The following is a 47,939-nucleotide window of genomic DNA, read 5'->3' as shown; positions in this document are numbered from 1 at the left end:
GGGCCACACACTCGCGGTAGAACTCCAGCAGGTTGCTGGTCAGTATCGGATTGCCGCTCTTCACGGCGAGTCGCTCGGCCAACACCCGGTGGCCGAACAGGGTGCCGTTCTTGCGGAAGCGCACATCGTCGGGAAGCGAGAACACGGTCTCGAAAGCGCCGGTCAGCCAGTCACCGACCTTGCTCATCGCGTGCGCAAAGGCACCCAGCCCGATCGGCACGTTGGCCACCGCACGCGGGGGCTCGTTGCCCGTGCGATCGACGATCGTCACCGTCACCTTCGGCACCAGAAGAAGCGCCTGGAAGATGGCCAGGAAGAACAGCCACTTCCACATCCCGTCGAGTCGTTCGCGTCCGCTCAGGGTGGCGATGACGACGACGATCACGCCGACGATCGCCATGGTGCGCAGCAGGCCGAGGTAGTCACCGCTACCCATGATCGCCGCGACGGCATTGAACATCGCCTCCAACTCGGCGACGTTCCAGTAGGCATAGACCTCGTACATTTCGCTTTCCCCTACCGCTTGTACCCGTCGTGACTAGCGGTTGAAGACCATCATCGACTGGAAAATGTTGGTCGGCATCCCGGCATTCAGGCTTTGATGCAGGAGTTGCAGCGAACGGCTCAGTTCGACGACCTGCATGCCTTTCTGGTATTCGGCACGCAGCATGTCGCGCGCCTCCTGTTCGATCTCATTGAGCCGGACCAGGATCTTCTCGGCCGCCGCGACGGCATCGGGGCCGCTCTTGCCGGTTTCGTTCTGCAGCGCGTTGCGCAGCGTCTTCGAAAGGTTCGTGAAGTAGGCGTAGGCCACATCGACGGCGATGAGCTGCGCATAGTCCTCGGTGATCCGGTCACCCCCTGGGATGCTGCTCGACACCGCGAGCATCTTCCAGACCGGCAGCGAAGAGGTGCCGATCAGGGCGGTATCCAGGTTCGACTGACCGGACGCATCGCGGTTGACGATTTTGTCGCGCATGGCAGCGATCCGGGTCCTGACCTGCCGGGAGAAAGGCGTCACGGTGAAAGCGTGCTCCGAGAAGGTGGGGCTCATGCACTCGGCAGCGTCGACACCGCATTTGAGGCCCGGCAGGGTCACCGTCGCTGACCCGCCGTCACCGACAAACTGCCGGAAGGTGAGCTTGCCGCCGGGCAGATAGGTCCAGCGGGCTTTCTCGTCACCGTTCTCGCCGGGTGGTGTGACCATGATCGTGCCGGTCAGGCTCATCAACAGTTCTTTCGTTTCGTCGGTGACGCCGGAGACGCGCGACAGCGATCGCCACACGACGTTGCCCGGTTCAAAGAGCTCGCGATAGCCCGCTGACGCGTTCCTGGCTGCCGTCCGGATGTTCCTGGCCGTGACCCGGCTCTTCTTCCACTCGTCCCAGGACTCGAAGACATCGCCGAACAGGTTCAGGCTCGCCCCGGCGGTCTTGCCTTCCTTCTCCTGGGTGCGGTCGGTCAGCAGGCTCCCGGCGGCGGTGACGATTCCTTCGGCGGCCTGGCAGGAATTGATGTTGAGGTTGTTCATCTTCGACACCTGGTCCTGCAGGTATTTCAGCAGATCGCAAAGGTCCGGGGACATCGAGCAGAGCGCCATGTTGAACGCCGCGCCGATGGCGTTGTTACCGATGTTTCGCAGCAGCGCGACGAACTGGTCCTTGTTGATGAAGGAAAACGATCCGGCATAAAGGTCGATGCCGCCGCAGCCCGCCCGAAACGATGGCGGCGTGATGCTCGCCAGCGGGTAGTTGCGCACCGGCGTGCGCATGTACAGACTGCCGCCCGTATAGAAATTCATCGTCTGGCCGCGATAGGCGTTGGCTCCGGTCACGTTGCCGTAAGCCCCGATGTCGTTGAACCAGTCCTGCATCGACTGCGAGACATTGGCGCTTGCCTGACCGGTCAGGGCCGCAAGGACGAGTGTGACGACAAGCGTTCGCCGAAAGCCTGGAGTATTCACGATCCGCCTCAATAGAGTTCGCCGGGACGCGTTTGCGTCAGGATGTAGATGCGCTCGACGATCTCCTGCGCCGAGAGGACGCCCGAGCCAATCGGAAGCAACCGGCGATCCTTGACGTTGCCGAGCACCACCAAAGGCACGACGCTGACGCCCAGCGCAGCGGCCATGCCGTTGTCCCGCGAGGGCTGTGGAAATTCGGGTAGCCCGCCGCCATCGAGCGAGATCGGAAACACGGCGATGCCGTACTGCTCGGAGAGCCACTTCAGGGTCGGCGCCAAGCGATGGCAGTACGGGCAATCCGAGCGGAAGAAAAAGAAAATTCCCCACTCGCCGGCCAGCGCGGCCAGCGTCTCGCTTGCCTTGCGCGCGCGCTGGGTATCGCGCACCTGGATGGCGGCGTTGTTGGACGGGTTACGCAACTGGTAATTGAGTTCGGGATTGGCCCAGATGACGCGCCGCCAGACGTCCGAGAAGACGGACGCCCGGTCCATCAGCGCTTCCTGCGCAACGATGTAGCGCTTCAAGTTCTCCGGGGTCGGCTTGATGATGGCCAGCGCCCTCTTCCGCTCGGCGTCTTCTCGCAACGCCTTCAGGGCCGCAACGGCTTCGTCTTCCTCGCTGAGCGCCGTCGCTTCGAGGGCGCTGTCGGCTGGCTCTGCATCGGGTGGAATGTCGCAATACCAGTTGAAGCGATCCTCGTCACAGATCCACATCGACGGGTACTCCAGCCCGCTGTTCGCTGACGCGCTACTGAGCGAGAGGCAGCACACGGCAAGGACCAGGGATCGCATCGATCACTGCGCCGACGGGCTTGCGGGTGCCGTGCCAACGATTTCCGCCACCCGTGCGGACCAGTCCGGAATCGCCGCGACTGGTGAAGCCTTGAGCAAGGCCGCTGAATTGATCAGCGCGCATTGGCACTCCTGCGCGACCTGATCGAGCGCAGCGTCGAGCCGCAGCCCGAAGGCTTTGGCGTCCTCGAAGAGCCTGGCCTGTTCCGTAGCCTCCATCCCCGGCTTGACCCGCTCGACCAGCGATTGCTGCTGCTGAGCAACGAGCGCCCCGATATTGACGCGCGCAAACCGTGGGATCTCCAAAGGTCGAAAGTGCAACCAGGACGCCACGATGCCTGCGCCGAGCAGCAGCGTCAGGGCGCCGGTAAGCAACGCTGTTCTGAAAGGACTCATGACCGCTCCGCCTTACCGTGACGCACGTTCAATGACCAGCCGCTCGACCGCTTCCGAAACCGACAGCCCTTGCTCGCGCAAGCGCTTGATCGCCTGAAAATCCTCGGCGCGTGTGGAATAGACGAGCATCGAGAAGGGATCGAGCAGGAGTCGCCCGAGACCGGAGCCGACCGGCGAATGAATGTAGATTTCAGAAAAATGGCCGTGCTCGGTACTCACCGAGGCCAGTTGGCGCTTCAGCCATTCGTCGAGCACGAGTTTCCCCTCCGTTCCCAGGCGCTCGATGTTTTCTGGTTTCTGACGCAGCAGAAAGAGCCAGTCGGCGTTGTTGATCGCCGCCCGGGTCGCCTCGTTCTTGTAGTAGTCGTCCACGGACTGGGTGATGGTGCCGAAGGCGCCGCCGTACTTGCGGGCGCGGCGATAACCGGCTTCGATGAAACTGCCGCTGGCACCGCTGCCCATCAGATCCCAGCTTTCGTCGATGATCACCAGCTTGCGCCGGGAGCGGTCGCGGTACATCTCCTGGGTGATGCGGTACATGATGAGTTGCATCACCACCGACTGCAGGTCCTTCTTGGCCTTCAGCTCTTCGAGTTCGAGAACCACCAGATCCCGGTCGAAGGCAATGTTGGCGTCCCCCTCGAAGTAGCTCGCATAGACCCCGTGCCGGGTATAGGGCTCCAGCGCCGTCGCCAGGCGACTCAGGTCGCGCTCGTACTCGCCTTCACTCGACAGCCGGCCGGTCTGCAGAAGGGTGTAGATGTCGGTGATCGTCGCGGTTCGGCCCTTGGCATCCCAGACGCGCTTGATCGCCGAGCCGAGCGCGGTGTAGCTGTAGTTGTCCAGCGGTTCCCTTGGGCTCGCCATCTGGGCCAGCAGCGGCAAGACCATTTCCATGTCGGCGTTGATATCGATGATCATCGAGAAGGGATTGAGGCACAGCGTGTTGCGCCGCTCATCGGAAAACTCGATGAACTCGCCGTCAAGCAAGTCACAGAGGTTCTTGTACGATCGCCCGACGTCAATGATCCAGACCTTGGCGCCGGCGCCGAGGTAGCGATAGGTCATCTCGTTCACGAAGACCGACTTGCCGGAACCCGACAGCGCCGCGACCGCGAAATTAAAGTTGCCGCCGGTGTTGTCGAAGAGATCGAAGCCGAGCACCTGGCCACGCCGGCCAAAGAGCGTCATGACCGGCGTCGGCGTGCCTTTCCACTCGGCGATCAGCGGCGACATCATCACTGCGTTGTCGGCGGTCTTAGTGCTGATCCGCCCGAACTGACGCACGTCCGCCTGCAGGGCGGGCGTCAGCGTCATCGGCAAAGCCGCTGCCAGCGCCTGGTGCTGCAGATAGAAATCCTTGGTGAGATCGAAGCCGCGGGCACGCCAGACCGCCCGCACGGCGTGCTCGCAGCGCGCGGCCTCCGTGGCTTTGGCCAACAGGCAGATCTGGTGATACATCCCGACCACCGTGCGACCGCTGTCGAAGGTCTTGAGTACCATGTCCCAGTCGCGCTTGCGCTCCTGCAGATCGGGCTGGAAGTGGGCCATGTAGGAGCCGGCACTCTGCGTCGCGCGCGTCGCTTTGATCTGTGCCTTGCTTCGCGCCGCCTCGTAGTCAAGCGCGACCGCCCCCATGGTGATCAGGAAGGGGCACGGCATCGACAGGGCGAGCTGGTAGGGGTCGCCGATCAGGGTGTTCATGCCGGCGAGGCGAAAGTAGCGCGGGTACTGGCGAACCGAGAAGAGCTGCAGCACGGATTCGTCGCCGCCGGCCTGCCGGAAGCGGATGTCGCTATCGCCGAGCCGCGAGGCGATCTCGTGGTGCGAGAGCTGGTCCCGGAGTGGCTGTGCCTCGTTCCATTCGATCGGCCGCAGGCCCCGACCGGTGAATAGTGACGAATGATCGAAGAAGGGCGCGACAAAGTGCAGTAGCTGCTCGGGTCCCCAGTCGTAGCCCGGCAGGTGCGCCGACTTGAGCGTGGCGTGAACACTTTCCCGGACCCGCAGCGCCTCGTCGACGTCGGCCGGCACCTCGGGGTCGAGCGGCAGGGTGATCGAGATCACCGCCCGAAAATCGCGCAGCAGATAGGTCTGATGCGCAAAAATTGACTGGCCGGTGCCCTGCAGGTAGTGATCGATACGTCGACGCGCGAGCAACCGGAAGATGTTGTTGTGACGGCGATCTTCCCAGCCACCCGAATGATCGACTGTGGCATTGGCACCCGACCGCGGCAGGAGATTCACCTGCGCCTGCAGGACCGGGAGAATGTTCGGGCTCCCGTACAAGGTGACCTGAATGCCGGTCCCCGGCGGACAGGAGACGAAGAGACTGGCCAGCACCTTCTCCATTTCGTCGTTGGCGCCGGTTTGCGGCAAGGCCTCGATGCAAAAACCGATGGCCTGCGATTCGCGTTCTCCGAAGGCCCCCTGGTCCAGCGCAAAGAGTCGCGTCTCCTCCTGCCAGGCGACATACGGCAGGATGCCGGTGAGTCGCGGCATGCGGGAAATCTCGCGCAACAGCCGCCGTGGCAGACGATCGGCGTGCGCCGATCGCTCCGGCAGGAAGGCCTCGCGCAGGGCATCGGACAGGCTCATTCCTTACCCTCCGAGGCGCTTGGCGGCTGCAGTAACTCGCGCCCCCGCAGCGGAAGCGATGGCGGACTTGCCGACCCTGAAGCCTCGCGCTCCATACGGAGAACGGGACGCTCGTCGGGATTCGTGGCCGCGGGAGTGAAGGCGGTTGGCGGCATCACCGGCCGATACGCCTCACTGGCGCTGCGTCGCGTGTGTGCAAGCTGCCAGCGGCCGGGATCGACGACGAAGTAGACGTACGACTGGTCGTGCAGCACTTCCTCGTCGTCCTCCCAGGGCGCCAGCCATATCCGTCGCACTGTCTGGGCGCTGCGGATGGGCTCGCCGGAGCTGGGCACGGGACGCGTGATGGTCGACGGGGGCGTATGGCCAGGGCTCGCGACCTTGGGCGTCGTGACGGTTTCAGGCGGCCGCTCCTGGCCCGGCAGGTTGTTCTGCAACGCGTTGGCGTAGACCCCGGCGAGTGAAGCGCACGCGATCCCGTCCGGCGCTTTGCACGAGAACTTGCCTTGCCCGTCGAGCCCGGACATCGTGCCAGCGCATCCCGCGAGCAATGCCGGGAGAGCGAGCACGAGCATGAATGGACCGAAGACCCCTGCCCGGCTCATGGCTGGATCTCCGCGAGCCATTGCTCGATTCGCTCGCTGCTCGCGGCACCCGGCAGCACGCGCCCGTCGGCGGACAGCAGCGTGGGCGTGCCCTGTATCCCCAGCCGTTGAGCCAGTGAGATGTTGCGATCGACCGGGTGATCGCAGGTACGCTTGTCCGGTGCCTTGCCGCTCTTCATCAGTTCGGCCCAAGCACGCGCACGATCCGGCGCACACCAGACCGACACCGCCTTGTCCTTCGCTTCCGGGTGCAGCCCCTCCAGCGGATAGGCAAAGGTGTACAGGGTGAGGTTGTCGAGTTTCTCGAGTTCGCCTTCGAGCCGCTGGCAGTACGGGCAATCGGGATCGGAGAAGACGGCCAGCAGGCGCTCACCGTTGCCACGAACAGTCTTGATGGCATCGGCGAACGGCAGCTCGGAAAAGGCGACACGTTGCTGTTTCTCCAGGCGCTCGGCCGTCAGGTCGCGCTGTGTCTGCATGTCAAAGAGATGTCCGAAGACGAAGTAGCGCCCGGAGGCGTCGGTATAGGCCACGTTCTGCCCCATCACGACTTCATAGAGGGCGGGAATCTCCGAGTTGTCGACACGCTCGATACGGGTCGCCGGATACATCTGCTTGAGGCGCGCGGTCATGGCCTCGACGTTTTCGTCGGCGTGCGCTATGGAGAGCGTCAGGGAGAGCAGGACCAGTAGGGGTTTGAACGACATGGATCACTCCTTGAAAGGTTCGAGGGGTTTCTTCTGGACTTCGCGGCCGCGCCGCCAGATGTCGGTGTAGCTATCGGAATCGCCGCCCGCGGAGCCGCCGGCGAGAGAAAAGCCTTTGGTAAACACCACCTCGACGGTGCGACCGGCATCGATCTCGATGATCGGGAACATCTTCTCGGCCAGCGTGATGTAGTACTGCGAGAGACGGTCGAGCGCCTTGCCGACGCCGGTTCCCAGACCGGCCTGGACATGTTTCCCCGGATCGACGGACCCGATCGACCCCAGCGGACTCGTCGAGACGGTCATCGCGCTTTGCTGAAAAGCCTGGCCGATACCCGCGCCGATACCGGCGAGCAGGGCATTGGCGAGCACTTGCCCCTGCTTGCTGATCAGACGGCCACGCATGCCGGCCTTGCCGTCTTCACCGACGACGTAGCCCTTGACCGGGACATCGATCGCCTTGCCGTCATGGCGCACACAGGACAGGGATTCGAGTCGGATGTAGGCGCGCTCGGCGCTGATGTCGCCATAGCTGGCACCCAGCGCAAAGCATTCCCTGATCTTGAAGCGGTAGCGGTTCGGCAGGAAGGCGTTGTCCTGGACCCTCATCAGGACCGGGTGCGGGTTGCTTTGCGCCTGACCGCCGGTGGGCGCATCGAGACCACCGAGCAATACCGCCCGGAAGAACGAGCCCGATGGCACGTAGCTGCGGGCGTCTTTCTGGTCGGCCCCCTGCCCGCCCACCGCGGGTGCGCTGACCTTGGCGTCGCTCACTTCAAAGGTGGCGATCCCCGGTGGCCTCGGTAACGCCAGCTGTCCGTCGGGGTTCATCCCTGCACCTGGATTCGGCGGCAGCGGGGGCAGCGGAGGCATTGGTGGCAGGTTGTGGGGCTCGATCACCGGTGGTGGCGGCGAGGGAAGCGGCTGCGGCGGCAGTGCCTGCACAACCGGATTCGAAAGCGGCGGCTGCCGCTCGATCAGGTCGACCTGCTGGCGTAGGCCCTGGATCATCTCCTCCATCTGGCGCATCTGTTCGCTGGACTTGCTCATCCAGATGTCGCGGGGGTCGGCCTGGGCGCCGGGAGCGCTGATCGGCAGGGGGTGCGGGCGCACCGGCGGCGTTCCCTCGGGAAGCGAGGTCGGCTGGTCCCAAAGCGCCACTCCGCCGAAGATGAGCAGCGTGAAGACCGACCCCCCGAGCCCCAGGATCAGAAGCTGCCGCTGTTTCGGGGACAGCCTGGCGATCGTCGAGGCGATCCGGTTGCCGGGTGACTCAGCCATCGCGTCCCTCCAGGACGACCAGGACGTCCGTGCTTTCACCCGGTTCGAGTTCGAGCGAGTCGACCATCACCGCCAGCACGCCCGGTCGATAGAGCTCACGCTCGTCGATCACCATTCGCGACGAAGAGACGTTGGTCAGCTGGTACTTCTCTCCGAACAAGGCGCCGTCCAGCGTCCTTACCAGGATCAGGCGGGCTTCGTTCCAGAGAGGGACGATCTCCAGCGTGTTTCGGGCGGTCATGTCTTCGGGTTCGGCATCGCGCGCCAGCGCCAGAAGCACACGGCGGATCGCGCCGAGGCGCGAGTCGTCGGCCAGAATGGCCTTGCCCTCGCTGCGTGCCTGAGTACGATCGCGGATGACCAGCGTTTCTGCCGGGATGTCGGCGGTGTGAAGCAACAGTTTCCAGTGGCGGCCGGCATCGTCGGCGACGAAGACGCTGAACTGCGGCTCTTCGGTCGTCGGTTTGAGGTAGGCGGCGCCGGTTTCCCGGTCGGCACTGACGACGAACTCGCCTTCGACGCCGTGGATACGGCGAATCTTTCCGCCATCGACGCGGATCAGGTTCGGTTCGTTGCGCGAGACCGTGGCGATCAGCGCATCGTCCGGGCGACCCTCGAGGAGCTGCCCGGCGAAGATCGGCGAGGTGACGCTAGCGAGCAGCAGCGTCAACGCCAAACGGGTCCCGATCGCTGGTTTCCCTGAATTCGGATACATGCAGTCTCCCATTGCGGTAACGGAAGCCGACCAGGTAGGTGGTCTGCTTCTCGGAAGCTTTCTTGTCCCCGACCCAGGTCATCAGGACCCCGGCGAGGGCCACTTTCATGGCGCTCTCGTCGGGCATCACCGATTGCGCAGAAAACTGGGTTGAGGCGTTGTTCTTGCGAATGAAATCGGTACGGGCGCCGAACTCGGCCTGGAGACGGCCGTATTCGCTGGGGGCGGCGTATTTGAGGAAGAGATCCTTCTGGTACTCGGCGACGTGCGGCGTGATGTTGAGCGCCAGCCCCGCGTACCAGTACGCCATCTCCTGCAGGTAATCCCCGGAAACCTTCTCGCCACTGACCCAGAAGCTCTTGTGCACTTCCGGCGGCAGAAGCACGGTTCTTTCCGAGCCGGCGACGCCGAGCAAGGCGCCCGCGTTGGCCAGCAGCGCGAGGACGAGTCCACCGACGGCGATGCGCATGAAAGTGATTTCAGCGCGATGATTGTCCCGCTCGGAGGTGAAGGTTCGAAGGCGCATGGCTCAGCCGAGAAAGAAGCGCAGATGCGACGGCGGGGTCGCCCGCAGGCGGACGACGATCCCGCTCGGCAGCCACCAGTAGAGCGCGTGCAAGGCGAACTTGGGGTGTTTGCCGGTCTTGATCCGGCCGTACTGCCAGGCGAGGAGCGCGCCGCAGACCATCCCGGCCAGCATGGCCCCCGAGATCACGCCCGTCCCCATGATCAGCAGGAAGAGGATGGCCTGATCAAAATCCCACCACAGGAAGCGTTCCTGGGCTTCGAGTGACTTCGGGATGTAACCGATCTCGTCCACGGCGTTCTCCGGATTCAGATCGTGGCGGTCAGGATGCCGGTCGAGATCGTCGGTGCGTATTGCAGGAACACCGCGAACGCGACCCCGGAAAGAATCGGCATCGGGTTGAGCCGCGCCAGCGAGAAGAGCGCGCCCAGGCCGATCGCAGCGATCGCAGCCGCCTTGCCGAAGTAGCCCTGGACCATGCCGGTCAGCCAGGTATAGAGACTTTGAAACTCGGTGCCGGTGGTTCCCGCCAACGCACCGGTGGCGGCGGTCAGCAAGACGAGCGCCAGGGCGCCCTTGATCCAGTTACGACGGCTATCCATGACGGTTCCCTTTGAGATCGACACAAGACTTGATGAGCCATCCGAGGCCGAGGCCGAGGGCGATGCCGCCCAGATGGGCGTCGAACCCGCCTTCGATCGGCGAGCCCGGGGCGAGGATGCCGATGGCGATGAAGCCGCCGGAAATGACCACGTCGCGGATGAAACTGTGGGTATGCGGTAATCTCACGTCGCTATGCTCCTTTGCGGTTGTTGCTGCGGTTGTTGTCACTGAGCCCGTCATGCGGGCCGGCGAGACGTACCTCGACACGGCGGTTGCTTCGGCGCGCCGCTTCGGTGGGTGCCGGATCGAAGTAGCAGCACAGGCCCTCAGCACGAACCACGATCTCGGCCTCGACGCCCCTGTCGAGGAGCCATGAGCGGACGGACTCGGCACGCCGTCTGGCGAGCCGGTCGTTGTAGGCTTTGCCGCCGATATCGTCGGTTCGGCCGTACAGCTCGATGCGCTGGTAGTTCGCTGCGATGGCTGCCAGGCGCACCAACGCCCGTTGTCCATCGGCGGTGGGAGTGTCCTGGCCGTACTCGAAGAGAATGGTGGCGGTCGCCGGCTCGGCAGCGGTGGCGACTGGAGAATCAGAAGCGAGCGGTGTGGTGGTCGCCTGGACACCAGGAACGGTACGCGCTGGATCACTCTCGGCAACGGGAAGTGCGACGACCGCCAGCGTCTTGCGTGTGGGCATCGGGCAGGCGGTGCCGCGGCAGGTTTTGAACTGGCGTTCGATCCAGGCAATCCTGTCGCTCGCCATCGGTTTGGGATTCCCTTCGGGCAGCGCTCGAGGAAGCGCTGGAGACAGGCTCCCGCACCCGACCAGCAGCGAGGTCGTGAAGAGCAGAATGGCGACACGGTTCAGGAGCGCCATGGCTTGACCCGCGAGGCGACCTTGCCGGCATAGGCCGCGCGTTTGTCGGGAGAGACGGCGTTGTAGGCCCCTACTGCTTCCCAGCCATAGCCAAAGCGGCGGATGTTCTGCGCGAGAATCCAGGCGCCGATGTACGTACTGGTGCAGGCATCAAAAAGCTGATCGCGGCCGATGCCATACGACCCCAGCTTGCGCAGCCAACGGCTGTTGATCTGCATGTGCCCGAGGTCCTCGGAGCCATCGCGGTTGAGATGGCGTGCGGCGGGGTTGGAGTTGGACTCGACTGCGGAGATTGCTTTGAGCAGGGATGGCGGAATGCCATAGCGGCGACCGGCTTCTTCGAAGCAGGCGGCCTGCGCGGAAAAGGCCGCGGGCAGCAGGAGGATGGTCAGGAAGGCGCGAGTCATGGCTGCCATGGTAGGAAGCCAGACGCTTTCTGCGTCGCTGAAATGTGACCGTTAAGGGCGCATTTCGGTTAACGGAGGATTAGTGTTGGGGGCTGCGCGGCGATTAGGCATTTGGCGACGGTGCTTGGCCAGGGGAAAACTTGTTGCGTTCTCGTGCAGATGGGTCGCGAGCAACCCTCTGAAGGCAACATAAGGGCATATCCCCATCAAGCCAGGCATTGAACCGAATGGGGTAAGCTGAAAAAGCATGAAGTAGAACTTGCCCGATTGCGGAAGGATCTGGCGGAGGTGAAGCTGGAGCGTGACCTATTAGAAAACAGCATATAAAACAAGGTCGCATGCCGGACCTTGGCGGCAGAACAGCACCGTCAGCCCGGCTCGACTTCAGCTCAGGCGGCCGGAAGAAGCCAGGCTGCGGATCGACGGCGGCGCCCAGCGGCAACGGAAAGAATGCCCAGCCCCGCCGCCATCAGCGTCCAGGTTGATGGTTCCGGCACAGGGTTCTTCAGCGCAAACGAAGTGATGACGTGGGCGTTGGTCAGCCCGCCCGTCGCTGCCGTCCAGCCGACGAAGCTGCTGTCACCGAGCCAGCTCCGCAGGTCGATCGTATCCACCAGTAGCGGCAATGCCGGTCGCGTGTTCGAGTCGTTCAGGTAGACGGAGATCTCCGTCGTTGGGGCGTCATACAGTACCCAGGCGAAGAGTTCATCGCCGCTGTTGAGGTCCCATGGAGATGGCGCCGCGTGGCGCAGTTGATAGGTCGTGTTGTCGAGGGTCGCGACATGATTGTTGTCAAGATCCCCGTAATCGCTGTTGCGGAACGTGTCGAACGCGATCGCATAGGCCTCGCCTGACCGGAGCGGGCGCCCGTCGCCGCCGCGTACGGGATAGAACCCGAGATTCCCGCCGGCCAAGGCCACGTACGACGCATCGATGTTCTGGAAGGCGAGCGTGAAACCATCCGCGCCGCTCGTGCCGCCCAGAATTCTGAACGAGAACGCCACTGCGAAACTGTTGCCGGCAAGCGACAGGGGTGTGGTCATGAATGCGCTGCCCCGGTCGAAGTTCATATCCGAGCGCGTGAGCTGGATGAAGCTCTCTCCGTATGCGGCCACATCGTTGAGCTGGAAGTCCTGGCCGAATATCGGCACGGCCTGTGCCGGCAGTGCGCTGCACAGTCCAGCCAGTGCCAGGGCACTTGGGGAAATCGTACGGATAGTCATGATCATCTCCTTGCGTCAGAACGTGATCTCGCCAGCGGCGAGTTTCAGGTGAACCCAGATGTAGAGCGAAGCGCCCGCCAGCAGAACTGCTGCGGGCAGCGCCACACCTAGCCACAGGGGGCGGCTACCCTCAGGCAAGGCATCGGGAGCCACTGCATCGGGCGAGGAATGAAAGCGCGCGACCAGCACGCCGACGATCATCCCCAGCGGCCAACCGAAAAACGCGCCGGCGGTCGCTGTGCCCAGTGCCATGATGAAGAAATTGGCCTTGGGAAACACGTTGAGCGCGATGACCAGCGGTACCGCCGGCGCCCACGGCCATTTCCTCGTCAGAAACAGTGACGCAATGGTGCCCAGCCACAGCCAGCCGGCATTGGGATTGACGTAGAACAGAGTCGCCGTCGTGTCCAGGGCCTTTACCGCTATCCCCGCAAGCGCGCCACGCGACGCATAGTGGAGACCCAGCGTCCACATCGGACGGTAAAGCCGGCGGAGACTCGCGTTCCCGCGCGCGAACTCCTCGACGGTAGTCCATTTGGGTGACGTCTCATCGCCCGACGTTGTAACGACAATGCGCCGGACGGAATCCATGCGACGAATCTCGCCTGCCAGGATCGCCGCACGCAGCGCCTCCTCGTCGCCGAAACGGATCGGAGATCCACTCCCTGCACGCAAGACTTCAATCGCCCCGGGTACGGCGGCGTGCTCCGTGAATTCAGGTATCGTCGCCGATTCGGCTGCGGACTCGCGGACAGCCGTGGTCGAGGTACTCGGTTGGACGGTCATGGTCTTCTCCCAAGGGGTTATATGGCTTCCCGGCGACTGACCGGGGATGCGATCAGGTTTTCGCCGACCTTGCAGGACGTTTAGCAGGAAGCATGCCTGCTCACTGTGCGCTCCCGCTGTCAACGGCAAAAGCCCGTGGTAGCAGGGCGGGAAGGCAACTAGGCTAGATGGCAGGCGCGGATCGCGGAGCCGATGGGCATCCAGAATCCGGAGTGGCGTCGCAAAAGACTGGAAAGTTCTCGGCCCTGCAGAGGGATTCCGAAAGCCTCCGGATCAGCGCCGCTCAAGGGTGGCATCGGCGGTCGTCCGTTACGGTCCGCGTCTTGCGGGAGCCGTTGAGCAGGGTCAGCATTCTCGATGGCAAACGGCCTGTTTTTGATCACGTACGTTGATGTGGAGGGGTGATTTGCCATCATCAAACTTGACCAAAAAACTGTGCGCGAAATCAGTGAGATACGATACGTCGCCAGGCACGAGTTGTGCTTGTTGCATGGTGCGCGTGCGGCACACAACGAGCCATTCGGCATGGCGACAAAACACCCGGAACGTAGGCAGGGTCAAGGCTGCGGGCGAAGCCCGCACCCGAAGGGCTTGGCCTTGATGCTGCCGGAGTGGAGGGTAGCCTTGGCGCGATGTTGAAGGGAGAGTGGCAAGAACGCCACCGACAACCATCAAAGAACGTGATCATCGGAACATCAAATCGGGTGACCACACTCACCGTTTTGGCGACCTGGGGCCTCGTATTGGCCGGGGCCGCGGCCTCTCGCAGGGAAAACCGCAGGTGGTCCAACCGACAAGTGCGGCCGCCACAGGTACCGATCCGTAAGCGGATGCGACGTCGGACGACTAGGCTAGCGGCCTGACCTCCCGCGTCGCCCGCTCACCGAATCTCCGGTCCCGCCTCGCCGAAATGGGCGAGAAACAGGCGGTGGATCTCTTCGATGCTCGCGAGCGCGCCGCGGTCGAAACTGGTGTCGCGGCGTTGGCGGTCGAGCCACTGCTCTACTTCGACCAGGCCCCAGGCGGTCGGCGAGAGCGCGGTCTCGCGAGCGGCCAGCAAGGTTCGGTACTCCGTCCATCGCGCTTGCTGGCCCCCCGCTGCAAGCGCGGCGAGCGCACCGAGCCAGGCACAGATCACGCGATTGTGCGGTACTTTCAAACGCGTCCATAGCGTGCCTGCCAAATCGAAGGCAGCCTGTGCCTGCCCGTCGCACAGGTCGGCCTCGACCAGGTTGAGGGCCCCCTGTTAGTTCTCCAGTTTAAGTTCGTTCCACCGGCGATAATCCTCGCGCCCTAGTGCGATGAGCCGGGCGGCCTCGGTGAGATCCTGCACGCCGGCTGCCAACTGCATGTGGCATGCTGCGCGCGCTAGCCAAGCAGCGGCGTTGGCACCATCGAGCTCGATGGCCCGTGTGCATAGGGGGATCGCCTCGGCGAGCTTCCCCCGCGCCCTGAGCGCGGCAACCTTGCTCATATATCTACGGGCCAAGTCGCTGGCGAGATCGGGGCGGGTGTTCCCCAACGGTTCGTAGAGATCGATGACGCGATCATAGGCCGCGAGAGACTCGTCTGGCCTGCCAAGGTCTGCGAGCGCGTGGCCCTTGTACGTCCACGCGCAGGCCAGGTCGTCGGCCAGTTCGGGGCGGGTGTTCACCAGCGGCTCGTAGAGGCCGATAGCACGATCGAAGGCCGCGAGTGCCTCGGCGAACCGGCCCAGGCGTGCGAGCGCGACGCCCTTGCCCACCCAGGCCGCGGCCAGGTCGTTGGCCAGTTCGGGGCGGGAGCTCAGCAGCGGAGCGAGGAAGCCGATGGCACGATCGAAGGCCGCGAGGACCTCCTCGTCAAGCCGGCCCAGACCTGCGAGCGCGACGCCCTTGCCTATCCAGGCCGCGGCCAGGTCGTTGGCCAGTTCGGGGCGGGTGTTCATCAGCAGCTCGTAGAGGGCGATGGCGCGATCATGGGCCGCGAGGGCCTCGGCATGCCGGTCTTGGCTTGCGAACGCGAGGCCCTTGGCCGCCCAGGCATGGGCCAGGTCATTGGCCAGTTCGGGGCGGGTGTTCATCAGCGGCTCGTAGAGGCCGATAGCACGATCGAAGGCCGCGAGTGCCTCGGCGAACCGGCCCAGGCGTGCGAGCGCGACGCCCTTGCCCACCCAGGCCGCGGCCAGGTCGTTGGCCAGTTCGGGGCGGGTGTTCATCAGCAGCTCGTAGAGGGCGATGGCGCGATCATGGGCCGCGAGGGCCTCGGCATGCCGGTCTTGGCTTGCGAACGCGAGGCCCTTGGCCGCCCAGGCACGGGCCAGGTCATTGGCCAGTTCGGGGCGGGTGTTCATCAGCGGCTCGTAGAGGCCGATAGCGCGATCGTAGGCCGCGAGTGCCTCGGGGAGCCGGCCTAGGTCTCCGAGCGCGACGCCCTTGTTCGTCCAGGCGCCGGCCAGGTCACTGGCCAGTTCGGGGCGGGTGTTCATCAGCAGCTCGTAGAGGGCGATGGCGCGATCATGGGCCGCGAGGGCCTCGGCATGCCGGTCTTGGCTTGCGAACGCGAGGCCCTTGGCCGCCCAGGTACGGGCCAGGTCATTGGCCAGTTCGGGGCGGGTGTTCATCAGCGGCTCGTAGAGGCCGATAGCACGATCGAAGGCCGCGAGTGCCTCGGCGAACCGGCCCAGGCCTACGAGCGCGTTGCCCTTGTTCATCCAGGCAGTGGCCAGGTCGTTAGCCAGTTCGGGGCGGGTGTTCATCAGCGGAGTGAGGAAGCCGATGGCGCGATCGTAGGCCGCGAGTGCCTCGGGGAGCCGGCCTAGGTCTCCGAGCGCGACGCCCTTGTTCGTCCAGGCGCCGGCCAGGTCACTGGCCAGTTCGGGGCGGGTGTTCATCAGAGGCTCGTAGAGGCCGATGGCGCGATCGTGGGCCGCAAGGGCGTCGGCGAACTGGCCCAGGAATTGGAGCGCGTTGCCCTTGCCCATCCAGGCTGCGGCCAGGTCGTTAGCCAGTTCACGGCGGGTGTCGACCAGCGGCTCGTAGAGGCCGATGGCGCGATCGAAGGCCGTGAGAGCCTCGGCGAGCCGGCCCAGCCTGATGAGTGTGTTGCCCTTGTTCATCCAGGCCGCAGCCAGGTCGTTAGCCAGTTCACGGCGGGTGTCGACCAGCGGTTCGTAGAGGCCGATGGCGCGATCGTGGGCCGCAAGGGCCTCGGCGAACCGACCCAGGCCTACGAGCGCGTTGCCCTTATTCATCCAGGCGCCGGCCAGGTCACTGGCCAGTTCGGGGCGGGTGTTCATCAGAGGCTCGTAGAGGCCGATAGCACGATCGTGGGCCGCGAGGGCCTCGGCGAGCCGGCCCAGATCCGCGAGCGCGCTACCCTTGTTCACCCAGGCGCCGGCCAGGTAGTTGGCCAGTTCGGGGCGGGTGTTCACCAGCGGCGCGACGAAGTCGATGGCGCGATCGTAGGCCGCGAGTGCCTCGGGGAGCCGGCCTAGGTCTCCGAGCGCGACGCCCTTGTTCATCCAGGCGCCTGCCAGGTCACTGGCCAGTTCGGGGCGGGTGTTCATCAGAGGCTCGTAGAGGCCGATAGCACGATCGTGGGCCGCGAGGGCCTCGGCGAGCCGGCCCAGCATTTCGAGCGCGAGGCCCTTGTTCGTCCATGCGGCGGCCAGTTCGGGACGGGTGTCCACCAGTGGATCGAGCAGCTCGATCGCCCGGTTGTAATGAGCCAGTTGACCGGGCGTGTCATCCAACTGTTCGTGGATCAGCGCTTTGTTCAGTAGCGTCAAGGCAAGCTCGCGCTCCAGGTCTTGGCGCGGACCGGTGCCGACGTCTAATTGCTGGACCGGCGAGGTGAGGAGGCGCCGCGCTTCCTCATAGGCGGCGAGATCAGCCACCGCCTGTGCCCGCCGTCCCAGTCCATCGCGCGGCAGCAACAGCTTCTGCGTTGCTTCGGGTCCGACCAGCGAGACGAGCAACTCACGCGTATCCGCCCACTGACCACCAAACCTGCTGCGCCGGTCGTGGGATTCGAGCGTGCGCCCGGCGACGTCGAGGAAGCGAGGCTCGTCGCGCCCATGCGGTTGGCCAGTCTGTTCCAGGTACGCCCGCAGTTCTTCGGCGATCTTCCCCGCGCTTTCGGGGCGGTCGGTGGGTTTGGTCGCGAAGCAGCGGCGCAACAGCGCGGCCACGGGCTCGGGGATCGGCGGCAACCAAAGCTGCGGGTCGGACGCCACCGCCGTCGCCAGATTCTTCTTCACTTGGTCTGGATCGGGACCGTCCGGCACCGCCCCCCAGAACATTTGCAGCACGATGACAGCCCAGCTCCACAGGTCGGTCGGAAACTCGAGCGGCAATCTCTTGTGTTGCTCGGGTGATCGGTAGTAAAGGGTTCCCTCTGGGTACCCGAACGTCCCACCGGCGCTGGTCGCGCCGGTGAGGCCGAAATCACCGACCTTGACCAGCCCGCCTTTGGTCAACAGGACATTGGCCGGCTTGAGATCGGCATGGGTCACTTTCCAGGAGTGCAAGGCTTGCAGGCCCCAGGCGATCTGGATGGCGATGTCGAGAATCGAGGCCAGGGAGGTCGGCTCCTTGCGCTTCTCCCAGGCTTCCTCGCGCCCGCGCATCCAGTCGTTGAGCGAGCCGCCGTCGATGTAGTCGGCGAACAGATACAAGGCGTCGTCTTCCAGTCGCGGAAAACGAAAGGTGACGAGGTTCGGGTGCTCGGGCAGATCGATCCAGGTCTGCATCTCGCGCAGGAACAAGCGCCGGAAAAAGTTGGCGGGCACGTCGCTCTTGGGCTGCATCCCGCCTGGCTCCGGCTGCCGGTGGTCGGCGAGGAGCAAACGCTTGACGGCGTACTCGCGCAGTTCGGGAACCCTGATGCTGAGCTTGTAGACCTGTCCGAAGGTGCCTACGCCAAGGGGCTCGTCGACGGCATAGCCGTCGAGGACTTCCTCCTTTGGTTTCCATATTCCGGGACCGGCGGCCCCCCTCACACCGAGTTGCGGATCGCTGGCAAAGGGCGGAACTGGCGTGCCTGAGGGATGCGAATAGACTTGAGTCATGCGGATTCCTCCTGCGCGAGAATCATCGGCAGCCGGGGAGCCGCCTTCCGGATCGATGCACATAGGATTGATATGGGTATTATGGGCACCAGAAATTCAGGCGGCAAGCCGACCTTGTCCCTGCGAGGCGCCGCAGCAGGAGACGGTGCTCCGGCGATGGCAACGCACTCTCGCCGAGGCAGCAGCGTGCCAGGATCACCGCTGACAGCCAAGCAACGTGATTTGGCAACGAGCCATCAGTTTGCAAAAGCATAGACGGAAGGTGTGCGGCCATCCGGGACGCCGCGATTCCAGCCACTGAAGGCGGCTGGTCGGAATTTCGATCCGGGGCTATCCGTGGCTACCCGGACACGTCGTTTGCCGAGCTCAACTGCAAGCCGCTTTCGCCGCTGCAACATGCCCTGCCCGGTTCGCGATCAGTCTGTTCGAGATTGCTGCCGTCGAATAGCAAGGTCATCGGATCCGGTTTGGTGCTGCCTGACACCAGCAGCAACCGCGACAAGGGCCGCACAATGCGTCTTTCGATCGCCCGTCTCAGTCCGCGGGCACCTTCGCGCAGGTCGAAGCCCTCGCGCATCAGCACGTCGTAGCCTTGATCGGTCACGGCCAGCATGACGCGCTTCTCGCCCAGCCGTTCCGTGACCTCGGCAAGCTGAAAATCTATGATCGCCCGCGCTGTGGCTCGATCGAAGGGGTGAAAGCAAACGATATCACCGATACGGTTGAGGAACTCCGAGCGCAGGGCTTCGCGCAAGGCGCGGACGATGCGCCGGCGGTGCCGGCTGGGGTCAGGCGCTGCTTCGGCTGCGGTCGCCTGAACGAAACCCATGCCGTCGCCGCTGCCGGACTCCACCCCGAGGTTGGTGGTCATGATGATGATCGCCTCGCGAAACGAGGCTGCGCGGCCGCGAACATCGGTGAGCTGACCCTCGTCGAGTACCTGCAGAAGAAGGTCGAGGACATCCGGGTCAGCCTTCTCGATCTCGTCGAGCAATACCACACTGTAGGGGTTGGAGCGTATCGGGCCGGTGAGCTGGCCATCACTGTCGTGGCCGACGTAGCCGGGCGGCGCACCGATCAGCCGGGAGACGGCATGTTTCTCCATGTACTCGGACATGTCGAGGCGTAGCAGGCGCCGTTCGGCGCCGAAGACGAACTGCGCCAGCGCCTTCGCCAATTCAGTCTTGCCTGTTCCGCTGGGGCCGGCGAACAGCAAGGCGGCGGCCGGACGCCGCGGATCGGCAAGCCCCGCCCGGCTGGTGCGCAAGGCGTCCGCCACGGCAGCGATGGCTTCCTCCTGGCCGAGAACGCGCTGGCGCAGAACGCTTTCCATGTCGAGCAGCCGCTGGCTCTCGTCGGTGCCCAGCGTTTCGATGGGCACACGGCAGCGCGCGGCGATCACTGCGGCGACGCGGGCGCGGTCAATGCGCGGTGTTGAATCGACGCCTGGGTCGCGGCGATGGAAACGGCTGCCGGCGCAGGCCTGGTCGAGGACGTCGATGGCCTTGTCGGGAAGGCACAGGTCGGGCAGATAGCGGATGGAGAGGTCCACCGCCGTTGCGAGCGCCTCGTCGTCGATGGTCACGGCGTGGTGAGATTCGAGTTCCTCGCGAAGACGCGCGAGGATGGCCAGGGCGGCCTCGCGATTGGGCTCGTCGATCCACACCAGCGAGAAGCGCCGGGCCAGCGCGGGATCGCGCTCGACATGGCGGCGGTATTCGTCGATGCTCGTGGCGCCGATGACCTGCAGCTCGCCGCGGGCGAGCGCAGGCTTGAGCAGGTTGGCGGCATCGGTGCCGCCTTCGGCATCGCCGGCACCGAGCACGGTGTGAAATTCGTCGATGAAGAGGATTGCCCCGGCCTGCGCGGCTTCGCGCACGATGTTTCCGAGCCGCTGCTCGAACTCGCCGCGGTACTTGGTGCCGGCGACCAGATCGCCGATGCCGATCTCGACCAGGCGAACATCCTCAAAGGCAGTGCCCAGGGTGCCCTCGCGCATACGCCGGGCAAGACCCTCGACGATCGCCGTCTTGCCAACACCGGCCTCGCCCACCAGCTTGGCGTTGCGCTTTTTCTTGCGCGCGAGCACGGCTACCAGAAGGTCGATCTCGGCATCGCGGCCGAGCACCGTGTCGAGCTTTCCTTCGGCTGCCAGCCGCGTGAGATCGCGGCCGATGCGGTCGAGTTCGGGCGTGGCTAGCGAGACTCGGGGCCGCCACCCGGGCGCGGGGAAAATCTCCGTTGCCGGCACGGCGAGACTGGTGCGCGCAGCGAAGACCTGTTGCCAGGACTCGCCGAGGCCCAATTCAGCGAGCAGGGAATGCCATGGCGCCCCGGCCAGCAGGCCGCCGAGCGCGTCGAGCAGATCGACCAGCGCGGGTTCGTGGCGGTGATGGGCGCCGGCAATCAGCTCCACCTGGCGGAACAGTTCGCGCGAAGCGCTGTCGCGGTGGATGACGACGAGCGAGGGTGGGCGCGGACCGGGCTTGTCGACCAACGCATGGAGTTGCTCGCGGAACACAGCCGGCTCCAGTCCAGCGCTGCCGAGCACGCGCAAGGCCTCGTCGCGCTCGCGCAGCACGCGCCGTATGGTGGCCGCATCCTCCGGCCAGGTCTCGTCGAGCTCGTCGCGCTCGAGCGTGCAGACGCGGCACACCGCGAGAAGGAAATGCGCCGGTTCGATCTTGCGCGAACTGGCCGAAAACGCTTCCTGGGCGGCAAGCGTCCACGCCAGCAGCAGTCCCTGTGAATAAGCCACCACGGACGCTCAACTTTCCAGTCAACAGGACAGCATGGGGTTCGGTTGGGCAGGGCCCGGTTTCTTCCTTGCCTCCGGTGCCTGTTCGCGTATGTATTGCCGCACTCTTTCGGTCGTCCAGGGAAAGTGGCGCGGGATCCCGAGATCATCCAGTCGCCTGGCGAACGCCTCCACGTCCTTGACGGCGAAATCGGCAGCCGCCAGTTCGGTAATCACTTGCAAATAGAAAGGCGCGAGAGCCTTGGGCGAATCGGACCAGCGGCTACGCGGCTCGGCGAGCGCCTTCATGGCATTCTCGATGCGCGTCTTCTGTGCCCTATCGGTCGGTGCGAGATCCGGCTTGGTCTTGCCGTAGCAGCGTGGAATGCACCAGTTATCCAGTCTCTGGTTAAGCGTGGTCACGCTGATTCCGAGTTGGGACGCCGCTCTCTTGTGGTCGCCCTTGAGCTCTTTCAATTTGATCAATATGTGGTCGAGGTCCCGCTCGTCCAAAGTTTCGGCCTTCACGTCCGTGGCGCCGTCGCCGTGTACTTGCTTCGGTAGTGCGAGGTCGTACACGTCGATCACGCCGCCGACAAATCCCCTCTGGAAAATTCTGTGGCTGCTACTGTTTCCGCTGGGGGTATGTTCCGGCGGCGGCGCGTAGTTTCCAGACGTCCTCTTCTGTCCAGCTACCCTACCCGCTTTTGCGCCATCGTTGTCATCCTCGACGGGCCCAAAATGACCTCTCGACTTTGCCCTCGCATAGGCGCTGGCGATGACGGCTTTTAGCGCACCCACGTTCTCGAACCAGTTGCAGCCCATCAGAGCTTTCCTCGCCCTCGCCGTCAGGCGCAGCGGTGCCGCCCCATCCTCGTCGGCTGCTGCAATCTCATCGAGGAAACAAACCGCGAGCATGGGAATGTCCCCGATGCGCTTCGCCAGTTCCGGAACGGTGATGACATCGCCCCGGAGCCGCCGAAGCAGCGCGCTGTCGAACTTGCCCAGCGCTACCAGTTCCTCGAGAGTCCGGTCCGTTGCGGAAATGATGCGCACGTCCACCGTTACCTTGCGCGCAGTAGCCATTGGCGTAAAAGACATCCGCGTACCGCCGATCTCACTCATACAAGCCTTCAGGGCCTGCTGCGTTTCTGGTGCCAGCGCGTGGACCTCATCGAGGAAAACTGTTCCGCCGTCAGCCTGTTCGAAAGCGCCAAGGCGCGTCTCCCTGAAGTTCATCATCAAGCCGCCGAACAATTCGAGATACTGCGCCTCGGCGGACGGATTGCCGCAATTTGGCGCTGCGAATTTCTCCGGGGAACTGCGCGACAATCGATGAATTTCTTCGGCTATGAAAGTTTTTCCAACTCCGGTCGGTCCGAGCAGCAGAACGCGTGTGATCCGGCTCGAAGCGGCCTGGTGGACTTCCTCCATCATCTTTCGAAACGCCTCACTCGCACCAACGACCCGCAACGGCCACGCCCGCGAACGGCGGGATGGCGTCGGTTTTTTGTGGGCATGATCGGTACTCATGCGCAGTACCCAGGCTGCCAATTCCGTGAGGAACTTCGCGTCGTTTTTGGTGAAGGACCTGGCGTTCGGCACATCGCGAACCAACGTCCAATCTCCCACCACTCTCGGGGGTTCCGTGCTGCGGTCGAGCAGCGGAACGATCATCTGCCGATCGGCAACAGCGTACCTGCCGGCAGCCACTTCGCCCCCGGCTGCCTTTGGCGCGTTAATCGGTGGGGCATCTGTGGGCAGCGAGATGCGCCCGCCTTCGGCCTGCATGCGAATCACGCTGTTCGTTGCGTTTAGGGCGTCGCCGACGCTTCGAGCCAGCAGATCCATTGCCTCGGTCCAACTGTGGTCTCGAACGAACTGCCCGCATAGAGCATCGACGATCGTCTTTCGCTCCTGATGTCCGACCTGCAGCGAAATCAAATCCTGCGGCGGATACGCCAGCGGCCGCAAAGGACTTAGTTCCGAACGAAATCCCGGTTTCGCTGCCGCCCGTTCGGGCAGGTTCTCGAACATGACACGATCCCAGGGACCCTTCTCCGGAGTCAAATCGATGTCGAGTCTGAACGTGCTCACGAAGGCCCGCGTCCGCCCTTCGAACGGCCACTGCTGGATGTCGATGGGATTGCCTTGGTCGTCGATGGAAGTTCCGTTTGTGGACCCGAGGTCCCGCAGAATCCCAGACGTCGGTTGCTCGGGGTCGCGAATGATCGCCGCGTGCTGCGCGGAAACATGATCGTGCGGATCGCGCAACTGGATATCGTTAGTGGGCTCGGAACCGATGGTGATGATCAGTTTGTCCTCGTTGAACAGATAGCTGTCGCAAACCTCGCGGTCCCCGGTGTCGCCGTCCCGATAGACCTGAATTCTCGCCTGGACATTCGTCGAACTCATGCTTCCCCTCTCTCTTCGTTCCGGCATCTGCGAAAACCGCCAAAGCAATCGACCGATACGGAGCATTATGCCGCAGCCACGTTGCTCCGTTCGAACGCTCGGCGGAATGCCTCGCGCCGGCTGTACCGACTGGCTGCGGATCATTTTCAGCAAATTCTGTGCCATCGCTCTGGGTGCGCCCCAGGGGTCTGGAGCCGTATGCTGCGGAGTGCACGGGGCGGCATGGCTGGGGCGGGCCGGTTGCCCGATCGATACCACTTCCAGGTTCCGGAGGCGGCGTTCCAATTTCTGCCGAGGTCGGGCATCAGGTCGGGGACTGGTCATGAGCCCCCGCTCTGCGCTAGAGTGAAAGCCGAGGGGAAGAGTGCGATGGGCGGAAATCACGAGGTGTCAAGGGCAATCCTGTTTGCCGACGTGTGCGGGTCCACCCGGCTCTACCACCGGCTCGGCGACGGGCCCGCACGGAAGCTGATCGGTTCGCTGCTCAAGGATCTCGTCGAGATCACCCGCCGCTACGACGGCGAGAAGGTCAAGACGATCGGCGACGAACTCATGAGCGCGTTCGCCGACCCGGATGCCGCCGCACTGGCCGCCAGGCAGATGCAACTCAGAGCCCAGGAACGCTGCCAGGACAGACCGCTGTCGGTGCGCATCGGCTTTCACTGGGGTTCCGTGATCCGGCTGAAGGACGACTATCTCGGCGACGTGGTCAATCTTGCCGCCCGCGTGGCGGGGCTGGCCACCGTCGAGCGCATCCTCACCACCCAGACAGTGCGGGACCGCCTGTCGGGCACCCTCCAGGAAAACATGTACCCACGCGGCGACAAAGCCCTCAAAGGCTTCGACACCCCGGTTGACGTGTGGGAGGTATTGTGGCGGCCGGCCACCGACCTTGCACCCGCGCGCTTCGCTGCGGACAATTTCGTCTTCGCCGACTCGCATCTGCGGCTGCGACACGGCGGCAGGGAATACGTCATCAACAAGACCAGCGAGCCGCTCACCATCGGCCGTATGGATACGAACCGGCTCGTGATCGACGACCCATGCGCCTCCAGCCACCACGCCGCCATCGAGTATTGGGGCGGGCATTTCGTGCTGCTCGATACCAGCCTCAATGGCGTGTACCTGCGCTTCGACGGTATGCCGGACACGTTTCGGGCACCGGGGCAGATCCATCTGCGCAAGTCGGGCACCCTATGGTTCGGCCGCTATCCACAGGATCCCGAAGCGGCGGCGGCGACCTTCGTGTGTGAGACGCGGGAGGCATAGCCGCGGCGGAGCGGCTTACCCCTCGCCTCGCGCCGCACCCCCTCAACGGATCGCCGGCCCCGCCTCGCTGAAATAGGAGAGGAACAGTTGGTGGATTTCCTCTATGCGGGCGAGCCACTGCTCGACTTCGACCAGGCCCCAGGCGGTCGGCGAGAGCGCGGTCTCGCGAGCGGCCAGCAAGGTTCGGTACTCCGTCCATCGCGCTTGCGGGATCCCCGCCGCAAGCGCGGTGAGCGCACCGAGCCAGGCACAGATCACGCGATTGTGCGGCTCTTTCAGGCGCATCCAGAGCGTGCCTGCCAAGTCAAAGGCAGCCTGTGCCTGCGCGTCGCACAGGTTTGCCTCGACTAGGTTGAGGACGCCCTGTTCGTTCTCCGGTTCGAGCTCGATCGCCCGCCGCTGATCATCGCGCGTCTGCGCCATGAGGCGGGTGGCCTCGGTGCGATCGTGCAAGCTGATGGCCCGCTACAGGCGCCATTCTGCGCACGCCTGCCAGGCGACGACGTTGGCGCCATCGAGCGCGATCACCCTGGTGCACAGTTCAATCGCCTCGGCAAGCTTCCCCTGCGTCCTGAGCGCGGTAACCTTGTTCACATACAAACTGGCCAAGTTGTTGGCCAGTTCGGGGCGGGTGTTCACCGGCCGAGGCGGATGCGGATGGCTTGCTCGCAGGCCGCGTTGGCCTCGGCGAACCGGCCCAGGTGTTGAAGCGCGATGCCCTTGTTCATCCAAGCACCGGCCAGGTCATTGGCGAGTTCGGGATTGGTGTCCACCAGCGGATTCCGAATGCCGATCGCGTGATTGTAGGCCGCAAGGGCCTCGGTCATCCGGCCCAAACCTGCAAGCGCGTTGCCCTTGTTCACCCAGGCACTGGCTAGGCCGTTGGCCAGTTCAGGGCGGGTGTTCACCAGCGGCGTGCGGATGCCGATGACGCGATCCCACGCCGCAATGGCCTCGGCAAGCCGGCCCAGGTGTTGGAGCGCGTTGCCCTTGTTCACCCAGACCGCGGCCAAATCATTGGCTAGCTCCCGGTGGGTGTTCGCCAGCGGCTCGCGGATGGCGATGGCGCGATCGTAGGCCGCGAGGGCCTCGGCGAGCCGGCCCAGGTTTTTGAGCGCGAGTCCCTTGTTCATCCAGGCACTGGCTAAGCTGGCGGCCAGCTCAGGGTGTGTTGTTACCAGCGGCTCGCCGATGCCGATGGCTTGCTCCGAGGCCGTGAGGGCCTCGTCCAGCCGGCGCAGGCGTTGGAGCGCGTTACCCTTGTTCCCCCAAGCCTTGGCCAGGTTGCTAGCCAGTTGGGGGTGGGCGCTCACAAGCTGCTCGTAGAGGCCGATGGCACGATCGTAGGCCGCGAGTGCTTCGTCAAGACGGCCCAGGCCTGCGAGCGCGTTGCCCTTGTCCGCCCAGGCATCGGCCAAGTCGCTGACCAAGTCGTTGGCCAGTTCAGGGCGTGTATTTACCAGCAGCTCCCGGATACTGGTGGCACGATCGTAAGCCGCGATCGCCTCGGTTAGCTGGCCCAGACTTTGGAGCGCATTGCCCTTGTTGGCCCAGGCACCGGCCAGTACGTTGGCGAGCCTGGGGCGGTTATTCACCAGCGGCTCGAACATGCCGATGGCGCGATCGCAGGCCGCGATGGCCTCGGCGTGCCGGTCTTGCCTTGCGAACGCGAGGCCCTTGGCCGCCCAAGCCACGGCCAAGTCGTTGGCCAGTTCGAGGCGGGTGTTCACCCGCGGCTCGTAGAGGCCAATGGCGTGATCGCAGGCCGCGATGGCCTCGGCGTGCCGGCCTTGGCTTGCGAACGCGAGGCCCTTCGCCGACCAGGCCACGGCCAGTTCGGGGCGGCTGTCCACCAACGGCTCGAAGATACCGATGGCGCGATCGTAGGCAGCGATGGCCTCGGTGATCCGACCCAAAAGAGCGAGCACGCCGCCCTTGTTATTCCAGGCAACGGCTAGGTTGCTGGCCAGTTCGGGGCGGGTGTTCACAAGCGGCTCGAAGATGTCGATCGCGCGATCATGGGCCGTGATGGCCTCGTCGAGCTGGCCCAGGTCTGCAAGTGCGTTACCCTTGTTCATCCAGGCAGTGGCCAGTTCGAGACCTGTGTCCACCAGCGGCGCGACGAGGTCGATGGCGCGATCGTGGGCCGCGACAGCCTCGTCGAGCCGGCCCAGGCTTTGGAGCGCGTCGCCCTTGCTCGTCCAGGCAAGGGCCAGGTAGTTGGCCAGTTCGGGGTGGGTGTTCACCAGTGGCACGAAGAGCCCGATGGCGCGATCGTAGGCCGCGAGGGCCTCGGCGAGCCGGCCCAAGTTTTTGAGCGCGACGCCCTTATTCTCCCAGGCACCGGCCAGGTCGTTCACCAGTTCGGGGCGGGTGTTCACCAACGACTCGAGCAGTTCGATCGCCCGGTGGTAATGAGCCAGTTGCCCGGGAGTGTCATCCAGCTGCTCGTGGATCAACGCCTTGTTCAGCAGCGTCATGGCAAGCTCACGCTCCCGGTCCTGGCGCGGAGCGGTGCCGACGTCCAATTGCTCAACCTGCGAGGCGAGGATGCGCCGCGCTTCCTCGTAGGCGGCCAGATCGGCCACCGCCTGCGCTCGCCGTCCTAGTCCCTCGCGCGGCAGCAGCAGCTTCTGCGCGGCGTCGGGTCCGACCAGCGAAACGATCAGCTCACGCGCATCCTCCCACTGCCCACCAAACCTGCTGCGCCTGTCGTGGGATTCCAGCGTGCGCCCGACGGCGTCCAGGAAGCGGGGCTCGTCGCGCCCGTGCGGCTGGCCGGCCTGTGTCAAGTACGCCCGCAGTTCTTCGGCGATCTTCCCCGCGCTTTCGGGGCGGTCGGTGGGTTTGGTCGCGAAGCAGCGGCGCAACAGCGCGGCCACGGGCTCGGGGATCGGCGGCAACCAAGGCTGCGGGTCGGACGCCACCGCCGTCGCCAGATTCTTCTTCACTTGGTCTGGATCAGGACCGTCCGGCACCGCCCCCCAGAACATTTGCAGCACGATGACAGCCCAGCTCCACAGGTCGGTCGGAAACTCGAGCGGCAATCTCTTGTGTTGTTCGGGTGATCGGTAGTAAAGGGTTCCCTCTGGGTACCCGAACGTCCCACCGGCGCTGGTCGCGCCGGTGAGGCCGAAATCACCAACCTTGACCAGCCCGCTTTTGGTCAACAGGACATTGGCCGGCTTGAGGTCGGCATGGGTCACTTTCCAGGAATGCAAGGCTTGCAGACCCCAGGCAATCTGGATGGCGATGTCGAGGATCGAGGCCAGGGAGGTGGGCTCCTTGCGCTTCTCCCAGACTTCCTTGCGCCGGTGCATCCAGTCGTCGAGCGAGCCGCCGTCGATGTAGTCGGCAAACAGATACAAGGCGTCGTCTTCCAGTCGCGGGAAACGAAAGGTGACGAGGTTCGGGTGCTCGGGCAGATCGATCCAGGTCTGCATCTCGCGCAGGAACAAGCGCCGATGGAAGCTGGCGGGCACCTCGCTCTCGTGCTGTATCCGGCCCGGCTCTGGCGGCGGGTAGTCGGCGAGAAGCAAGCGCTTGACGGCGTACTCGCGCAATTCGGGGACCCTGATGCTCAGCTTGAAGACCTGGCCGAACCCTCCTTCGCCGAGCGGCTCGTCAACGGTATAGCCGTCGAGGACTTCCTCCTTGCGTCTTAAGATTCCGGGACTGGCGGTCTGCACTCTCGCTCCAGGCCGCGTACCGCTGGCAAAGGGGGGAACCGGCGTTCCCGAAGGATACGAGTAGACTTCAGTCATGCGGAAGCCTCCTGGGTCGCTGCCCATAGGGTGGACATGGGCATTATGAGCACAGAAATTCTCCACCGCAAGCCGACCGGCTCATCGCTTCTGCCCAACGCCTTCACAGGTGCAGCGTTGCCGAAAACACGATGTACCTGCTGAAACAACTGGGCGACAGCTCGTACTCCCGTATCCGTCTTCTAGCGGCTACTGACCGAAACCCACATCCGGGCCGCTATCATCAACATCTTCACGCATCTGAGCATGCCGAAGTCCGTCCGCGTTGGCTAAATTGGCCTGCAGTATGAAAGAGTGCGACCAGTAGCCTTAGATAGGCTAATTAACCTTCTTGGCATCAAATATTCAGTGTACGTCCATTTATCAGCCGGCGGCCGTTTCTCTAAATTGAATCACAGCGTTTGTGTTCAGCGCTTGCAGTAGTCGTGATGGGCTTTTTTCGGAGTGCGAAGACTGGCCGACAGGAATCAATATCTGACCTGTTCTTTTGCGCCATTGGTCGTTGATGCAGTTACGAAGGTAAAATCTTTGCCCATCATCCAGCTTGCTTACCTTTATTTCCTGCCATATCGCGCACATGTCGTAACAGGCAGACCATGAATCTTGCAGGTGCAACGCATCTTCAATTATCTTCTCGAACTCGACAACGCGGCCGTCCAAGCAGTTGTGCAGGCGTTGTTCGAAGCTCTCTACACTGGTTTGCTTCGGAGCTAACTCTGATAACCACGAGTTTCCCAGTTCTGTGCGCGCGCTTGCCGGTTCGTTATCCAACATGTCGAACTGAGATTTTTCGTCAATAATAAAATATCCCATCATTTCCAACGTACCAGCGTTTATTTTCTGAATCCTATTTTTCTCTTTACTGGTCGACAACTTTCCTCTGTGTCGTGGAATAAAGACAGCGGTGACCGCCCCGTCAGTTATCGACGCGAAGATGTTTTGTGTGTGATTATTGATCTCGATTCCATTACCGTAGGATGCGTCGACACCATCGTTGAGGAGTTGCCATTCTCTTGCCACTCGGTCAGCGACAAACATAATGTCTTGATTGCTGGCTTGCTTACCATCCGCAGCCGAGATACGATAAACCGGTGCGGCCCATTTATACTTTTTCACCATAACATCCCGGAAGATAGTCAGTGGCGCATCTTCGGTAGCAGCGTGAAGCAAAGGTATCTCTGGAATGCAAAAGAACTGATAGTGTTGATGATAGATGGTGTTGCCACCCCAATGGTTGCAAGCTCCAGCGATGGAAACCACTTCCTCAATATCATGTTTGCTGGCGAATGCAAGGATATTGCTATGAATCACCATGACCAAGCGTATAAGATCACTGAACGAGTACGGCTGTGGGTCCATATTCATCACCGTCTCATTAATATTTGGAAAATCCCAAGCCAAGAAGTGACATACTTCTTGTGGGTCGCCAAAAGGCGCGTAGGTAAATCCGAACTGGTAGTTGCGCACTGTCTCTAGAAAAGCAGGCTCACCGCTTTTCTTTTCTGGGGAGGAGCAAGCAAGGGAATGATGAAATGGTGCAGAGTGGAGCGTCGCTTCATTAGGATTAAGTATTTGAACGGAGCAGTAGTTGCATTGTGATTTTTGTCTGATTATTTTTTGAAACCATTTTCTGTTTTCATTGGAATTCAAGTGGTCGGGCAAGAAAATGCTCTCGCCATCGATATCTGCGCTTGCCTGCGTCTGCACTCTTACATAGACTTCCTCGTTGTAATTCTTGAGATGCCCTTCTATCACCTTCCTCGACGTTGAATTCTTGAACTGGATTTGTCGATTGTTGATATTGGCACGAGTCAGAATTCCCTGCCCCTCCAATGATGCCAAGGCAAGGCGGACGTCGTCCTTTTTTATTGACGGATGCTCAGGGAAACTGAACGTTCCGATCAATCCATCCTCGTGATAAATTAACCAGGCGGGGTCTACTTTGGCGTTCATGATTTTTCGTTCAGTCAACTCCTTTACATTGCTACGGAATACCCGTGTCGGAACGTGAACGAAGATGTATGGGCAACTCTCCGGATCGTGAATTATGTCAGCATTGCGGGACGACTGGCCATTTTCGCTCAGAGGTATGTGTCCGATCGCTAGACCATGTAGCCAAGCGGCAAGGGTAGCGACGCCAATGCCGTCGGCGTTCACAACGTCTTGCAGACTCTCGCGCACCTTCTGCATATCCTTTTCTTTCGTGATGAGCGCGAATTTGTCTGAAATGGCTTCCATCAGGCTCTTTGGTTTGACCGAATTATCCATGGGGAATCTCCGTTACGCAGCGAAGTCAATCGTTTAAGATCAAGAATGTCTATGTGGTTGGCGCACCTTGGTTTGGTTGGGCCGGAGTCTGGTAAGCGCGCACGCGCACTGGGGCGGGGTTGGACCAGGAACTAGCCGCCAATGTGGGCAGAACAGTCATTGCCTAAGTCGGACTTGATCTGGTCCATGGGTGGAGGACGCGGCTTCGCCGCTAAACTTATACCAGCCACCTGCGCTTCCGCGTGGCAGCCAAACCAAGCAAACCGACGCCTAGCAGAGCGTGAATAGAAGGTTCCGGAATGTCGGCCGGAGGATATCCAGCCAGAAAACCGCTACCACTGGTGACCATGCCGAAGCCGAGAATCTCAACATCCAGCCTATTCGCACCGACTTCCCTGAACTCGCCAAGCAGGGTCGCTATAGCACTTTGTGATTCCAATACGCCGAACTCATTGGCAGCCGGGAAAAACGCCATCGGAATGATGGCACGATCTGCGCTGGCAATTGGATCTCCGGTGTTGGGAGTGTTTAGGATTGAAATTAATCGGCTTTCAGAGCCCCCGTATTCGGTGGGCGAAATATCGGAGCCGTCGAGGAATAGTGTGATTTGGTCAAGCGCCGTGCCGGGCTGCACCGTGCCGTTGTAAAATCGAATGGAACCCAGCACGAACGGCATTCCGATTTCGGTAACGAAAGGCGCGGCCGTGAATTCTAAACTGCTTTGCGGCGTTATCCCTCCTGGACTAGTGTAGCAATTGCTGAATCCATCGCAAGGTATGCCCCAGCTGACGGTTCTAGTCCCAAGACCGGACGCGACGGCGGGGGGCGCCGACGGAACCGGACTGATAAATGTTCCGGTATAGGCCCCGGAGATTGGTGTCGCATCGGCGGTATGGATCGTAGACCCTAGCAGTATGGAAAAGGCGATGGTCGAAAAGATCGAAGTCTGGTTCATTTGTCGGCTCCTCTTACGAGTTATTGAGAAGACGCATCCGGTCAATCGACGGATCGTCAGAGGGGAGCGATCGATTATTTCTGCATAGCGTACCTTTCACTCCCTTAAAATTTACTTAGCAAGCAACGTACCAGCAGCGCGAACTGCGGTTAAAAATCTTCAGATCCCCTTGCTCAGAGGGATTGAAGGTCGTTGTGACATATCGCAACTACGGCAGTCAAAGAAAAATGAAGTCAGGCATCCAAATTCTGGACATACTCATTCCAGTTTTTTTCGAGAAGTGGTTGAAAACCGGGTTTAGGTCGTTTCGTGTGCAACGGGCAAGAACGGGGCGAAGGGCGAGACGGGCAAATGAGTGAGCTTTCCAGCGATGAGATAGGCCATGGCGATGAAGTTCTCGACGCGGCGATAGCCACGTGCTCTTGCGCGCGCCTCCTGGAGCGCTCGATTCATCGCTTCGACACGGCCATTGTGCTTGCCGGGGTGAAAACCGTTGAGGACGCCAGGAAGAGATGCTTGGTGATCGTCCGGCCGAGGCGCTTGAAGGGTTCCAGTCGGCAGCGGCTGGCCCAACTGAGCCACGCAAGTTCCGCAGTTCGCCGGCCGTTTTTGGGTTGTGAGCCCGGAGGCGTCTTGTTGAATCAATCGGTTAGCGTAGGCTTTAGGTCGATTTTCCGAGATTCGTGTAGTGTCACGCATACTGACGTACAGCCTCTATATAAAGGGACGAAGCGTGATACAGTCGCAACATGTACACGCGCATCAGCCGATCTGGTGGCCGCAGCTACCTGCAGATTGTGGAGTCCTTCCGCACCGACACCGGTGCGGTGCGACAGCGGGTGATCGCCAACCTTGGGCGACTCGATCAACTCGAACCGAAGAAACTCGATCCGCTCATCGACGGCCTGAATCGCGCACTCGGGCGTAGCACGAACACCGCCGAGTCCGTCGAGTACGAGCGCGCGCGGGCCTTCGGGGATGTGTTTGCGTTGCACGAACTCTGGCAGAGCCTGGGTTTTGGCGCCGCGATCAAGCGTGCGCTGCGCTCTTCGCGGCGCAATTTCGATGCCGAAGCACTGGTGCGGGCGATGGTCTTCAATCGGCTGTGTGCTCCGGACTCCAAGCTCGGTTGCCTGCAGTGGTTGGAAACCGTGGCGATGCCAGGCATGCCGGAGTCGGTCACCCATGACCAGCTGCTGCGCACCATGGACGCGTTGATGGAGCGTGCCGAAGTGGTCGAGGCGCGTATCGCCGAGCAGCTGCGCCCGATGCTCGATCAACAGCTGTCCGTCGTGTTCTACGATCTCACGACAGTGCGCATCCATGGCGAGGGGCGACTGCCCGACGACCTGCGCGCCTTTGGCATGAACAAGGAAACGGGCGGGATCGCCCGCCAGTTCGTGCTCGGCGTGGTGCAGTCCGCGGAGGGGCTGCCGCTGATGCACACCGTGCATGCCGGCAACGTGGCGGAGACCAAGACGCTGCAGGGCATGCTGAACAAGGTGCTGGCGCGGTTTCCCCGTGCAGCGTGTGATCCTGGTGGCCGACCGGGGGCTGCTGAGTCTGGACAATATCGCCGAGCTCAGCGCGTTGGCCGAGGCGAGCGAACGCAAGCTCGAATTCATCCTGGCGGTACCGGCCCGGCGCTATGCCGAGTTGGGCGGCAAGCTGGAAGCGATGCACTTCGTCCAGGGGCTTGCCGAGGGAAGCTTTGCCGAGCAGCGTCTGGTGGTCGCCCACGACCCGATCCGTGCGGCAGAGCAATCGGCGCGACGACGCGAGCGCATCAAAACACTGGAAGCTTTCGCCGCGGAACTGGTGGCCAAGCTCGATACACAGGACGAAGGCAAGAGCGAACGCGGACGCCGCGCCACCGATCGCGGCGCCTATAGCCGCTTTCAGCGCGCCGTTTCAGAAGCCGAGCTGACCCGCTTCGTCAGGGCCGACTACCAAGCCGAGCGCTTCAGCTACAGTGTCGATGAGGAAGCGATCACGCGCGCCGAACTCTTCGACGGCAAGCTCGTGCTGGTGACCAATGTCGCCGAGCTGGCCGCCAGCGAGGTGGTCATGCGATACAAGAACCTCGCAGACATCGAGCGCGGCTTTCGCGTGCTCAAGAGCGACCTTGAGATCGCGCCCGTGTTTCACCGCCTGCCTGAGCGCATCCGCGCGCACGCGTTGATCTGCTTTCTGGCGCTGGTGCTCTATCGGGTCATGCGCATGCGGCTCAAAGCCGCCGGCAACGGCGCCAGCCCAAAGACCGCACTCGAGCTGCTTCGCCGCATCCAGAAGCATCGCGCAGCCATCGGCGAGCGCTCCTTCACCGGAATCAGCAAGACTACCCCGGAGCAACTCGATCTGTTCGCAGCACTGAGCCTTCCAAAGCCGTAAATACGGCTTGTAGTGTCATTTTTGCTTGTTCGCAACAAGCAAAATCAAGCGCTTACGCGTTTAACTGCGGAACTTGGGGGCGTCCGGCCTGTCGGCCATGACGCCACAACAGAAGGAGCCGTTCGAGACCGTCGCCCTGCCAGAACCGTCCGCCAAGCGTTTGTAGTGCCAATTTCACTTACGTGAATTGCGCATATTCAATGGCTTACGGGTTTATCTGTCGAACTCGAGGGGCAAGGACCCGGGTGAAGCCCGCTGTTCGACAACCGATGACGATGCGACGAACATGAAGATGGGCGATGGCGGATTTCGGCCGGCGTTCAACTTTCAGTACGTCACCGACACCGAAAGTCAGGTGATCATCGGCGTTGAGGTGGTGACTGTCGGCACCGATCAAGGCCACCCGAGTTCGACGTGCGCCGCCTTAGCACGGCGCACGTCGAACTCGGGTGGCCAGGTGAAGGGGTGTGGCGTCCACCTTTCCCGACCGACGACTGGTCTTGCCATCGACGGCGACCACTTCGCCGTTCGCCAGCGCTGGCAACACCTGACCCACCCAAGCAACCAGTCCAGCTTCTTTTCGCCCAGGCCTCGATTTCGACAAAGGTGTCGGCACCTGACAGCACCGCACTGACCGACACCACCAGCAATTCGATCAGGTCGTGCTCGACTTTCGTGGCCTGTCTCGGATCACGCCCAACAACCCACACGTCGACCAGGCGGCCCCTGTTTTCTGCGCTCATGGAAAACCCCAAAAAGACAGAAAACTACACAACCCAGGGGCTGTGAACAGCCTCTTTGTAACTCCTTGAGCGTAAACGATTATTTCATAGGGTCAACGACGTTGGCATTCGTGCGGCTACCCTGGAGTTGACGACGTTGACATAAAGATCGTGGCATATAAACTGTTAGATACGATTAATGGGGTACCGATTCTGCCGGGTGCCTGTCCGGCGGGCGACCCGTTTCTCGATTTCCCAATCAAGTTATGACAATGGCGCGTTAGGTTGGGAGCATTGATTTCGGACCCGGTATCGCACTGCGTGCGTTGGTGTTGCTGACCGACAGGTTACAGCATACAGACCTGCTAGACTTGTTCAAGTTGGCACCGTCGTTTGCGGACCTGAAGGAAAGAAACACCGCCTACCTAGAGGAGCTGTAGGCATTTTCGGGTGTGTGCGTCACCATGTACCTGATGGCCAATCAGTACAGCGCATACCAGGGTGAGGCGCTGTTGCAGTTCGGGGATGACTGCTGGCGCAGTCTAGGTGGATTGCTATCAGGGCGTGAAACGCATCTGAGGCTCTCGCAGGCGAATAGTCTTCCACAGGGATTGCAGCCGTTTAGCAACCCAGGCGAACGGAATCAAACCGAAAGTAATCTTGTGATATGTCACGAGGCCACGCAAATGAGTCAACAAATCGACAAGAATATAATGGATGAAATACTGAAAACCATTGCCATTATTCCCATCATGCAGGGCAATTCGGGGCGACGCTGGAATGACAGTGAGTTCTTGCTGGTGCCCAGTGTAGCGCGTTCGCGCCCCGCCGATGGGGGCAATTATTGGGATGGCGTGCCAGCCGCTTTGGCACCTTACTGTCCCGGTGAAGGGCAGATCGCGTACTTGACACACATCCATGACTCGTCGCCGGGTAACAATTATGATGCCGATACTATCTATCTACTCAATCGAGAGGCTTTGGAAGCATTGATTATCAAGGCTGAGGAGCGAGGCCGCGCGTGCGCCCATTTCCGTGTTGATAGGGTCATGTGTATCTCTGGCATCTCTGACCAAGGGATAGAGGATGAACCACCCTGGCACGAACGGAAGGAGATCGGATTGGAGGTGATAAAAAATGGGAATGAGTATCAATTGAAGCTGTCTGGCGTAGAGCAGAAATTAATCTGACGCGTTAGGGAAACACCGATCAAATCGCTGCATATCCGGATGGTATAATCAACCTATCAATCCAGCACGAGCGCCCACGATGAAGCAGATCAGTTTTTCCCAGGTTGAGTTTGAACGGAAGAAGCGGCTGCCGCTGACGAAGCGCGAGGTGTTTCTTGCCGAGCTGGAACAGCTCATCCCGTGGTCTTCATTGCTGGCTGTCGTCTTGCCACACTACCCGAAGGGTACCCGAGGCCGCCCGCCGATCGGACTCGAGCGGATGCTGCGGGTGTACTGCGTGCAGGTGTGCTACAACCTGTCGGATGAAGGCGTCGAAGACGCGATCACCGACAGCCAGGCATTGCGTGCCTTTGTCGGCATTGACCTGTCCCGGGGGCTGCGCCGGACACCACGACGGTACTGCAGTTTCGGCACCTGCTGGAGAAGCACGGGCTGACGAAGAAACTGTTCGAGGCGATCAACGGCAAGCTGTCTGCAGCGGGCCTGATGATGCGCGAAGGCACGATCGCCGACGCCACGATCATTGCCGCACCGCCCTCAGTCAAGAACGAAGCCAAGGCCCGTGACCCCGAGATGCATCAGACCAGGAAAGGCAACCAGTGGTACTTCGGCATGAAGGCGCACATTGGCGTTGATGCCGAGAGCGGCCTGGTCCACAACGTCATTGGTACCGCGGCGAACGAAGCGGACATCACCCAGACCGGGCATCTGCTGCATGGACAAGAAAAGGACGTCTTCCTGGATGCCGGCTACACCGGTGCCGAGAAGCGAGACGAACTGAAGGACCTCGACGTCAACTGGGGGATCGCCATGAAGCGCGGCAAGCTCAAGGCTGTCCCGAAGGACAGCCTGGTCGGCCAATTGCTGCGCCAGCTGGAATCACTGAAAGCCAGCATCCGCTCCAAGGTAGAGCATCCCTTCCACGTGGTGAAGAACCTCTTCCACTACCGGAAGGTACGTTACAAGGGACTGGCCAAGAATACGGCCCACCTGCACAAGCTGTTCGCCCTGGCCAATCTGGTGATCGCCAAGCGATGGCTCTTGGCGCTCGACGCCCGGGGTGCGTCCTGATGCACACCACAAGCCCTGAAAGGGGCCGGAAAAGGCAGGAATGTGGCCATAACCGACGGATGACGATGCATAAGTCATTAAGTCCGCGCCCCGGCGGACTTGCCTCGCGTTTTGGCAGCATCGCCGAGGCTGCAACGCTCATTCTTCAGCGGTTCCCTAACGGTCCGCTCGAAAGCACGCACAATTTCCATGTCGTGCTCCCCCTCGTGGTAGGTTTTCAGGACATGGTCGTGGAGCACAGAACCAAGGGGAGAAACATCGTTCCGACGGCCCTTTGGGAGGCGTTGAAATCCTTGGTCGTAGCGGATGCCGCCCTTGATCGAGACGAGGTAGCGCGCGTGCATTTTGGAACGGCAAGTTGCGTCGTCGACCAGAAGATAACGGAACTCACGATCCCCCGGCCATTCTGCGGCGGTGAGAATCTTCTCGATCGCCGCGCGCACCTCATCCCAGGAATAACGGCGGTCGCCGACGATCTCGGAATCACGTGCCCAGCAGGTTATCCCTCGGCACTTCCCGCGTCCGGCCAAACGGAACATCTCGACGAGTACATCCTGTCGGTCGCTCTTGCACGGGTTCAGGTACGGGTCGACGAAAACGAGTTCTGGACTCAGCAACAAGAGGGTCTTGCTGACACGTAGGTATTCCTTGGGGATGGCCTCAATCGATTCGTCGGCGGTCGGCGAAAGATCGAGGTCGTCAATCATTATCACGTCACGGGCCTGGAAAGGCCTTGGCACAATCCCGCTCGCGAATTCTCTAGGGTGCTGCCGTAGGACGCTCCGGTAGTTTTCGAGCCAGTTGTTTCGATCGTCCCAAGGGAGGGCCGCCTTGCAAAGGAGGGCCGCCCTTTCGCGGGCACGGCGGAGCAAGACCTTCACGCGTTCCGCTTCGATAGGCCCGAGGGTTTCGCAGCGTTCTCTGATTTCGCCCCTCCAACTCACCGGATAGGCCGCGAGGTAGCGCCCAGTGAATGGTCCGAACTGACTGAGCAGGTACCGAAGGTCGCCAGAGTTTTCACAACTCAGGGGGTCGGCGGCGTAAAGCTCATTCATCGAACAGTTCCCCGTCCCGTTCGGTGAAGAAGCCGCTGGGCCAGCGGTCAATGAATTCCCCATCCTCCGAGATCCGCAAGCGCTTCACGGAGGTCGTACCGTCCGGCTTCGGGTCGAAGTAGGCGACTACCACGTCGTCGGAGCGCAATAGCACTTCCGGCACGGCGAGCTTTCCTTGTGAAGTTTGCCGGATGCGCTTCAAGATGCGGAGAAGTAGATGCTCGCTGTGCGTCTCGATGATGATTTGGTGTTGATCGTTCGCCGACTCGATAAAAACGTCGCCGAGAGCCGCTTGGAGTGCCGGATGCAGGTGCAGTTCGGGTTGTTGCACCAGGGATATGGGAAAAGACGGGTTCGCCACTGAGCAGAGCACCGGAAGGACGTAGCCGAGCCCACTTCCCACCTGGTCAAAGGCCTGCTTCCTCCCTTGGGCGTCGTTGAGGAACACCTGAACGATCCAAGGCCGGTCCGCGATGTTGCCGACGTCTCGGGCGACGAGGGTTTCCAATTCATCGAAGTCTAGGATGGCCCGGAAGTCGGCGTTGATCTGGTATCCTCGCTCAAGGAAGAGATGGTCGCTCAAGGCACGGTTGACGGCGTCCAAGAGTTGGCCCTTACCCGAGACGTCATTCACGCGGAGGCGTTTCGTTAGGCAGGAAATGGCTAGATCGTTGTACCGGGGATCCCCGTCGGCAATCAAGCCGGGCAGGCTCAGCAGCGAATCGCTTTCTGGTAAGCAGAAAAAGGTCAATTCTTTGAGAGACGGAACGGTCCTTGAGGCCGGGACGATGTTTGTGGTGATGGTCATATTGGCCAACGCGATCAGCTTGATGCCGTCGAAGAAGCCGACGACCTCATTTACGGCGGTGCGCATGCGCTCTGCGAACTGCTGCCAGTTTGCTGCAGGCTCCTCCGAGAACAAGACCGCCCTTTCTAAGTCGTAAAGCACCGACTCCCGGTCTATGTTCTCGCTACGCATCCATACTAAGGAAGTGTGGATCCTGGCCCAGCCATCGACGTACGCCACGTGCTTCGGAAGATCGGCGGAGAGAGCTCTATAATCGCCCGACAGCACAAATCCGGAAAGCATCGGATGGGCGAAATTCACCCCAATGCTTTCGTGTTCATCCATCTCGATGATCGGAATGCCATTCACGGTGAGTTCAACCTGAGTGGACCGGCTGATTTCTTCCTCTTCCGTGTCGTACTGGCATCGGTAGGTAACGCCGATTTCGTGCCCGTTGGATTCGTACGACGACCCGGTATCCTTATTCGGCACGTCGAGGCAGGCACGAAGATCGGTGGGAATCGAAGCAGTGAGCCCTATGGTGAGAGTCGGCACGTACGCATCTCCAACTCTGCGCCAATGACGCTCCAGTTGGCCGGTATTGAATCCACGCAGTTTGTTGGTATAACTTAGCGAGCCCAAGAGGACAACGAGGCCATCTTCAATGGCGCTCTTCCCGGCAGAGTTTGGCCCGAACAGGAACGTGAGCTTGCCGAGCGGAATGATGGTGGGCTTGTCGAAAACCTGGAAACCGCCAAGCGTGACGCTGGTTATGAATGGCTTCTTATCGTCGTCGAATTTGATCTTGTTTTGCAACATAGGAAGGCGCCTGGCTCACTTGCGGTTTGCATGAGGAATGAGCTCCACATCCTACAACATCGTGCGGATGAGGGGACGTGAGCCTACTGGTGAAAGAATCGAGCTGCAGCGTTCCGATCCGTTAGCTGTAATTTGCCTCCCAGAATGTCCCGCTGTCGCTACGACCGTTCGGGGCCGACCTCGACCATTCTTACCCTGCCCGTCCGTCCTGAAAATCTGCTGGGAATCCCCCTACCGAGCGGATTTCTGCCCGCCAACGGCCAATGGTGCCGCCAGAACGCCGACCACCCGGGAGGCGCCAGCACGGACCCAGCCGGCCGCACACGCAGAGCGTCCGCACGCCCGAGCCCTTCCCTTGCGCAAGCCCCCTGCCCCACACCGAGGAGTGCCACCCCCCAGGTCGGTATAGGCCCGGACGCCACCCCAGAACGCAAAAAGCCCAGCCTTGTGGTGTGGGCTGAGCTAAGCGCTTGTACTACTGCGAATTTTCTCTGGCTCCCCGACCTGGGCTCGAACCAGGGACCTACGGATTAACAGGACGGCAGCTTAATCGCGTGGACGGCCACTTGGAATGCTATGCGCACCAGACCGCTCAGGGTCGTTAAGAGCCCGTCGGATTCCACTTGTCATTAGACAACAGCCGGCCATGGGCGGGCAGCGAAATCCGGCGCGACATCCCTCGTCGAGCGCCCGGCCGGCATGACGAAACCGACCGTGGCAAGCTGCCGTCGCGACCTCGTAGGAATTGGTACGAACAGACATCCTGTCGTTCCAATCACCCGATCCGGGCCTTGCATAGTAGCCACCGCCGCCCAGGCAGCGGCAGGCACTGAAAATGACCCTTGCGGGGCGCGCTGTCAGCTTCCTGTGGCAGCGATTTCACGACTCCGACGACTGGAACGTGGGGAATACCGGCAAGCTGGCCATGAATCCGCCGTCATTACCCGGTCCGGAGACGACGTCATGCCGATGCGCGACGCCAAGCGCACGGATGTCCCCGTCGGCGGCAACGACAGCGCTCCATTCGATCCCGCGTCATCGTGCAAGCTCCTTCTTGCGTGTGTCCGGATCGTCAGGATCGTGGATGACGCCACCGGAACCTACGCCCGCACCCACGCTGGCGCCACCGACACGGGTGCCGAAGCCGACACCTGCGCCGCCCGTGACCCGTCCTGCCTGGTTGACACCGACACCCACGCTGGCCGGACCATAGCCTGCCGATAAGCCAGCATTCACGCCGCCGCTGCCGACCCCGAGACCGATACCGACACCTGGCACGACCGGGATAGTGATGCCGAGTCCGGCGGAACGGCAACTGGCCAGAAACATCGTCAAGCAGACGACTGCGCACCGACGAGAGATGGCAAGGATATTCATCGCGGGTTGTTCCTCCAGGCCATCAGCGTGTGGCCCCTGGCTTGAGGGGCGCCATGCCCATGAAGTTCCGCGCACCCGATGGCGCGCCAAAACGATGCCGAGCGGGGTGGCCGATGACCGTGCGCGATTACTACACTCCGCGTTCGGCCACGGCGTCGCGCCCGGCAGATCGCTGACAGTGGCGATGCCGGCGACTTCAGCTACCGCGCAAGCATGCGCCATTCAGTCCGGACCTGCGGGTATCACGGCCAGGTACCGGCGTCATTTCACGGACTCCTTGCGGAGGTCCGGTCATTCGACGGCTTGAAAAGCAGGGCCATCGGGCGGCAGCCATCGGATCGGAAAACAGCCAAACGGCTCTACTGGTAATGGCCGACAGCGGCCCTTGCCTCATGGTAAGGCGAAGCGGGATTGGCACACATCCGACGTTGCTTCCCAACCGTCCGGCATGGCCGATTAGCCGAAATCCCGCGCTCCCTCCTGAATGTCGGCTGTCCGTGGTGCTGCTGATCTTTGCGTCTTTGATGACAGTCACAGCGCTACGACCGTTGATGGCGGCCGCAGTGGCCATCCGCCCGATTGCTTGCCCTACTTCCCGGCGGCGTCGATCTCGCGCTTCCCTTTGGCCTCCGTCTCTGCTCGCAACCTTCCCAGTGCCTGCTCGATTGCCGGATACATCTTGGCAGCCGTCTGACTCGTCGCCCGAACCTCCTGGCAGGTGTCGAGCGCCATCTCGAGCAGCGATCCAGCATCCCCTTTGGCGCCGAAACCGATGAGGCTCAACTGGCCAAGTGCCGTCAAGGTCATCACGCGGCCCAGCGGATACCGTGCCCAGTGTGCGTAGGCGACCGCGCGGTAGAGTACGTCCTCGGCTTCGTCGAAACGCTTCTCGTCGGTCAGTTGATGCGCCCTGTCGTATTCCTCGGTTGACCGATCGGTGCAGTAATTGCGCAGCGGCTCCGGAGGCAGAAACTCGGGCGGCAAAGACAACGCGCGATCTACCGGCGGCGCATGCGATTCGCACGCCATCGCGGCCAGATTCGCCTGTACTGCCTGCCAACCGTCGTCGCCTTGCCGAAGCAGACGATGGGGAAAGTCGTCGAGCGATCCCGCTATCGACACGGGCTCCTGGCGCCTGGCACCGGTGAGCAATGCCGCATCCTTCAACGCGGCGAATGGATCCTCCTGTTCGATGACCACCAGCGTCGACGTCTGCTTGCCCGCCGCACGGATCAGTTCCAATTCCTTGAGCACGCCCGAAGTGAAGCCGAGGAAGTGGATGACGATCATGCCCGCGTTGCGGACCAGTAAAGCAGCCAGCGATTCCCAGTCCTCGTCTGCCAGGACGAATGCCGGCAGCGGCCCGCTTTGTCCCGCTGGGTTCTGGATACCCACCACGGGCAAAGAGGGTTCAACCGCCGCCTGGAGGCTCCGCTGCATGTGGTTGTCGAACTGCCCGGCGAGGGTCACCACCTGCGGCAGTCCGTACGGGTCGTTGCGCGCGCCATAGACGCGTGGACCGAGGCCAAAATTGCGCAGATAAAGACAGAACGGTGTCTGTCTGAGCACGGCTTCCCCGACGATTTCGGCCGCGCGTTGATGCGGTTTTTCCTTGAAGAACAGGCGCAGTGAATCGAGCGCCAGTAGCCGGGACTCTGAAAGCTGCGCTCCCGTCCTGCCGGCGCGCGGCGGATAGTCCGGGTAAGACATGTTCATCAGTTCCAGCAGCGTGCCGTCCACCACGGGTGGCAGATAGCCCATGAACGGGGGAAGATCGCTGCCGTTCATATCAAGCGCCGGCGAGACGCGAAGTCGCCGGCTTGGCCTGCACGCCGTAAGCGAATTACGGGCATCTGCGCTGTTTCATGTTGCAGACGCCTGCCGACATCTTGTGGAGGCAGTCGGGCGAAACCGACGGTGCCGAGAGGTGTGGGCGGCCACCGTATGGCCGAGCTCGGCAGGCCCTCCTGGCAGAGGTTGCGCCGAATGGTGGCGGCGCCAGTGGGTAGTTGCTGTTCTTTTCTCATCAAGTGAGAAGCATAGGACATTTGGCGCTGCGCCGAAACGTCTTGCTGGGTCACGAGGAACCGTCACGCACGCCCCCTTGTGCGAGCCGTACCGCCCTGACGAAGCTGACCTGTCCCGCAGGCAATCGCCTCAAAGCCGCTTCTGCAAATTACTCACCCACAGCCACAGCGCGTACGAGATCGAGACGATCAACAAGGGTGGCAGCAACGAGGGCATCGGCAACGGCACGATCATCCAGACGGCAAGCCCCACCAGAACGGCCCAGAGCACGCGCACCCCGAGGCTGTGTCGGATCGGGCTCTGGGCCACGAAGGAATACTTCCGGATTTCCCGCACGAGCTGGCCGTCGCTGTAGGCCGCCATCACCAAGGGAATGCCTGGTACCAGCCATCCCATCAACACTTGTAGGCGGTAGGCGACCAGGCCGATCCACAACCAGGTCGCGACGATCCGGCCCTGCGCCCAAGCGCTGAGGTCGGAACTCCCAAAGGGTCCCTGCCCTGTCGATTGAGCGTCGATGATGAAGCTGCGAAAATCCGACGCCAGCGATTTTTCCATATCGTCCAGGGTACGACCGTAGACATCGCTCTCACCCTTGCCAGCAATCGCGTAGACCTCCGCCCGTTCGGCGATCCAGGCATTGCGGATCGCCGTCGGCGGAATGAACGCCCAGGTGGCCGCCATGAGCAGAAACAGTGCGACGGCGACGAAGGTACTCCAGGCGTTGTCGGTGCGCGCAGGCCTCATGGCTGCGTCAGGAGGATGGGAAACCGTCCCTTGAGCGTCCGGCCGCCAGAAAGCCGAGCGATGAAATGCAGTGGTGGCAGTTCACCCAGCATCGCCGCCGGAAAAAATTCTGCCTCCGCCTCCATGATCTGTTCCTGATAAGACGCGGTGTAGTTGTCCTGCACGTGGCTATCGACATTGTGTCCGTAGCGCAGGGCCATCGAACGCACCTTGATCTGCGGCATGCCTTCGGCCAGGTATTTCTGCGTTTCGGAATCCAGAACGCGCAGGGCGATCTTGTTGTTGGTGTTGGCGAGCACCTGGCGTGCCTTGTTTTCGTCGCCAAGTCGGCTGGCAAAGTCGGCAAAGGTCTGCGTGGCGATGGTCACCCGGAAATCCGCGCCGCCGCCCTTGTTCATGAGTTGAATGGCCGGCTGGTTGAGGACCTCGGCGGCTTCGTCGATGAAGAGATTGACCGGCGTCAGCGAATCAATCCCGTAGTTGTAGCGGTCGCCCGCCACAGCGGCGAGATCGGCCAGCAGGATGGAGCCGATGGCGCTGCCCACCGTCGAGTCGGCCAGCGAATCCAGACCGATGTAGACCACCTTGTTGCCGTGGATGATCTTCGACATGTCGGTCACCAGCCGCTCGTGGCCCGGCTCGAAGTCCGGTGACAGAAGCGCCTGCAGGGGCTCACTGGTGAGCATCGAGAGAATCGGGATCAGGGACGCCACCATTTTCTGGAAGTGCTCGCGATTGTGCTCGTAGGTCGAGATCAAGCCATCGAGATCCACGGACTGCGCTTCATGGATGGCGATCTCCCGGTAGAAGGCGATGTAGGCTTCCAGCAGCCGATCCTTGTAGCGCCGGATATGGGACGCGGCCCGGCTTTCCCAGTCCTTCACCTGGCGGGTGAAGTGAACTTTCAACGCCCGCTGCAAGAGGCTCTCGGGTCCGCCTTCGACATACCGTCGCAGCTGCACCAGATTGGGCCGATGGCCGGTGGCGATCATGCCGTTGGTGATGTCGTTGAGCACTTTCCAGCCGAAGGCCGTGAACGGGTCGGCGCCGGTTTCCGAGGGGATCAACGCCGCCACGCGGCTGGCCAGCTCGGTCTTGCGGTTCCAGTTGCGCAAGGGATCGATGCACGCCGACCGGTCGGGATGCGCCGGATGAAAATACACGAAGCGCTCCCCTGCCCCGCTGGCGTCACACGCGGCGCGGGCATTCCTGGCCAGCGCGTGATCGCCCTTCGGATCGATGATGATCACTGTCTCGCCCCGGAAGATCGCCTGGGCGATGAGCAGATCGAACAGGCGTGTCTTGCCGACACGGGTCGTGCCGACGATCAGGGTGTGCCCGACCAGGTGGGCGAGTTCCGAATAGAGATCGTCTTCGGGAGCAAGGCCATGGACCCAGTACGCGCCTTCGGTCTGTTGGGCCGCTTTTCCGAGCGTCCTGACGACGCCGAGTGAAATGAGGGTATGCAGCTTGCTTGCCTCGATGTCGGTCCAGGGAAACCCTGTTCCCAGCCAGAGCGCCTGCCGTTGAGCGGCCTGAAGGGCCTTCTTTTCGAGTTCCCCGAGATCAATGAACGCCTTGCCGAACGAGCGCAGACGCGAGGCATCGAGCAGCCGCTGGTAGGCCTGGTAACCGCGGCAGGCCGCGGCCAGGGCACATCCGACGGCAAGCAGCGCCGAGAACTGGGAGAACAACGGAACCGCCCGGGAGAAGGCGATGATCAGGGCCGACGCGAGCGCCCAGACAAGCGCCATTTTGGCTTCAAAATTGGGGCGCCACGGGACCTCGAAGTCGTAGGGCGAGGAGACGACCATCATGCGCGCCTCCACGATGGCGCCGACGGATGGCCGGCACGCTTTCTTCTGTCGCGCGTTTGGGCGTGTGCCGTGACCCGCTTCGCAGGATCGATCGTCTGGTCGGGCTGGATCGTCGGCGCGGCGAAGGCGATGGACTGATCCAGGTCGGGCCGGCGATCGGCGTCGCAGTCATCCCTGACAAGCCGCGGCTCAGGGAACTGGCCGCCCGATCCTGTGCGCATCATTGCACTGAGGTCGATGACCGGCGTTTTCATCGAAGGCAAGCGGCGCTCGATGCTAACCGGCGTCAGCGCCCTGCCGCCGCGCCCGCATCGTTCGCCTGGAAAAGCAGGTGCATGACGGCAACGCCGGCCCAGATCGCTACCGGCCATTCGGCCGCTGGAATCCAGATCGTGAGCACCAGCAGGCCCTCGATTCCAATCGACAGCAGGGCGAGAGCGCCGGCAAACCGACGATTGAAAATCCTGCCGTGTCTGGACACGGCGAGAATGAATCCCAGCCAGACCACGGCGCTGAGGACGGCTACGTCCAGCGACCGGCCCCTGACGAGCTGTTCCGTCAGGCCGCCAAGAAGTGTCGCGCCCATAGCCAGCCAGACAAAGCCTGCCGAGTCCGGCATGGATTTCCAGTCGCCACGAAGACTCAAGAGGCGCCAGCAATGCGACGCCAGTGATGTGATCAGTCCGGTTTGTTCGTTGCGCATGTTCTTCTCCTCCGTAATGAGCGCCCTGCAACGTCCCGCTCCACCGCGAGCGGCGCCGATCGAGACGCTATCCAGAACGATTCTACGGATGGCTGAAAAAATGCAAGTCCCCGAAAAGCGTCCTTTCGGACCGCTTTTCGGAAAAAGTTATCCACAGAAATCGCCCTTCGGAGAAGTTATCCACGTGAAACCTGTCTCAAACGCCATTCGCCGCAAACCCAGGCTACAAGGGGCTTCCAGAGGAGGGGAAAAGTTATCCACGTGAAACCTGTCTCAGTTAACGTGAAACCTGTCTCATAACGACGTGAAACCTGTCTCACGACCTCGGCTACAGGCCTTGCGTGGCAAGGCTTTGAGGGGGGTCTACAAGTAGTTAACAAGTAAATTAAAGTAATTTACAAGTAAAGGGCGGTCGCGCCTGTGGATAACTACGTGGCGCCGCGCCGTTCGAGCCGCAAGAAGAACCCACGCGCCGAGTGACGTGCAGCGGAATCGAGGTCGAAAAGGGCAACAAAAGCGAAAAGCGGCCCTACCAGGAGAAAAACCACGGTCGTGGCAATCAGGCGGGGATAGCCAGATCGGTACCTCACCGCGACAGGGTTTTGCAGGGTGTGAAACGGTCACCGTGCAGCGTGCTGCCTGAGAAGCCTTCACGCCACCACCTGCGCAAGACGTCTCGCTGCGCGTAGGACCCACGAGCGGCAAACGATCAGCGTCAGCGACCACCAAACGCACCGTCACCACCCGGGATCTCGACTGTGGATTTCGAATCGTCCGATTCCACGGCGATACAGGCTGCCGCGCACCGTAGCTCCGCGGCCCATAGCCCTTCGCGACCTGACGTCTTCCGCTCCTTGCGTCCGAAAAGCCACTTTTCTGGACGCTTTTCGCCTGCACCGAGGAGCTGCAGGGTGCAACAGTGACGGCATGCGAAACAGCCCCCAATCCCCCGCTTCCTCGCGATTCCATCCCGGCGGCCTTACGTTCCGTCCGCATCCGGGATGCGGCATTCCCGTGACCAGGGTCCGCGCGCGCCGACAGAGCTGATGTCCTCGCTTCCGAGATTAGCGATTCGAGGTCGATGCCGGAGTCGCTCGTCGTTCATGGCCAGGCGCTGGTTCAGACCACCTTGCCGCACACGACCCCGGCGTGTCATCCTTGCGAGCGGGGGGACGAGCGGTGCCGTGTCTCTTTCGATTATCGCCGACCGAAAATCGGCCTGCCCTTCGGCACGGTTCCCCGGCTTGTTCTGGCATGGTCTGCCGAAGCCGTGACGACGAAGTGCCCGCGGCTGGA

Annotated in this window: 37 protein-coding genes and 6 pseudogenes; 7 read left to right on the top strand and 36 right to left on the bottom strand. The window is 62.1% G+C overall.

The features are described 5' to 3' along the window. The 21 genes from QZ613_RS16630 to QZ613_RS16530 all read right to left on the bottom strand — a co-directional run. Positions 1-505, bottom strand: a 505-nt coding sequence (locus QZ613_RS16630) for a conjugal transfer protein TraG N-terminal domain-containing protein (RefSeq protein ID WP_291983305.1), incomplete at its 3' end; no start/stop codon positions are given. A gap of 33 nt (positions 506-538) precedes the next feature. Beyond that, on the bottom strand, positions 539-1,963 hold the full coding sequence (locus QZ613_RS16625; RefSeq protein ID WP_291983304.1) for a conjugal transfer protein TraH: 1,425 nt from the start codon (positions 1,961-1,963) through the stop codon (positions 539-541). 8 nt (positions 1,964-1,971) lie between these two features. Then, positions 1,972-2,754, bottom strand: coding sequence for a conjugal transfer protein TraF (locus tag QZ613_RS16620; protein ID WP_291983303.1), 783 nt, complete (start codon positions 2,752-2,754; stop codon positions 1,972-1,974). 3 nt (positions 2,755-2,757) lie between these two features. Continuing rightward, a complete protein-coding gene (locus QZ613_RS16615; protein ID WP_291983302.1) occupies positions 2,758-3,150 on the bottom strand; it encodes a hypothetical protein in 393 nt (130 codons plus the stop codon). Between the two features lie 12 nt (positions 3,151-3,162). Then, on the bottom strand, positions 3,163-5,748 hold the full coding sequence (gene traC / locus QZ613_RS16610) for a type IV secretion system protein TraC (protein WP_291983301.1): 2,586 nt from the start codon (positions 5,746-5,748) through the stop codon (positions 3,163-3,165). Then, positions 5,745-6,353 (bottom strand): type IV conjugative transfer system lipoprotein TraV, encoded by a 609-nt coding sequence (gene traV / locus QZ613_RS16605; protein WP_291983300.1) that lies wholly within the window; start codon positions 6,351-6,353, stop codon positions 5,745-5,747. The genes traC and traV overlap by 4 nt, the downstream gene beginning before the upstream one ends. Beyond that, positions 6,350-7,060 (bottom strand): DsbC family protein, encoded by a 711-nt coding sequence (locus QZ613_RS16600; RefSeq protein WP_291983299.1) that lies wholly within the window; start codon positions 7,058-7,060, stop codon positions 6,350-6,352. The genes traV and QZ613_RS16600 overlap by 4 nt, the downstream gene beginning before the upstream one ends. 3 nt (positions 7,061-7,063) lie before the next feature. Continuing rightward, a complete protein-coding gene (locus QZ613_RS16595) occupies positions 7,064-8,341 on the bottom strand; it encodes a TraB/VirB10 family protein (RefSeq protein WP_291983297.1) in 1,278 nt (425 codons plus the stop codon). Further along, entirely contained in the window at positions 8,334-9,056 is a 723-nt protein-coding gene (locus QZ613_RS16590; RefSeq protein ID WP_291983295.1) for a type-F conjugative transfer system secretin TraK, read from the bottom strand. The genes QZ613_RS16595 and QZ613_RS16590 overlap by 8 nt, the downstream gene beginning before the upstream one ends. Next, entirely contained in the window at positions 8,992-9,582 is a 591-nt protein-coding gene (gene traE, locus QZ613_RS16585) for a type IV conjugative transfer system protein TraE (protein ID WP_291983293.1), read from the bottom strand. The genes QZ613_RS16590 and traE overlap by 65 nt, the downstream gene beginning before the upstream one ends. Positions 9,583-9,585: 3 nt before the next feature. After that, complete coding sequence (gene traL, locus QZ613_RS16580) at positions 9,586-9,876, bottom strand: type IV conjugative transfer system protein TraL (RefSeq protein ID WP_043564723.1); 291 nt, start codon at positions 9,874-9,876, stop codon at positions 9,586-9,588. 14 nt (positions 9,877-9,890) lie between these two features. Then, positions 9,891-10,184 carry a TraA family conjugative transfer protein gene (gene traA / locus QZ613_RS16575; RefSeq protein ID WP_291983290.1) on the bottom strand — a complete coding sequence of 98 codons (294 nt, stop codon included), beginning with the start codon at positions 10,182-10,184 and terminating at the stop codon, positions 9,891-9,893. Then, positions 10,177-10,371, bottom strand: a complete 195-nt coding sequence (locus QZ613_RS16570; RefSeq protein WP_291983288.1) for a hypothetical protein — start codon at positions 10,369-10,371, stop codon at positions 10,177-10,179. The genes traA and QZ613_RS16570 overlap by 8 nt, the downstream gene beginning before the upstream one ends. Before the next feature lie 4 nt (positions 10,372-10,375). Beyond that, positions 10,376-11,062 (bottom strand): OmpA family protein, encoded by a 687-nt coding sequence (locus QZ613_RS16565; protein ID WP_291983286.1) that lies wholly within the window; start codon positions 11,060-11,062, stop codon positions 10,376-10,378. Further along, on the bottom strand, positions 11,050-11,478 hold the full coding sequence (locus tag QZ613_RS16560) for a lytic transglycosylase domain-containing protein (protein ID WP_291983284.1): 429 nt from the start codon (positions 11,476-11,478) through the stop codon (positions 11,050-11,052). The genes QZ613_RS16565 and QZ613_RS16560 overlap by 13 nt, the downstream gene beginning before the upstream one ends. A 380-nt stretch (positions 11,479-11,858) precedes the next feature. Continuing rightward, on the bottom strand, positions 11,859-12,692 hold the full coding sequence (locus QZ613_RS16555; protein WP_291983282.1) for an L-type lectin-domain containing protein: 834 nt from the start codon (positions 12,690-12,692) through the stop codon (positions 11,859-11,861). 15 nt (positions 12,693-12,707) lie between these two features. Further along, positions 12,708-13,478, bottom strand: coding sequence for a hypothetical protein (locus QZ613_RS16550; protein ID WP_291983281.1), 771 nt, complete (start codon positions 13,476-13,478; stop codon positions 12,708-12,710). An 880-nt stretch (positions 13,479-14,358) separates the two neighbouring features. Further along, complete coding sequence (locus QZ613_RS16545; RefSeq protein WP_291983279.1) at positions 14,359-14,538, bottom strand: hypothetical protein; 180 nt, start codon at positions 14,536-14,538, stop codon at positions 14,359-14,361. Between the two features lie 186 nt (positions 14,539-14,724). Further along, positions 14,725-18,528 carry a serine/threonine-protein kinase gene (locus QZ613_RS16540; protein WP_291983277.1) on the bottom strand — a complete coding sequence of 1,268 codons (3,804 nt, stop codon included), beginning with the start codon at positions 18,526-18,528 and terminating at the stop codon, positions 14,725-14,727. A gap of 340 nt (positions 18,529-18,868) precedes the next feature. Beyond that, a complete protein-coding gene (locus QZ613_RS16535) occupies positions 18,869-21,289 on the bottom strand; it encodes an ATP-dependent Clp protease ATP-binding subunit (RefSeq protein ID WP_291983275.1) in 2,421 nt (806 codons plus the stop codon). Between the two features lie 18 nt (positions 21,290-21,307). Beyond that, positions 21,308-23,680, bottom strand: coding sequence for a sigma 54-interacting transcriptional regulator (locus QZ613_RS16530; protein WP_291983273.1), 2,373 nt, complete (start codon positions 23,678-23,680; stop codon positions 21,308-21,310). Between the two features lie 369 nt (positions 23,681-24,049). Here QZ613_RS16530 and QZ613_RS16525 point away from each other — a divergent pair, with 369 nt between their 5' ends. Next, the gene (locus QZ613_RS16525; RefSeq protein WP_291983271.1) at positions 24,050-24,949 is read left to right on the top strand and encodes an adenylate/guanylate cyclase domain-containing protein; all 900 of its coding nucleotides are present in this window, start codon (positions 24,050-24,052) and stop codon (positions 24,947-24,949) included. Positions 24,950-24,991: 42 nt separating this feature from the next. Here QZ613_RS16525 and QZ613_RS16520 read toward each other — a convergent pair whose 3' ends face one another. The 3 genes from QZ613_RS16520 to QZ613_RS16510 are packed head-to-tail and all read right to left on the bottom strand — an operon-like array spanning position 24,992 to position 28,713. Then, complete coding sequence (locus QZ613_RS16520; RefSeq protein WP_291983269.1) at positions 24,992-25,402, bottom strand: hypothetical protein; 411 nt, start codon at positions 25,400-25,402, stop codon at positions 24,992-24,994. A gap of 12 nt (positions 25,403-25,414) precedes the next feature. Beyond that, positions 25,415-25,588: a hypothetical protein gene (locus tag QZ613_RS16515; RefSeq protein WP_291983267.1), complete on the bottom strand. Its 174-nt coding sequence runs from the start codon at positions 25,586-25,588 to the stop codon at positions 25,415-25,417. After that, positions 25,585-28,713: a serine/threonine-protein kinase gene (locus QZ613_RS16510; RefSeq protein ID WP_291983265.1), complete on the bottom strand. Its 3,129-nt coding sequence runs from the start codon at positions 28,711-28,713 to the stop codon at positions 25,585-25,587. Before QZ613_RS16510 ends, QZ613_RS16515 begins: the two co-directional genes overlap by 4 nt. Positions 28,714-28,817: 104 nt before the next feature. On the opposite strand from QZ613_RS16510, the pseudogene QZ613_RS16505 reads away from it, so the two are divergent. Next, positions 28,818-28,986, top strand: a pseudogene (locus QZ613_RS16505) (IS5/IS1182 family transposase); the annotation flags it as partial. Between the two features lie 90 nt (positions 28,987-29,076). Here QZ613_RS16505 and QZ613_RS16500 read toward each other — a convergent pair. The 3 genes and pseudogenes from QZ613_RS16500 to QZ613_RS16490 form a co-directional block, all read right to left on the bottom strand. Beyond that, positions 29,077-30,981, bottom strand: coding sequence for a hypothetical protein (locus tag QZ613_RS16500; protein WP_291983263.1), 1,905 nt, complete (start codon positions 30,979-30,981; stop codon positions 29,077-29,079). Between the two features lie 217 nt (positions 30,982-31,198). Continuing rightward, positions 31,199-31,936: a choice-of-anchor K domain-containing protein gene (locus QZ613_RS16495; RefSeq protein ID WP_291983261.1), complete on the bottom strand. Its 738-nt coding sequence runs from the start codon at positions 31,934-31,936 to the stop codon at positions 31,199-31,201. A 297-nt stretch (positions 31,937-32,233) separates the two neighbouring features. Then, positions 32,234-32,407 (bottom strand): annotated as a pseudogene (locus tag QZ613_RS16490) (transposase); the annotation flags it as partial. A gap of 278 nt (positions 32,408-32,685) precedes the next feature. Here QZ613_RS16490 and QZ613_RS16485 point away from each other — a divergent pair. Together QZ613_RS16485 and QZ613_RS16480 are read left to right on the top strand one after the other, a co-directional pair. Next, positions 32,686-34,327 (top strand): annotated as a pseudogene (locus QZ613_RS16485) (IS1634 family transposase). Positions 34,328-34,556: 229 nt separating this feature from the next. Then, positions 34,557-34,727: pseudogene (locus tag QZ613_RS16480) on the top strand (IS5/IS1182 family transposase); the annotation flags it as partial. A 48-nt stretch (positions 34,728-34,775) separates the two neighbouring features. Here QZ613_RS16480 and QZ613_RS16475 read toward each other — a convergent pair. Continuing rightward, positions 34,776-35,070 (bottom strand): annotated as a pseudogene (locus QZ613_RS16475) (transposase family protein); the annotation flags it as partial. Between the two features lie 443 nt (positions 35,071-35,513). Here QZ613_RS16475 and QZ613_RS16470 point away from each other — a divergent pair. Further along, the gene (locus tag QZ613_RS16470; RefSeq protein WP_291983258.1) at positions 35,514-36,239 is read left to right on the top strand and encodes a hypothetical protein; all 726 of its coding nucleotides are present in this window, start codon (positions 35,514-35,516) and stop codon (positions 36,237-36,239) included. A 79-nt stretch (positions 36,240-36,318) separates the two neighbouring features. Beyond that, a protein-coding gene (locus QZ613_RS16465; protein WP_291983256.1) for an IS5 family transposase occupies positions 36,319-37,310 on the top strand; the annotation gives its coding sequence in 2 pieces (ribosomal slippage) (positions 36,319-36,613 and positions 36,613-37,310; 993 coding nt in all). Between the two features lie 77 nt (positions 37,311-37,387). Here the strand turns inward: QZ613_RS16465 and QZ613_RS16460 are convergent. From QZ613_RS16460 to QZ613_RS16425, 8 genes are all read right to left on the bottom strand, one after another. After that, positions 37,388-38,365, bottom strand: a complete 978-nt coding sequence (locus QZ613_RS16460; RefSeq protein ID WP_291983253.1) for a hypothetical protein — start codon at positions 38,363-38,365, stop codon at positions 37,388-37,390. Then, positions 38,358-39,971 carry a DUF3696 domain-containing protein gene (locus QZ613_RS16455; protein WP_291983251.1) on the bottom strand — a complete coding sequence of 538 codons (1,614 nt, stop codon included), beginning with the start codon at positions 39,969-39,971 and terminating at the stop codon, positions 38,358-38,360. The genes QZ613_RS16460 and QZ613_RS16455 overlap by 8 nt, the downstream gene beginning before the upstream one ends. Before the next feature lie 1,035 nt (positions 39,972-41,006). Then, positions 41,007-41,348: a hypothetical protein gene (locus tag QZ613_RS16450; protein WP_291983249.1), complete on the bottom strand. Its 342-nt coding sequence runs from the start codon at positions 41,346-41,348 to the stop codon at positions 41,007-41,009. Between the two features lie 588 nt (positions 41,349-41,936). Next, positions 41,937-43,136: a hypothetical protein gene (locus QZ613_RS16445; RefSeq protein WP_291983247.1), complete on the bottom strand. Its 1,200-nt coding sequence runs from the start codon at positions 43,134-43,136 to the stop codon at positions 41,937-41,939. A 369-nt stretch (positions 43,137-43,505) separates the two neighbouring features. Continuing rightward, positions 43,506-44,123, bottom strand: a complete 618-nt coding sequence (locus QZ613_RS16440; protein WP_291983244.1) for a DUF4400 domain-containing protein — start codon at positions 44,121-44,123, stop codon at positions 43,506-43,508. Further along, positions 44,120-45,940 carry a conjugative transfer system coupling protein TraD gene (traD, locus tag QZ613_RS16435; protein WP_291982601.1) on the bottom strand — a complete coding sequence of 607 codons (1,821 nt, stop codon included), beginning with the start codon at positions 45,938-45,940 and terminating at the stop codon, positions 44,120-44,122. The genes QZ613_RS16440 and traD overlap by 4 nt, the downstream gene beginning before the upstream one ends. Next, the gene (locus QZ613_RS16430; RefSeq protein WP_291982599.1) at positions 45,937-46,203 is read right to left on the bottom strand and encodes a hypothetical protein; all 267 of its coding nucleotides are present in this window, start codon (positions 46,201-46,203) and stop codon (positions 45,937-45,939) included. The genes traD and QZ613_RS16430 overlap by 4 nt, the downstream gene beginning before the upstream one ends. A 23-nt stretch (positions 46,204-46,226) precedes the next feature. Beyond that, positions 46,227-46,643, bottom strand: coding sequence for a hypothetical protein (locus QZ613_RS16425; RefSeq protein WP_291982596.1), 417 nt, complete (start codon positions 46,641-46,643; stop codon positions 46,227-46,229). 1,081 nt (positions 46,644-47,724) lie between these two features. Between QZ613_RS16425 and QZ613_RS16420 the strand changes: the two are divergent. Next, positions 47,725-47,939 (top strand): annotated as a pseudogene (locus QZ613_RS16420) (hypothetical protein); the annotation flags it as partial.

Source organism: Candidatus Accumulibacter sp. ACC005, assembly GCF_907163215.1.
In the GTDB taxonomy this organism is placed as follows: domain Bacteria; phylum Pseudomonadota; class Gammaproteobacteria; order Burkholderiales; family Rhodocyclaceae; genus Accumulibacter; species Accumulibacter regalis.
This window is presented reverse-complemented; position numbering and strand designations above follow the sequence as displayed.

Excerpts from the sequence above, each read along its gene's own strand:
- QZ613_RS16495 (WP_291983261.1), bottom strand. The coding sequence starts at position 31,936 with ATGAACCAGACTTCGATCTTTTCGACCATCGCCTTTTCCATACTGCTA.
- traE (WP_291983293.1), bottom strand. The coding sequence starts at position 9,582 with ATGCGCCTTCGAACCTTCACCTCCGAGCGGGACAATCATCGCGCTGAA.
- QZ613_RS16525 (WP_291983271.1), top strand. The coding sequence starts at position 24,050 with ATGGGCGGAAATCACGAGGTGTCAAGGGCAATCCTGTTTGCCGACGTG.
- traD (WP_291982601.1), bottom strand. The coding sequence starts at position 45,940 with ATGATGGTCGTCTCCTCGCCCTACGACTTCGAGGTCCCGTGGCGCCCC.
- QZ613_RS16440 (WP_291983244.1), bottom strand. The coding sequence starts at position 44,123 with ATGAGGCCTGCGCGCACCGACAACGCCTGGAGTACCTTCGTCGCCGTC.
- QZ613_RS16560 (WP_291983284.1), bottom strand. The coding sequence starts at position 11,478 with ATGGCAGCCATGACTCGCGCCTTCCTGACCATCCTCCTGCTGCCCGCG.
- QZ613_RS16615 (WP_291983302.1), bottom strand. The coding sequence starts at position 3,150 with ATGAGTCCTTTCAGAACAGCGTTGCTTACCGGCGCCCTGACGCTGCTG.
- QZ613_RS16550 (WP_291983281.1), bottom strand. The coding sequence starts at position 13,478 with ATGACCGTCCAACCGAGTACCTCGACCACGGCTGTCCGCGAGTCCGCA.
- QZ613_RS16445 (WP_291983247.1), bottom strand. The coding sequence starts at position 43,136 with ATGAACGGCAGCGATCTTCCCCCGTTCATGGGCTATCTGCCACCCGTG.
- QZ613_RS16470 (WP_291983258.1), top strand. The coding sequence starts at position 35,514 with ATGTACCTGATGGCCAATCAGTACAGCGCATACCAGGGTGAGGCGCTG.
- traC (WP_291983301.1), bottom strand. The coding sequence starts at position 5,748 with ATGAGCCTGTCCGATGCCCTGCGCGAGGCCTTCCTGCCGGAGCGATCG.
- QZ613_RS16565 (WP_291983286.1), bottom strand. The coding sequence starts at position 11,062 with ATGGCGCTCCTGAACCGTGTCGCCATTCTGCTCTTCACGACCTCGCTG.
- QZ613_RS16500 (WP_291983263.1), bottom strand. The coding sequence starts at position 30,981 with ATGGATAATTCGGTCAAACCAAAGAGCCTGATGGAAGCCATTTCAGAC.
- QZ613_RS16425 (WP_291982596.1), bottom strand. The coding sequence starts at position 46,643 with ATGCGCAACGAACAAACCGGACTGATCACATCACTGGCGTCGCATTGC.
- QZ613_RS16595 (WP_291983297.1), bottom strand. The coding sequence starts at position 8,341 with ATGGCTGAGTCACCCGGCAACCGGATCGCCTCGACGATCGCCAGGCTG.
- QZ613_RS16530 (WP_291983273.1), bottom strand. The coding sequence starts at position 23,680 with ATGAGTTCGACGAATGTCCAGGCGAGAATTCAGGTCTATCGGGACGGC.
- traA (WP_291983290.1), bottom strand. The coding sequence starts at position 10,184 with ATGGATAGCCGTCGTAACTGGATCAAGGGCGCCCTGGCGCTCGTCTTG.
- QZ613_RS16620 (WP_291983303.1), bottom strand. The coding sequence starts at position 2,754 with ATGCGATCCCTGGTCCTTGCCGTGTGCTGCCTCTCGCTCAGTAGCGCG.
- QZ613_RS16510 (WP_291983265.1), bottom strand. The coding sequence starts at position 28,713 with ATGACTGAAGTCTACTCGTATCCTTCGGGAACGCCGGTTCCCCCCTTT.
- traV (WP_291983300.1), bottom strand. The coding sequence starts at position 6,353 with ATGAGCCGGGCAGGGGTCTTCGGTCCATTCATGCTCGTGCTCGCTCTC.
- QZ613_RS16460 (WP_291983253.1), bottom strand. The coding sequence starts at position 38,365 with ATGAATGAGCTTTACGCCGCCGACCCCCTGAGTTGTGAAAACTCTGGC.
- QZ613_RS16590 (WP_291983295.1), bottom strand. The coding sequence starts at position 9,056 with ATGTATCCGAATTCAGGGAAACCAGCGATCGGGACCCGTTTGGCGTTG.
- QZ613_RS16455 (WP_291983251.1), bottom strand. The coding sequence starts at position 39,971 with ATGTTGCAAAACAAGATCAAATTCGACGACGATAAGAAGCCATTCATA.
- QZ613_RS16600 (WP_291983299.1), bottom strand. The coding sequence starts at position 7,060 with ATGTCGTTCAAACCCCTACTGGTCCTGCTCTCCCTGACGCTCTCCATA.
- QZ613_RS16450 (WP_291983249.1), bottom strand. The coding sequence starts at position 41,348 with ATGAATATCCTTGCCATCTCTCGTCGGTGCGCAGTCGTCTGCTTGACG.
- QZ613_RS16555 (WP_291983282.1), bottom strand. The coding sequence starts at position 12,692 with ATGACTATCCGTACGATTTCCCCAAGTGCCCTGGCACTGGCTGGACTG.
- QZ613_RS16540 (WP_291983277.1), bottom strand. The coding sequence starts at position 18,528 with ATGACTCAAGTCTATTCGCATCCCTCAGGCACGCCAGTTCCGCCCTTT.